The sequence below is a fragment of the Vibrio sp. B7 genome, assembly GCF_963888765.1.
Classification (GTDB): Bacteria; Pseudomonadota; Gammaproteobacteria; order Enterobacterales; family Vibrionaceae; genus Vibrio; species Vibrio anguillarum.
Genome location: NZ_CAWPKR010000001.1, coordinates 115,344 through 171,286, shown reverse-complemented (window position 1 = coordinate 171,286; position 55,943 = coordinate 115,344). Strand labels below are relative to the sequence as shown.

Sequence of the window (55,943 nt, the reverse complement as noted above, 5' to 3'; positions counted from 1 at the left end):
AGGTCGAACCTGCTACTGTCCCAATGTCCGGTAGCTCTATGGTGTCGGCATAGCTCAAGGAAGGGGCGTTTATCGCCACAGTAATACAGAGGCAAAGTAAGGATCGAGCGCGTTTAAACTTCATATTTGTCAGTGATATTCCGTGATCTTCTTGTCTGTATGACATTGAATGTGTGAATTGGTTTCCAACTCAAAATAACGGCCAAAAATTGTAGAGAGAGAAGAGTAAGCCAGCCGGTGTTTGAGTATCGATAAACACTGGCATGCCAGTCAAAACTCGATACAATGGCAGGCCTATATTAAGCATTGAGCAGAAGAATGGAACCAAATATTCTGGATTTACGCCAGCAGCGTTGTCCGATGGCTTTATTACTTGCGAAGCGTCACACTGTTCAATTGGTTTTGGGTGAGGTATTAGACATTTGGCTTAACGACGTCAGCTCAGGACAGGATATAGAAAAATATTTGTCTGCTCATGGCTTTCGTTGCCAGTGGAACACGTCACCCGGCTATTTTTGGCTAAAAGTAATTAAGGAACTCGATTAAATGTTTGAAATGGTAACTCGTTGGTATCAAAGACGCTTTTCTGATCCTCATGCCGTTAGTCTGGTTGCTATTCTGTTTTTTGGTTTTGTAACGATATATTTCTTCGGCCATTTGATTGCGCCGCTGCTTGTGGCCATTGTGCTGGCGTATTTACTTGAGTGGCCAGTAATGCAATTGCGCCGTTTTGGGCTTCCTAGGTCCGTTTCCGTAATTTTGGTGATTTTGCTATTTGTCGGTTTGATGCTGCTGGCTATCTTTGGTTTAGTACCAACCATTTGGAAACAGGTTGGTAATTTAATCAATGACATTCCTAACATGTATGCAGGGTTGCAAAGCTTCATTTTGAGTATTCCTGAACGTTACCCTGAACTCGATAACTTACAGATTGTTGAGTCGGTGATAAGCAATGCGAAGAACCAGGCTTTAGGTATGGGGGAAAGTGTCGTTAAAGGGTCACTTGCTTCTCTTGTGAGTTTGGCCACCTTGGGTGTCTATCTCATTCTAGTGCCGTTGCTGGTCTTCTTTTTATTGAAAGATAAGAATGAAATGCTGCGAATGACCAGTGGGTTATTGCCACGCAACCGTAAACTCGCGGCTAAAGTATGGCAAGAGATGAACCAACAAATCTCAAACTACATCCGTGGAAAAGTGTTAGAAATACTGATTGTTGGTAGTATCAGTTACGTCACTTTCGCCATTCTTGATTTACGTTATTCGGTGTTGCTTGCTGTGGCTGTGGGTCTATCGGTTTTGATCCCTTATATTGGCGCGGCCGCTGTGACGGTGCCAGTTGCCATCGTTGGTCTCTTCCAATGGGGCATGACTCCGCCGTTTTACACATTATTAATTGCTTATGGCATCATCCAAGCTTTGGATGGCAACGTATTGGTTCCCGTTCTATTTTCTGAAGCCGTTAATCTACATCCCGTTGCTATCATTGTCGCGGTGTTAGTCTTTGGTGGGCTATGGGGGTTTTGGGGCGTATTTTTTGCAATTCCTCTTGCCACTCTAGTAAAAGCAGTATGGCATGCTTTGCCCAGCACTGATGAACCTGTTGTTGAGGCTGAATCACCCTAAAATCACTGAATTATAAATAAAAAATAGAGAGTAAACAGAATCTCTAAGGAAGCCTAAACCGTAATCGTTTTAGGCTTTTTTTTGCCAAATAGTAAATATTGATTAGACTGAACTAAGTGGATGTGTAAAAAAGCTATAGATTTTTTGTAACTTGGCGATAACTAACTATAACCACAAAAATGATAATTAATTTGGCATCAATGAGGGATACTTATGAAGTTTAGCCAAAAAATAGTTGCAGCTTCTTCTGCACTTCTGCTTGTTACCGTCTCGCTTATTTCTATTCAGCAACTGAGCATTGTGCGCTCGGAAATAGAATCCCTAGTTACAAAAAGTCTGAATGAAATGGAAGCAGGGGTTAAAAACACCATTGTTTCTGAAATGGAAAGCAAAAAATCCTTAGCTCAGTCAATGACTGAGGTGATTGAGCTTGATCCGCTCAACCGGGATTACGTTAAAAACATTCTTGAAAAACCGAAGTTGAAAAAAAGCTTTTTAGCCATAGGGTTAGGGTATGAATCCGATGGTAAAGTGGTGGAGAATGATGACGGTTGGGAGCCAAGTGCCGATTACGATCCTCGCAAGCGCCCTTGGTTTGTGGATGCTAAAGCATCGAAAAAGCTTATCGTTACAGCGCCGTATGTCGATATTTCTACCAAAAATGTGATCATTTCTATTGGTACGCCTATTTACGATCAAGGTCGATTCTCTGGTGCCATGTTCTACGATATGGAATTGACGGGTTTAGCTGAATTGGTGAACTCTATTAATTTATTCGATGCGGGTTACCTCTTTATTGTTTCAGGTGATGGAGCGACGATTGCCCACCCTGATACCAAAAATAATGGTGAGAAGTTATCGACTTATTTACCACAAGTGACTCTGAAAGAGGGGGACCAACAGATTGAAATTGATGGTACCCGTTATCTCGTCAGCTTCACTCATATTCCAAGTGAGAACTGGTACATCGGTGCGATTGTTGATGAATCCATCGCCTTCAATGCGATTGGCGTATTACGCAATAGCTCTATTATCTATACGTTAATTGGGCTTGTGTTGAGTATGATTGGCTTGACGCTACTGATTAAGGTGTTAATGCGCCCATTGGGTGTGCTCAATGAAGCGATTCAAGATGTCGCCTCAGGGCAGGGGGATTTAACCAAACGCTTGGATACCAATACGGACCAAGAGTTTGCTCAACTCGCATCAGGGTTTAATACCTTTACTGAGACGCTGCAAAAGCAGATCACGCAATCAAAAGCGATTGGTGAAGAGATCATGCGTGGCACAGAGCTCACGGTGCAAGGTGCTCATGAGTCAGCAGAAGCGATGCGCACCCAGTTACAAGAGTTAGAGCAACTAGCCACTGCAATGCACGAAATGGCAGTGACATCGACAGAAGTTGCCAATAATGCGCAAGGTGCAGCAGCAGCGGCGAAAGAAGCCGATGAAGCAACGCAAGATGGTTCCAGTGTGGTCAGTGAAACGACATTGTCGATCGACAATTTATCGGCCCGCATTGACCAAGCGGTGGAAGAGGTGAAAGGCCTAGAGTCCGCGACGGCAAATATTGAAACTATTTTGAAAGTGATTAATGACATTGCTGATCAAACTAACTTGCTTGCCTTAAACGCGGCGATTGAAGCGGCTCGAGCGGGTGAATCTGGCCGTGGCTTTGCCGTTGTTGCTGATGAAGTGCGTACACTAGCTCAGCGCACTCAGCAATCGACCACCGAAATTCGTAGTATGATTGAGCAATTACAAGCAGGAGCGAGTTCGGTTTCTTCGGCTATGAATGAAAGTAAAACGACGGCTGTTGATGCGGTGAATAAAGCGAAAACGGCAAATTCGGCATTGAACCGTATTCGTGATGCGATACAAGTGATTTCGGACATGAATATCCAAATTGCATCTGCGGCAGAAGAGCAAAGCCTTGTGGCTGAAGAGATCAACACCAATACAGTGAAGATTAAAGATTTGTCGACGCAAGTGGCACAATCTGCTGAAGAAGCCAATATCGCAATGCAGGTTCAAACGGAAAACGTTCGTGAGCAAGATGCTCTGCTCAATAAGTTCATTGTGTAATTACACATCAACTTTTTATTAGCCGTGTTACAAAAATGCCAGTATTAAGAACTGGCATTTTTTATTTCGGTCGAGTTTTGATTATTGGGCGTTTAGATAATCAAGTACCACTTCATGGTGATCTTTGGTTTTGAATTTATCAAAAACCTGTTCAATGATACCTTGCTCGTTAATTAAAAAGCTAACCCGGTGTAGGCCATCATAAACTTTGCCCATGAACTTCTTCTCACCCCATACGCCGAACTGCTCAGCAACCACGTGGTCTTCATCGGATAATAAAGTAAAGTTTAAGTGATCACGTTCAATGAACTTTCCTAAACGCTTCACGGGATCGGTGCTGACTCCGAGTACCACTACGTTGTGAGCATCGAGTTCTGCTTTTACATCTCGAAGGCCTTGAGCCTGAACGGTACAACCTGGTGTCATGGCTTTAGGATAAAAGTAGAACAACACCTTTTTCCCTGAGAAATCAGCAAGGGAAACGGTATTTCCATCTTGATCTAAAAGTGAAAAAGCAGGTGCTGGCGTGCCTGCAGTAAGCGTTTTCATTATTCTTCCTTTTTTATTGACTGTTTTTTATAAAGTTGAGCGAACCTTGTACATCCAGTGTCTTGCATAAACTGTCAAATTCTTCTTGTAGTTGCATTAAGTTACACCCTGAATCGACACTGGCGGTAATGGCAATATGAAATTGGTCGTGATCAAGATGTAACTTCGATTTATGAATCGTCTGCGCACTCAGTGAAGCCATACCAATATTACGATTGGCAAAAAATTGAGTGAATTTCTCTGTTAGGCCAATTTTGTCTTCAGACTCAACAAACACTTCAACCGTATAGGCATTATCTTGATAATCATGAGGTGATGTACGTTTCATGATGGTGATGAGATCATGTTGTTGGCCTAATAAAGGTAAGGTTGTCTCTACTCGGGTGATGTGGTTTGTATTGCCAGAGACCAGCATGATGAGCGTGAACTCTTTGCCAAACAAAGCAATTCGGCTATCGATGATATTGCAGCCTGATTGCGTAACTAAACGTACCACTTCATTACAGATACCAGGGCGGTCTGTCCCTACAGCAGTGATCACTAGATGCTGAGTCATAATATCGCTTCACTTTTATCGTTTTGGGCATGTTATCACAGTTAAATTATAGAGGAACGGTGGTGGAATAGCTTTTTAAGAACTCCGTCTTGAAAATAACGTGTTGTTGACATCGACATATTCAGATCCGCTATAAAGTTTGCCCTTAATTGATGTTGTTTGTTAAACCTCTAACATCTGATAAATATTCATCCAAATGGGCTGATTAAGCGAATTTAATCCCTTGTGTTTTTCAATCGCCTTACAGTACCATGCAGAAAGTAACAAATTAGGGAGATGGACATGTTTTCAGGAAGTATCGTAGCGCTCATTACACCGTTTAATCATGATGGTGAGGTTGATTTTGTTAGTTTGAAGAAGCTGGTGGACTTTCACGTGACAGCCGGAACTGACGCCATTGTTGCCGTCGGAACAACGGGTGAATCTGCCACGCTAACCGTTGAAGAGCATGTCAAAGTTGTCGCAAAAACCGTCGAGTTTGCCGAAGGACGTATTCCTGTGATTGCGGGAACGGGTGCGAATGCTACTCATGAAGCGGTAACGTTTAGCCGTTTATTAAATAACACAGGTATTGCTGGCTGTTTAAGTGTGACTCCTTATTACAATAAACCAACCCAAGAAGGTTTATTTCAACACTACAAAGCAATTTCTCAAGAGACTGATATCCCTCAGATTCTCTATAATGTACCAGGCCGTACAGCGGTGGATTTGCGTCCAGAAACCGTCGCTCGCCTTGCTGAAATTAAAACGATTGTCGCTTTGAAAGATGCAACGGGTGATTTGAGCCGAGTGGCTCTTCATCGTGAGCTTTGTGGAAAAGACTTTATTTTATTAAGTGGCGATGACGCGACAGGTTTGGAGTTTGTTAAATTAGGTGGACAAGGTGTTATTTCGGTGACGAATAATATTGCCGCTAAAGATATGGCGCAGATGATGCACTTAGCATTAGAAGGCCGATTCGACGAGGCTGAGCTTATTAATCAACGTTTAATGCCTTTGCATAAAGGTCTGTTTGTTGAGTCGAGCCCGATCCCAGTGAAATGGGCTGCTCACAAAATGGGATTGATTACAAATGGTGATCTACGTCTACCTTTGACTGAACTGTCTGAACCTGTACGTTCAACGGTTGCCCAAGCCATGACCGAAGCTTGTATCTTCTAACATCGATTCAATATTGTGCCGAGGCTTTTTCCTCGGCAGTCTAGGAGTTTGAATGAAATTTACTCATCAGCTAGTTATCAGTTCACTAGCTGTTTTTGTTTTAAGCGCATGTGCTGGTAACGCTTCTCAGCGTCGCCAAGCAAAAGATGATTTTGCTTATTTAGAAACCCCGGCTCTAAAAGAGTGGCAACTTCCTGAAGGAGCCACTCCGCAGTTTTATCTTAACTACCAAATACCAGAAGGTGACTTCCAAGGTGGCATTGGCCGTACTGTGGATATTCGTCCTCCTCAACAAGTATTAGAATTGATCCCTGGCGCGCGTGCCGAGCGCCAAAATGGCGAAGTGACATTATGGATGATCAAGCAAGATGAAGCCGACAAGGTGTGGCAAACTGCGTTAGCCATGCTTAAAGAGCGAAACATTGGTATCGCTGCACAAAGTGAAAACCAGATTGATACTGATTGGGTGACTTGGGTTTCTGAAGATGAAGAAGTTGAGATTGGTAGCCGCTACCAAATCTCACGAGTGATGGCGAATAATCGTTTTGGCTTTAAGATTTCATTGACTGGTTGGCGTGAAGGTGGCAAAGAGATGCCAGTGAGTGCCACCAATAAAGAGCGTTATAATGCGTTCATGACCAATTTGGTCACGGCTCGTTACGATACCGATCTACGTCAAGAAGCAGCACGTAAAGCTCAACAGTTGGTTAAACAGATCCCCATTACGATGGGCAGTGACCGTAGTGGTTTCCCTGTCATTATTGCTCGTACCTCTTACGATGTTCTGTGGCAACGTTTGCCTAATCTTATGCCGCAGTTCGGTTTTACGCTCGAAGAGCGCAATCAATCTCAAGGTACAATAAAAGCGAAATACTCCGCGCCAGATGACGCCTTTTGGCAAGACATTGGCGTGAAACCTATCTCGTTGAAAAGTGGAACTTACACCTTCTTATTAGGTGATCTAGGCAACCGTACCTCGATCAACGTGACCAATTCAGCCGGCAAGCCGGTGGAAGAAGAACTACTGAAAGATATGGTACCTGTACTGTCGGCGATTGCCGAGCGTCAGTAATTGTGATGACGAATCCATGAAAAATAAAGGGACGAAAGTCCCTTTATTTTTGCTCTGAATCTGAGTCTTCGTGCTTATCAAGTTCGTTGAGTTTATCCAGATCACTCTTTTTCCCTTTCAAGCCAAATTTCATGTTAGCCGTGTATTTCAGCGCGGCAATATTACCGATAAACACCGCTAAGATTACAATAGTGATAACCCAAGGGTTGGTAATGAATTCCATATTAGGACTCCGGTTGGCTGATGTTAACAATGTACTGAGTGTAGATCCGATCTAAGTTCTCTTGTACCGTCGACACACCTAGGAGCGGCATGTTTTCAAGCTGTGTCGCCAATATGCTTGGCGTCAACAGGTCAAGGCAGTCTTTAGCCGCTGTTTTGTGGCTAATATGCCAAGGTTCAAACGCAACACCGCCTTTCTTTCCTTGGTAGGGGAAGAAAAAACCAAACTTAGGTAAATGCTCTTTCATCCATTGATAAAAAGGAGCTTGGTGGCCTGAGAGATATTCCCACGGTTCAAGCTTGAGCGTGACACCTGTCGGTAATGCTTTGCGATCAAAAACATCAAAGTCACACCCCCAATGGTGGCGGCTGCTACCGGGCAGCGCTGACCAGCGCAAAATCGTGAATATCTTTTGTTCTTCGCTTAACTGAGCAGGGTTTACCGGTTGACTGTTATTATCCAGTAATTCGGCTTGCCCTGACATTTTCCGATTCCAGATGTTCAACTGGCGTTCAAAATCACGAAACCCACTGGCGATATGGAAATCAAAACCAGCGTCGTCAGCCGCTTGCTTTAGAGCGAGCAAATCTTGGAGCACCCCGGGGTGAACCAAGAAAGATTTCTGCCCAATCAGCACTGATGTTAAATGGGAGTCGGTTTGTCCGGTCAACTGCTCTGGAGTCATGGGTTACACCAATAAATTCTCTAGGGTTTTTTGGTACATATCCGTCAGTTTCTCTAAATCGGCAATCTTAACGCACTCATTAACTTTATGAATTGTCGCGTTAACAGGACCAAGTTCGACCACTTGTGCGCCCATCTGGGCAATAAAGCGTCCATCAGATGTGCCCCCCGTCGTTAATAGCTCTGGGGATTTGTGGTTCACCTCATCGACGGCTTTAACGACGGCAGTCAGTAATGAGCCCGTGTCGGTCAAGAAAGGTTGGCCGCTTAATGTCCAGCGTAATTCATAATCCAATCCATGGGCATCTAAGATAGAATGCACGCGGCGCTTGATCTCTTCACCGGTTAACTCGGTACTGAAACGGAAGTTAAACTGCACGTCAAACTCACCGGGGATGACGTTTGATGCTCCCGTGCCAGCTTGCAAGTTTGGAATTTGGAAGCTGGTCGGTGGGAAATAAGCGTTCCCTTCATCCCATTTTATTGCCGCAAGTTCGGCTAACGCAGGCAAGGCTTGGTGAATCGGGTTATTAGCAAGGTGAGGATAAGCAACGTGTCCTTGAATCCCTTTTATCTGTAGATCGCCTGTAATTGAGCCACGACGGCCATTTTTTATCACATCGCCCACATTTAATGTACTCGATGGCTCACCGACGATACACATATCAATTGGCTCATTACGCGCCATTAACGTATCGACTACGCGAGTGGTGCCATTGATGAATGGCCCTTCTTCATCTGAAGTGATCAAAAAGGCAATCGAACCTTGATGGTTAGGGTGCTGTTCAATAAAGCGCTCGACAGCGACAACCATGCAAGCAAGCGAGCCTTTCATATCTGCCGCCCCGCGCCCATGTAAATAACCATCAATTACAGTCGGTTCAAACGGCGCTGTATGCCACTGCGCTAAAGGACCCGCGGGAACCACATCCGTATGGCCAGCAAAGGCAAAAAGAGGCGATTGAGTGCCGCGGCGAGCCCAAAAATTAGTGGTATCTTCAAAGACCATTGTTTCCACTTCAAACCCTAGCGCTTGTAAGCGTTTAATCATCAGGTCTTGGCAACCTGCATCCTCAGGAGTTACTGATTGGCGACTAATGAGATCTTTTGCGAGCGCCAGTACAGGGCTGTCTGTCATCCTTGAAATCCTTGTATTAAGAGAAAATAGCAGCGTATTGCTGAGCATTAAAACCGAGATGGTAATGGGTATCGACCAATAAAATAGGCCGTTTGATCATAGCAGGTTGCTCAACCAGCAAGGTCACTACATTGTTAGCATCTAACGACTCTTTTTGTGAGGGCGTGAGCTGACGAAAAGTTGTACCGCGTTTATTGAGTACATTTTCCCAACCAAGTGCTTGGCAAAACTGAGCCACGAGCTCGGCATCAATACCTTGTTTACGGTAGTCATGAAATTGGTAATCCACCCCCGCAGCTTCCAACCATTTCCGTGCTTTTTTAATGGTGTCGCAGTTGGGAATGCCATACATAGTGATCGTCATAAAAATCCTTGTTGAGGCGTATTATTTTTTTAATGGTCAAATCCTATCAGGAAGCGCTGTGGCTTACAAAATAGAGATGCTTTTATTTCGTTGTTTAAAAAAAATGTGTTTCAGTTGCTTACGATTGGAAAGTTATTGATCGAACGCAACACTCTAAATGTGAAAACAGAAATAATGAAGCGGCACAGTAATAGGAGGTGTCAATGGAACTGAGTCCTGTTTTTGCAAGGCGACTGTATTTAGCTTTGTTAGTAGAAAGCCTTGAAAGACCAAACGTGCCCAAACTCATCGAAAAAACGGGGTGGCCTCGCCGTACGATTCAGGATGTCCTGAAAGCACTGCCAGGAATAGGGATTGAACTGATGTTTGTTCAAGATGGAAGGCGTCACAATGATGGTTACTATCAACTCTCTGATTGGGGGCCATTTGATAGTCAATGGGTATTAGATCGTCGCTGTGATATTGCGACTAGCCTTGGATTTAGTGCATAAGCCAGCATTTGCTGGCTTTTTTTATGGTGTTTTCATTTTCACATTGGGTAAGCAACGATAAACAGTACCGAAAATCGTGACAGAGGTTTTGAAATAATTGGAGTAGTCGAGCGTTACTGTATCGCCTCCCAGTTGATGAGCGTGAGTTTTTAGCTCGTTTACCGCCCTTCGAATCAATCTGTCATTGGGAATGAGCCAAGAGCTGAACCAGTAACCTTCACTGCCTGTCACATCCCCTAACCAGTCACACTGACCAGCATCAAATCCGGCATCAGTACGAATCTGAATGCGATCTGCATCGTTTGGGAGTGGGCTGTGTGATGAGCTACAGCCTATCATTAGCGCTGCCAGCAATAATATAGACAGTCTTTTCATCAGTTTAACCTTTCAGAACTAGATAAGAGATAAAACCAAGCCAGCTCACGATCAGCAGTGCCCAAGGTAACCATGAGGTCGATACCAAGCTGGATGAAGTTTCAATCTGCGCGGGTTCTTCTTCTCTATTTTGTGCGGTTCTCTTTAGCTGCAATGCTCTTTTTTTTGCTTTATCTGCCTGTCGGCTTTTCTCTTTTTGCTGCTTTTTATACAAGGCTATGCCTTTCTCAATGCCTTGAGCGATCAGCTTGGTTTGTTCTTTCGTTTGCCCTTGCTTTTGAGTGGCTAAGGCGACTTTCATCGCTTGTTGCTGAGTTTGTTCTGAGGGAATAATCGTTTTATTCATAACGTTTACAAGCGGCTATAGACAGGCGCTTACCCTATCACGTATCGTCATCCTTCACTATTGAGATTGATCACTATGCGTGATGTTCAAGTTAGAAACTGGTCAAGAGCAAAAGATCTGGCTAGCTATTTGAAATCGATTCGCTAAAGTAAAAACGTTTTTTTAAAAGAGCGAAGGTATTGATGCGTTATGCGTTAGAGCGATACGACCAACATGGTTTTCTTAAAGCCCCTAAACTTATCTGGCTTGGTTGGTTATTTTTGGCAAAAGCTTGGATTGTTTTCGTGGTGGCAGGAGCAAGCCGAGATAATGGCACGACGATTTTAACCATTGTTTACCCAGACCATTCGATGCTTTATTTGGGGTTGATTATGGGGTTGCCAAGTATCATTCTGATGTGGCTTATCAGCTTACGTGCTCCTGAACGATCGTGGCTAAACCGCATCGTTAGCATGGGAAAACCGCTGACGTTACTTATGGTTATCTTGCAATTTATACAAACGCTTTATCATATCTATTTAGAGCACGGCGTTTTTAATTGGGCCAATGCAAGCACACTGTTGGTGCTGTTATGGTTTGCTCTATATCTACTGAAGAGTAAAAGTGTGCGTGATTGTTTTTCTATCCCGCTCATAGACAAGGCGTGATCCCAATCAAGGTCGCCCCAAAAAACTGAATTACACTGAGCAAAAATAAGTAAGTGAGGATATTTTATGACACAACCTCAAACCGCGATTCTGCCTGAAGCAGGTCCGTTTGCACTGTTTAGCCTTTTAAAAGTAAAGCAAAATCCGGCGCATGTTTTAGCGCAATTAAAAGCATTGCCCGCTTTAGTCAATGAGATAAATCAACATCAACCCGGCGCTGAATTAACCGTGTCGGTCGCATTTACTCGCACCTTTTGGCAGCGTTTAAACCAAAGCATACCACAAGAGCTGATTGATTTTCCTGAGCTTGGTAAAGGCGAAACCATAGCACCAAGTACCGAGGTGGATGTGTTGATTCACTGCCATTCTCATCGTCATGACTTGCTGTTTTATGTGTTGCGTAAATGGATGGAACCCGTGGCTGAGTTGGTTGAAATGGTGGATGAAACCTACTCATTTCGTTACTTAGATGCGCGAGATATGACGGACTTTATCGATGGCACTGAAAACCCTAAAGCCGAAAAACGTCAAGAAGTGGCACTGATTGCTGATGGTGAATTTGCTGGCGGCAGCTATGTGATGTTGCAGCGTTTTGTGCATAACCTTCCAGCTTGGAATCGCTTAAATGTGGCGGCGCAAGAAAAAGTGATTGGGCGCACTAAGCCTGATTCGATTGAGCTTGATGATGTACCTGCAGCGTCTCACGTTGGCCGTGTCGATATCAAAGAAGAGGGGAAAGGGCTAAAAATTGTTCGTCATAGCTTACCTTACGGTACGGTGAGTGGTGAGCACGGTTTACTATTCATTGCTTATTGCCATACGCTGCATAACTTTAAAGTGATGTTGGAAAGTATGTATGGTGTGGCGGATGGTAAAACAGACCAACTGCTGCGCTTTACCAAAGCCGTGACGGGCGCGTACTTTTTTGCCCCTTCAGCTGAGATGCTGCAACATCTTGAACTAAAGTAAGTTTCAATATTGTCCTACTATCGGACCGAGCCTTGTGCTCGGTTTTTCTTTTTTAAGCATTTTATGTAAAGAAAAGCGTCTACTGTCCGATAAAGAGATCATTCATTCTATGGCATGGGTCTGTTATGGCAATTACCGTTAATACCAATGTTTCTGCTTTGATTGCGCAGCGCCACTTAGGCTCAGCAAGCGAAATGTTGAATCAATCTTTGGAGCGTCTTGCTTCCGGGAAGCGTATTAATAGTGCTAAAGATGATGCTGCGGGTTTACAAATTTCGAATCGCCTTGAGTCGCAAATGAGGGGCTTAGATGTCGCTGTACGCAATGCTAATGATGGCATTTCAATCATGCAGACTGCTGAAGGTGCAATGCAAGAGACCACCAGCCTGCTTCAGCGTATGCGAGATCTCTCTTTGCAGTCGGCGAATGGCGCGAACAGTAAAGCGGATAGGCAAGCTTTACAGGAAGAAATGAGCGCCTTGAACGATGAATTAAACCGAATTGCTGAAACCACCTCTTTTGGTGGTCGTAAGTTACTGAACGGTTCGTTTGGTCAATCCTCATTTCAGATAGGGGCGAGCTCTGGCGAAGCAGTGCAAGTTTCGTTAAAAAATATGCGTTCAGACAGTCTGGATATGGGGGGCTTTAGCTATGTTGCGGCAGGCATGGCGGATAGCCAGTGGCGGGTGACACAAGATAATCGGCAGCTCACCATGAGCTATACCGATGCCAAGGGAAAACAGCACAACATTCAAATCCAAGCAAAAGTAGGGGACGATATTGAAGAGTTGGCAACCTACATCAATGGGCAAACCGATAAAGTATCGGCGTCAGTCAACGACAAAGGACAGCTACAGCTGTTCATGGCGGGTAAAGAAACCTCTGGGACTATTGATTTTAAAGGTAGCTTAGCCAATCAGTTGCAAATGAATGTGACGGGATATGAAGCAGTAGACACTCTTGATATTACCGAAGTCGGTGGTGCGCAGCGAGCGGTTGCCATCATTGATACCGCAATGCAGTACGTTGATAGCCATCGCTCTGAGTTAGGCGCGTTGCAAAACCGTTTTAACCACGCTATCAACAATCTCGACAACGTACATGAGAACCTCGCTTCTTCAAACAGTCGAATTAAAGATACGGACTATGCGAAAGAGACCACCCAAATGGTAAAACAGCAAATCCTACAACAAGTCAGTACCTCTATTCTTGCGCAAGCCAAAAAACAGCCAAACCTAGCATTGGCCTTACTTCGCTAGCGATAAAAAGCAACACTTATCGACTTTTATCAACAAATCTTTAGCGAAATTATTACCTTTCTGATGGGTTTTTGACCTCTTGTCCTGTTTTTTACACTAAACACATTTTTTTAAGAAAATCGAAAAAAAATCCTCAAGCTTTGGAAAATACCGCCGTTATAAAAAGTAACTTTGAGAGAACTATTTGGTTTTCCGAGACGTCGGAAACCGGAAACATCGGAAAATCAATTGGAGTAATCACCATGGCAGTTAATGTAAATACCAACGTATCAGCGATGACAGCACAGCGTTACCTAAACGGCGCTAGCAATGCACAACAAACATCAATGGAACGCCTATCTTCTGGCTTTAAAATCAACAGCGCAAAAGATGATGCGGCAGGCCTACAAATCTCTAACCGTTTGAATGTTCAGAGCCGCGGTCTTGACGTAGCAGTGCGTAATGCGAATGACGGTATTTCTATTGCACAAACCGCTGAGGGTGCGATGAATGAAACGACCAACATTTTGCAACGTATGCGTGACTTGTCACTACAATCAGCTAACGGCTCAAACTCAAAGTCAGAGCGTGTGGCAATTCAAGAAGAAGTCACCGCTCTGAATGACGAGTTAAACCGTATCGCAGAAACCACTTCATTTGGTGGTAATAAATTACTCAACGGTACTTTTGCAACCAAATCCTTCCAAATTGGTGCTGATAACGGTGAAGCGGTTATGCTTAGCCTAAATAATATGCGCAGTGATAACACCATGATGGGCGGCACAAGCTACCAAGCGGCGAACGGCAAAGATAAAGATTGGTCAGTTCAAGCTGGCAGCAACGATCTACAAATCACACTGAAGGATACTTCAGGTATAGATCAAACCATCGATATCTCAGCAAAAGAAGGCGATGATATTGAAGAGTTAGCGACTTACATCAATGGTCAAACAGATATGGTGAAAGCCTCTGTTGATCAAGATGGCAAACTGCAAGTCTTTGCTGGTAGCAATAAAGTTGAAGGGCCGGTCTCTTTTGCTGGTGGTCTTGCTGGTGAGCTTGGTATCGGTGCAGGTAAAACGGTTACTGTTGATACTATTGACGTAACCTCTGTTGGCGGTGCGCAAGAATCGGTTGCCATTGTTGATGCTGCACTGCAATTTGTAGATAGCCATCGCGCACAATTAGGTGCATTCCAAAATCGCTTTAGCCATGCAATCAGCAACTTAGATAACATTAACGAAAACGTGAGTGCTTCTAAGAGCCGTATTAAAGATACTGACTTTGCCAAAGAAACAACAGCGCTTACTAAGTCGCAAATTCTTTCTCAAGCATCAAGCTCAGTGCTTGCTCAAGCAAAACAAGCGCCACAAGCGGCACTTAGCTTACTTGGCTAAAAGAGCCCAATAGCTCAAGAGTTACCCTTAATGAAAATCCAGCCTCGGCTGGATTTTTTTACTTAGTGGCAAAGTGGAAAAAGTGTTAGTCGATGCAGCATTATTTTTCTTACTTTTTTGACGCTAATCACATTTATCATGCTCGCTGCATAAATTTTAAAAAAAGGCTTATTTTTTTCTAAAGGATATAAATCTTTCGCCGTTAAAGGATACGAGAGAAATGAGGTGTACCGACGTGAGGTGAGAGACACGGAAGTACATCAACACAATGCCTAAGGAGATCAATATGGCAATTAATGTAAGCACTAACGTGTCTGCAATGACCGCACAGCGTTACTTAAATAACGCCGCCGATGGTACGCAGAAATCGATGGAGCGTCTGTCATCGGGCTATAAAATCAATAGCGCGCGTGATGATGCAGCGGGTCTACAAATCTCAAACCGTTTAACGTCACAAAGCCGTGGCTTAGATATGGCGGTAAGAAACGCAAATGATGGTATTTCCATTGCACAAACCGCAGAGGGTGCAATGAATGAAACCACCAACATCTTGCAACGTATGCGAGATCTTTCTTTACAATCAGCAAACGGTTCTAACTCAAGTTCAGAACGCCAAGCGATCCAAGAGGAAGTCTCAGCACTCAATGATGAATTAAACCGTATTGCTGAAACAACCTCGTTTGGTGGTAATAAACTGCTAAATGGTTCGTTTGGTAATAAATCTTTCCAAATTGGTGCCGATTCTGGTGAAGCTGTGATGCTTTCCATGAGCGACATGCGTTCTGACACAAAAGCGATGGGCGGTAAGAGCTATGTCGCGACAAATGGCAAAGCGCCTGACTGGTCAGTCACCAATGCGACGGATCTGACTCTGAGCTATACTGATAAACAAGGAGAAGCTCGCGAAGTCACCATTAACGCTAAAGCGGGTGATGACTTAGAAGAGGTCGCTACTTACATTAATGGTCAAAATGGTGACATCAAAGCTTCAGTCGGTGATGAAGGTAAACTGCAACTGTTTGCCGCCAATCAAAAAGTCTCAAGCGATGTCACTATTGGTGGTGGACTGGGTACTGAAATTGGTTTTGCTGCAGGTAAAGACGTAACCGTCAAAGACATCAATGTCACAACGGTTGGCGGCTCTCAGGAAGCTGTAGCTTTGATTGATGGTGCACTAAAGGCCGTTGATAGCCAACGTGCCTCGTTAGGTGCATTCCAGAACCGTTTCGGTCATGCCATCAGTAACCTTGATAACATCAACGAGAACGTCAACGCTTCTCGTAGTCGAATTAAGGATACTGATTATGCCCGTGAAACAACCCAAATGACGAAGTCGCAGATTTTGCAGCAAGCGAGTACGTCAGTTTTGGCACAGGCGAAGCAGTCACCATCTGCAGCTCTTAGTCTATTGGGTTAACCGATAGGCGAATGGAGCTTTGTGGGGAAAGCAGTGTTTTCACTGCCAACCTATGAGGTGGAAGGGAGATTGTTATGGAAATACCATCCTACACATCGAACATCCAGCCTTACGGCTCGCAAAGTGGCATTAAATTTGCTTCAGAAAACGATGGCGCGACACGCGCTTCCTCGAAACAAAATGAGGTGAATCGTACTGAACAGTTAAGAAATAGGCAAAACCAAAGCGTTGAAGCGGCAATCGAGCTTGCACAGCAACGAGAGCAGATCAACAAATCGGAAAGAGCCAAGATGGTAGAGCAGATGAATGAATTTATCTCATCTATCAACAAAGACTTAGCGTTTAGAGTCGATGAAGAATCAGGACGGGATGTTGTGACGATTTATGAAGCCAGTACTGGTGACATTATTCGTCAGATCCCGAACGAGGAAATGCTAGAGGTTTTGCGACGCCTTGCCAGACAAAAAGACCACAGTACAGGTTTATTGGTTGCTAAGGTGTAATCGTAGTTTTTGAGGTGATTTAATGAGCTTAGGCCCGATGGGTATGAATACTGGCATGGATATCAATTCCTTGGTCAGCAAAATTGTCAATGCAGAGCGCGTTCCTAAGCAGCAACGTATTGATAATGAGCTTGGCCAAATTGATGCCAGTATCAGTGCCTACGGCCGGCTCAAAGAGTCGCTGGATACGATGAAAAATCTTATGACGAATTTTCGTCAGGAGAAGGCTTTCGCTTTGCGAAAAGTCGATACTACTGATGAAAATGTCGTCTCCGCGACAGCCACCACTGACGCAATAGCAGGTAAATATGCTATCGATGTGTTGCAGCTTGCACAGAGCCATAAAGTTGCCTCGGATGTTTTAGATAAAGAGGCAAAGTTTGGTCCTGGTAAGCTGCAGATTTCACTTGGTGATCAGAAGTTTGATGTTGATGTCCAAGCCAATTCAAAATTGATTGATATCGTTCGCGGTATCAACAGCACTAAAACCAATCCCGGAGTTCGTGCTTCGGTAATCAATGATGTTGAAGGACCACGTTTGATTGTGGCCTCTAATCTATCTGGAAAAGATCATGACATTAAAATTAATGCTCAGTCTGATGCCGGAAATCCGCTCAAAAATCTAGAGTACAAAACGCTGGAAGAGCGCGTTAAAGATTTAGAAAAAGCACGCGCTGCGGCGCAACAAATCATTGCACCACTCACGCCAGCTCAACAAGCTATCGCTGCAAAAGTCGCCGAGAAAATAGGTGCGGCGGCACGCGAAGTTGACCAAAGTATGGCGAGTGGTGTTCAAAAAGTCGCCGGGCAAGTATCTGCCGACGGTAAAGTCGCTAATGCTGCCGGTGAATTAACCGACGCCGCCGTCAAAGCTGCTGCCGCCGCCGGTGTTGCTGCCAATAAATATCTGAAACCGCAAGATCGTATTCCAGGGTGGACTGAAACCGCCTCTGGCACCTTACTCGATTCCTACTATGAACCTGAGCCAGAGCTTGATGCGACCGCGTTAGAAAAAGCGCCAGATGTGCCCGGTTGGACCAATACTGCTTCTGGTACTTTGGTTGACTCCTATGTCACTCCCAAAGAAGCGCAAGCCAAGCTTGAACAGCAATTAGCAGCTGAAAAAGCCGCGGTTGCGGCGGCGGTGCGTAGTGGTGAACTGACGCCAGAGCAAGCCAAGCAGAAAGAGCGTGAAAAGCTTGACCCGCAAGAGCGTGAGTATTTAGATAAAGTGGACAAAGCAGATGCTGAACTTAGAGCGGCACAAGCATCGTTTGACGCCTATCAAGGTATGACTCAAGTACAAGCAGGCCAAGATTCCGTGGTGGTTTTGGACGGTGTGGCGACCCTTTCTAGCAACAACAACGTGATTGAAGATGCGATTGAAGGGGTTGATTTGACCCTTAAAGGGCAAACGGCCAAAGGCAAACCACCGGCTGAAATTGGCATCGAATATGACCGCAAAACCGTGCGCGATGATATTGAACAATTTGTCGCGGCGTATAATCAGTTTTATCAGGTCTCTAAAGAACTTGGAGGCGTAGACCCTCGGACTGGCCAAGCTGGGCCACTGGCGAGTGACAGTATTGTGCGCAGTGCAGACTCTCGCCTACGTAGTGTTTTTTCGACTAGAATTGAGCAGGCTCCAGAAGAGATCAAAAGTCTGATTGAGTTTGGTATTACCACCACACGACAAGGGACACTTGAAATTAACTACGACATGCTAGATCGCCAACTCAATAACAACTTTAATAAGCTAGGTGAGTTCTTTGGTGGAAACCAAGGATTTGCCAAACGGGTTGAAGATGCTATTCAGAGCATGACGGGGGTGACAGGGTCGATTCGCACACGCGAAAAAAGCTTAGTAGAACGCAACTACCGTGTGGCGGACGACCAAGCGGCACTTGATCGCCGCATGGACAGTTTGGAGAAGCGAACGCATTCTAAGTTTTCAGCAATGCAAGACGCGACCAGTAAAATGCAGAACCAATTAGCTGGTATGATGAATGCGTTAGGCGGCTGATATGGAACAGCAACTCGACCTTTTAAGTGATCTAGATCACCAAATAAGAGCAATGCTTGTCATTGATGAAATTAATACTGAAGAAATCAATCATCTTGTCGATAAAAGGGAACGGATATTGCAAAACTTACTGACGCATGCGTCAGAAAATCCACAGTTTGCAATGTCGAGCCAATGGCGAGAGGCTATTGATGAAACTAAACATCTTGTTGAACTGATGCAGTCAAAAACGGTCGAGATCGGTAGAACGCTCCAAAAATACCGACACGGTAATAAATCCGTTCAGCAATACAAAAAGTTTTTATAAGAGGAAGACTATGCGCGGTTCTTTACAGGCATACAAAAAGGTATCAGTGGATAGCCAGCTCAGTGCGGCCTCGCCGCATAAAGTCGTACAAATGTTGATGGCGGGTGCCATTGAACGCCTTATTCAAGCAAAAGCAGCAATGCTACAGGGGAATATTCCAAGTAAGGGTGAACGCCTTGGTAAAGCATTGGATATCATTATTAGCTTACGCAGTTGCTTATCGATGAGTGATGGCGGGGATATTGCAAAAAATTTAGATCAGCTTTATGAATTTATGATCACTCAGATCACCGAAGCGAATCATCAGAATGACCCGCAACCACTGGATGATGTGATCGACATCATTCGAGAAATTAAATCAGCATGGGATCAAATCCCTCCTGAATACCACAATCTAACGGCAAGCGAAGTGGGCATATAAGTTATTTATAAAACTTTAGGCACTTATTTTTTAAAGTTTTAACTGATGTCACACCAGCTCATTGCTTGGTTGCCTTATTTTTTTTATTCCATAGAATAGAAGCCATTACTAGCCTAATGGCTTTTTTTGTTGCTGAATTCCACAAATTGTCTATCGTTTAATCAAGTGATTATAGAAAAACAAAACTGAATAACGATTTTCAGAAGTGCGGCCACAATTTCTCTGATTTAAGGCAAATATTCTCACCTATGCAAGGTTTAGCAAAACTGCTTGTGATAGAAGACGATCCGCAGATCCGTCTCAATCTAAGTAACATTTTAGAATTTGTTGGAGAGCACTGCGAGGCGATCGAGTCATCCCAAATCAAGGATATTGATTGTTCAAGATTGTGGGGGGGCTGCATTATTGGATCGCTAAAAAGTGAGCAGTTAACTGATGAGATAGCTCAGTGGTTGACTAAGGCCAATTATATTCCACTTCTAATGGCAAACAAGCAGCCATATTCATTGGAAGAATTTACTCAATACGTCGGTGAACTTGAGTCACCTCTTAATTACCCTCAACTGAGTGACGCATTACGACATTGCAAAGAATTTTTAGGACGCAAAGGCGTGCAAGTTCCCTCTACATCGCGTAAGAATACCTTATTTCGTAGCCTTGTAGGCCAAAGTCATGGTATCCAAGAAGTTCGCCATTTGATTGAGCAAGTCTCAGGCACAGAAGCTAATGTGTTGATCTTAGGTGAATCTGGAACGGGCAAAGAAGTGGTTGCGCGTAACATCCATTATCATTCTGCACGCCGCAACGGTCCGTTTGTGCCGATTAACTGTGGTGCGATTCCGGCTGATTTACTTGAAAGTGAATTATTTGGTCATGAAAAAGGGGCGTTTACCGGAGCGATAACCGCGCGTAAAGGTCGTTTTGAGCTTGCCGAAGGCGGTACTTTATTTCTCGATGAGATCGGTGATATGCCGATGTCGATGCAGGTAAAGTTGTTGCGTGTGTTACAAGAACGCTGCTTTGAACGTGTGGGCGGTAACACCACCATTAAAGTGAATGTGCGTGTGGTGTCAGCGACTCACCGCAATTTAGAAAACATGATTGATGATGAATCATTTCGTGAAGATCTTTACTATCGACTCAATGTTTTCCCAATTGAAATGCCAGCGCTAAAAGATCGCAAAGACGACATCCCATTGCTGTTACAAGAACTCATGACACGTATGGAAGCGGAAGGTGGACAGCCATTTTGTTTTACCCCGCGAGCAGTCAATTCGTTAATGGAACACAATTGGCCGGGCAATGTTCGTGAGCTAGCGAATTTAGTTGAGCGGATGATCATTCTCTATCCAAATAGTCTCGTCGACGTCAATCATTTACCAACTAAATACCGCTATAGTGATATTCCAGAATTCCAACCAGAGCACAGCTCTTATGGTTCTGTTGAAGACCAAGAACGTGATGTGCTGGCGGGTATTTTCTCTGAAAACTTCAGTTTTGAAGACGTCGAAGAGATGCACGAAAATCTCAACGCACCGCAGTCATTGCCTCCTGAAGGCGTGAATTTGAAAGAGCTATTGGCGGACTTGGAAGTCAATATGATCAACCAAGCCCTTGAAGCTCAAGGCGGAGTGGTAGCGCGTGCCGCTGATATGCTGGGTATGCGCCGTACGACCTTGGTTGAAAAAATGCGTAAATACAATATGCAACGGTGATTCAAAAACAGCATGGGTAAAGTTTAGTCAATATATTGGCAATGGATTAATTCTTTGATTTTAAAGAAAAATAGCCTGGCATGTATTTTGCGTGTTAGGCTATTGTTGTTTTATAGGTAGAATTTCGACATGCAGTCTCCTGACACACCCATTAATCAATCTCACTTGGATTCTGTAGAGGATCAAGTTGAGCGCTATAAACAGGTTCTTGATGTGATGCCTGCTGGCGTCATTTTGCTCGATACTCAAGGCGTAGTCAGAGAAGCTAACCCTGAAGCTCAGCGGTTATTGCAAGTCCCATTGGCGGGTGAAAAATGGTATTCCGTCATTCAAAGTGCTTTTGCGCCGAGAGAAGATGATGGGCATGAAATCTCGCTGCGCAATGGTCGTAAAGTTAGATTAGCCATTTCAGCATCAGCAACAGGCCAATTGATATTAATCACCGATTTAACCGAAACTCGGTTACTTCAATCACGCATCAGTGATTTACAGCGCTTATCCTCACTCGGTCGAATGGTGGCGTCTTTGGCACACCAAGTTCGCACACCGTTATCCAGTGCCATGCTCTATGCCTCAAATTTAGGTGCGCCTAACTTGCCAAACGCTACAAGAGAGCGTTTTCAGTCTAAGCTGATGGATAGGCTTCATGATCTTGAAAAACAAGTCAATGATATGTTGTTGTTTGCCAAAGGTGGTGACAATAAAGTCATTCAGCCGTTTACAGTGACTGACTTGGTCAGCGAATTTGTTCCCATGGTGGAAACGGCATTAAAAAATAGCGCAATTGATTATCATCAGGAAGTGGAACAAGAAGGGACAGTGGTGTTAGGCAATGCAAATGCCATTGCCTCTGCACTGAGTAACTTAGTGATGAACGCAATACAAATTGCGGGTAAGGCGTCGCAAATTGATGTCTTTTTTCGCCCGGTAAATGGTGAGCTGAAAATCTCGGTACAAGACAGTGGCCCGGGAGTCCCTGCTGCGCTGCAAAGTAAAATTATGGAACCGTTTTTTACCACTCGCTCACAAGGAACGGGGTTAGGGTTAGCGGTGGTACAAATGGTCTGCCGCGCCCATGATGGGCGATTGGAATTAATTTCAGAAGAAGGGGAGGGTGCTTGCTTTACTATGTGCATTCCACTCGAGCGTCATGCCCCTTCTTCACCAACAGAGACTGGAGAAGGATGATGGCTCAAAGCAAAGTCTTAATCGTTGAAGATGATGAAGGTCTACGCGAAGCGTTAGTCGATACTTTGGCGCTGGCTGGTTATGAATGGCTGGAAGCTGATTGCGCCGAAGATGCACTGATTAAACTCAAAGCACATCCTGTTGATATTGTTGTCTCTGACGTTCAAATGGCTGGCATGGGTGGCCTTGCACTGCTGCGCAACATCAAACAGCACTGGCCCAATTTACCCGTGTTGCTGATGACGGCGTACGCCAATATTGAAGATGCGGTCTCGGCGATGAAAGAGGGCGCCATTGATTACATGGCAAAACCCTTTGCCCCCGAAGTGCTACTCAACATGGTTAGCCGTTACGCGCCAGTGAAATCGGATGATAATGGTGATGCGGTTGTTGCCGATGAGAAAAGCCTGCGCTTATTGTCACTTGCCGACAAAGTGGCAAAAACCGATGCTAACGTCATGATTTTGGGCCCAAGCGGCTCAGGAAAAGAGGTCATGTCTCGCTACATTCATAACTCATCTCCGCGTAAAGATGGGCCATTTGTGGCGATCAACTGCGCCGCCATTCCAGACAACATGCTCGAAGCCACCTTATTTGGTTATGAAAAAGGGGCATTTACAGGAGCGGTACAAGCTTGTCCGGGCAAATTTGAACAAGCACAAGGTGGGACCATTTTACTCGATGAGATCAGCGAGATGGATCTGAACCTACAAGCAAAACTGCTGCGTGTACTCCAAGAGCGTGAAGTGGAACGCTTGGGGGGGCGTAAAAGCATTAAGCTTGATGTCCGCGTATTGGCGACCAGCAACCGCGACTTAAAGCAGTATGTGCAGGAAGGCAATTTCCGTGATGATTTATATTATCGCCTCAACGTCTTCCCAATCTCATGGCCAGCGCTACGTGACCGCAAAGGGGATATTGAACCGCTTGCTCACCACCTTGTAGAGCGTCACTGCACTAAGCTTGGTTTACCTGTGCCTTGTATCGCGCCGCAAGCCATTAACAAGTTGCTTAGTTATGCTTGGCCGGGCAACGTCCGTGAACTTGATAACGTCGTGCAACGCGCGCTGATCTTGAGCGAACAAGGAGACATTGCAAGTGAACATATCTTGTTGGAAGGGGTTGATTGGCAAGATGCTAGCAGCTTGCAACAAGTCGTAGAGCGCAGCGATATTGCCACACCAGAGATTAAGCCTGTAGCACAAGCCGAAGTGAATAAGCTGTTTAATAACAATGGCGCTGCATTGGGTGATGAGCTGAGAGATCAAGAGTACACCATTATTATGGATACTTTAGTCGAGTGCCAAGGCCGCCGTAAAGAGATGGCTGACAAGCTCGGAATTAGCCCTAGGACACTGCGTTATAAATTAGCGAAAATGCGTGATGCAGGAATTGATATCCCGAATTAACCCCAAAGTGGGTAGTGGCATATAAATTGCTGCATCACAGAAAGAAGCAGCACAGCAGTCAAAGATTTGGCGTTAGAGGTAGCAATGAGACTTGATGGTTTAAACAGCGAAATGCAAACAATGATGTTGGAAGCAACCAATGCTCGTCCTACGGCAACTGGACAAAGTGTGAGTGCTGATTTTGGCGACATGCTTTCCAAAGCCATTAATAACGTGAACAGTTTGCAAAAGACCTCAGGTAATTTACAAACCCGCTTTGATCGGGGAGATGAAAATGTCTCACTATCGGATGTGATGATTGCTCGTAACAAGTCGAGTGTAGCCTTTGAAGCGACGATTCAAGTTCGAAATAAACTTGTTGAAGCCTACAAAGAACTCATGAATATGCCTGTATAAATTAGGTAGATGCCGTGTCAGAAGATAAGCAAACAACCGATCTTACCGTGACCAGTGGTTCTGACCACGCTTTGATGGCGAGTTCAGATCTAGACATGGACACGCAAAACCCAGATCTTGAAGAGAAGAGTTCATCCAAAAGCGATTTTGCGATGGGCGATTTGGACTTGTTGCGCCAAGTGGTGTTAGTCCTCTCTATTTCCATCTGTGTGGCACTGATTGTCATGTTGTTCTTTTGGGTTCGAGAACCTGAAATGCGCCCGCTTGGCGCTTATGAAACCGAAGAACTTATTCCTGTCCTCGATTATCTTGATCAGCAGAAACTAACCTACAAATTAGATGGTAATACTATCTTAGTGCCATCAAGTGAATACAACAGCTTAAAACTCAACCTCGTCCGTGCAGGGTTAAATCAAAACAAGCAAGCGGGCGATGAAATCTTGATGCAAGACATGGGCTTTGGTGTTTCTCAGCGCCTTGAGCAAGAGCGCCTTAAACTTAGCCGTGAGCGTCAACTTGCTAAAGCAATCGAAGAGATGAAGCTTGTCAACAAAGCTCGTGTATTATTGGCGCTGCCAAAGCAAAGCGTATTTGTTCGTCATAACCAAGATGCTTCTGCCTCCGTATTTCTTACCTTGCGAACTGGCGCGAATCTCAAACAAGAAGAGGTCGACTCTATTGTCGATATGGTCGCCAGCGCTGTGCCAGGGATGAAGCCCAATCGAATTACCGTGACTGATCAACATGGTCGGTTGCTCAGCTCAGGCTCTCAAGACCCCGTCTCTTCTGCTCGTCGTAAAGAACAAGAACTTGAACGCAAGCAAGAAGAGGCGCTGCGTGAAAAAATTGATTCGGTATTAATCCCAATTCTAGGTTTTGGTAATTATACCGCCCAAGTGGATATCCAACTGGATTTCAGTGCCATTGAACAAACGCGTAAACGCTTTGACCCGAATACGCCAGCGACACGCAGCGAATATACGCTTGAAGACTATAACAACGGCAATGTGGTGGCTGGCGTTCCAGGTGCATTAAGTAATCAGCCACCTGCGGATGCTTCTATCCCACAAGACGTCGCGCAGATGAAAGATGGCTCGGTACTTGGGCAAGGTTCTGTGCACAAAGAAGCCACGCGCAATTTTGAACTCGATACTACCATTAGCCATGAGCGCAGGCAGTCCGGTGTTGTTAACCGACAAACGGTGGCGGTAGCGATTAAAAACCGTTCTTCAGTGAACCCAGAGACAGGAGAAGTAACCTACACTTCGCTGAGTGAAAGTGAAATTAATGCCGTGCGTCAAGTGCTAATTGGGACGGTTGGGTTTGATGAAAGCAGGGGCGATTTATTGAATGTGCTTAGCATGCAATTTGCTGTGCCTGAAGTTGAAACTATGGCTGATGTGCCTATTTGGGAGCATCCAAACTTCAACGACTGGATTCGTTGGTTCGCCAGTGCGCTAGTGATTGTCGTTGTGATTTTAGTGTTAGTTCGTCCTGCGCTGAAAAAACTGCTCAACCCTGCTGCGGATGATGATGACCCAATGTACGGACCTGATGGTTTACCCATTGGTGCTGATGGTGAAACCAGTTTAATTGGCAGTGGTATTGACGGCGGTGATCTCTTTGAGTTTGGTTCCGGTATTGATTTGCCAAACTTACACAAGGATGAGGATGTACTGAAAGCGGTGCGTGCTCTAGTGGCCAATGAGCCTGAACTTGCGGCTCAAGTAGTGAAGAATTGGATGCAAAATGCCTGATAATAAAAATAAGAGTGGAACAGAAGTGACAGAATCATCGGTTGATATTTCAACAATTTCTGGTGATGAAAAAGCGGCTATTTTGTTGTTGAGCTTAAACGAAGAGGACGCCGCTGGCATCATCCGCCATCTTGAACCTAAGCAGGTACAACGAGTCGGTAGCGCGATGGCGAAGGCGAAAGAGCTTAGCCAAGAGAAAGTGGGCGCGGTGCATCGTGCTTTCCTCGAAGATATTCAGAAATACACCAATATCGGTATGGGCAGCGAAGACTTTATGCGTAACGCGCTTATCGCTGCATTAGGTGCCGATAAAGCCAATAACTTGGTCGATCAAATTTTGCTTGGCACGGGTTCAAAAGGGTTGGATTCATTGAAATGGATGGACCCACGACAAGTGGCGAGCATCATTGTTAATGAACACCCACAAATCCAAACCATTGTTTTATCGTATTTAGAACCGGATCAATCAGCTGAAATTTTGGCGCAGTTTGCTGAACGTGACCGTTTAGACTTATTAATGCGCATTGCCAACCTTGAAGAAGTACAACCTTCGGCATTGGCAGAACTAAATGAAATCATGGAGAAACAATTTGCCGGTCAAGCGGGCGCGCAAGCGGCGAAAATTGGTGGCTTGAAAGCCGCGGCTGATATCATGAACTACCTCGATAACAATATCGAAGGCATCCTCATGGATCAGATGCGTGAGCAAGATGAAGACATGGCAACGCAGATCCAAGATCTGATGTTCGTGTTCGAGAACTTAGTCGAAGTGGACGACCAAGGCATTCAAAAATTGCTGCGTGATGTACCGCAAGATGTACTGCAAAAAGCACTTAAAGGTGCTGATGACGCATTGCGCGAGAAGATCTTCAAAAACATGTCAAAACGTGCAGCTGAGATGATGAAAGATGATCTGGAAGCCATGCCTCCGATTAAAGTATCAGATGTCGAAGCGGCGCAAAAAGAGATTCTGGCGATTGCACGTCGTATGGCCGACAGTGGCGAAATTATGCTGTCTGGCGGCGCAGACGAATTCTTATAATCTAACCCTGACTCAACAATAGGTAGCATTATGTCTGGAGAAAGAAAACGCGGCTTTTTACGTTTAGATGCAGACGCTAATATTGAACAAGCCAAAAAGTGGGGGTTGCCGGACTACGGCGCAGAGATCAATAAAAAAGCCAAAGAAACGGCAATGAACTACGACCCCGGTTGGATGCCAAGTTTTGATGAGCCAGTGGTCGAAGAGCCGCTGCAACTCAGCGAAGAAGAGATTGGCCAGATCAAACAAGGGGCTTATCAAGAAGGTTTGCACCAAGGCCAAGAAGCCGGATTCAAACAAGGCTATGAAAAAGGCAAAGAAGAAGGGCTGATTGCAGGACACCAAGAAGGTGTTGAGCAAGGCAAAACCGAGGGTGTCGCTGAAGGGCAAACCCTCATCCAGCAGCAGGTTGATATTTTCGTTGGTCTTGCCAATCAATTTGCTCAACCGCTAGAGTTGATGAATGCCCAAGTCGAAAAACAGCTGGTCGATATGGTTTTAACCTTGGTCAAAGAAGTCGTTCACGTTGAGGTACAAACTAATCCGCAAGTGATCTTAGATACCATCAAATCGTCGGTTGAATCCCTGCCTGTATCCGGTCATGCCATCACATTAAAACTCCATCCAGAAGATGTTGACGTGATTCATTCTGCTTATGGCGAAAAAGAGCTGGATTTCCGAAACTGGACATTGGTCAAAGAGCCGGCATTAAATCGCGGTGACGTCCAGATTGAAGCAGGTGAATCGAGTGTGAATTATCGAATGGAAGATCGCATTCGTAGCGTGTTGAAAAGTTTTTGTGGCACCAATCGTCACCAACAAGGTGATCAATAGTGTTGTCTCTTGCCGATCGCCTTAGTCAATATAAAACCAAAGGGTTAACCTGCCGCCCAATGGCATCTGGCAAACTGGTCCGTGTGGTTGGTTTAACCCTTGAGGCTACCGGTTGTAAAGCCCCTATTGGTAGCTTATGTAAAGTAGAAACCATGTCCGGAGAAATGGAAGCGGAAGTGGTTGGCTTTTCTGGCGATAACCTCTATCTGATGCCCAGCGAACAGATAACAGGCGTACTGCCCGGAGCTAAAGTTACCCCAATGACAGGGGACGCTGGCCTACCAGTCGGGATGGAGCTGCTTGGACGGGTGATTGATGGTGTCGGTAATCCACTCGATGGGCTGGGGCCTATTTATACCGAAAAGCGCGCATCGTTTAATGCTGACCCCATCAATCCATTAGCTCGCAAACCCATAACAGAACCTCTGGACGTTGGCCTAAAAGCGATCAACGGTTTACTGACGGTGGGTAAAGGGCAGCGGATTGGTTTATTTGCCGGTTCTGGTGTCGGTAAGTCGGTAACGCTTGGCATGATGACTCGTGGCACAACCGCTCAAGTGGTGGTGGTGGGGCTGATTGGTGAACGTGGCCGCGAAGTAAAAGAGTTTATAGAAGAGATTTTAGGCGTTGATGGACGTCAACGTTCAGTTGTAGTAGCCGCGCCTGCGGACTCCTCACCGCTGATGCGTTTAAAAGGCTGTCAAACCGCGTTAGCGATTGCGGAATACTTTCGTGATCAAGGGTTAGATGTATTGCTACTAATGGACTCGTTGACTCGTTTTGCCCAAGCGCAACGTGAAATTGCGTTATCTGTGGGTGAGCCGCCAGCCACAAAAGGTTATCCGCCATCGGTGTTTGCTAAACTGCCCGCCTTGGTTGAACGAGCGGGAAATGGCGGTCCTCACCAAGGATCGATTACCGCTTTCTTTACCGTGCTCACCGAAGGGGATGATCTACAAGACCCGATCGCTGATGCATCGCGAGCCATTCTTGATGGTCACATTGTTTTATCACGTGAAATGGCCGATGCCGGACATTACCCAGCGATTGATGTAGAGAAATCGGTCAGCCGTGTTATGCCACAAATCACCACCGATGAACATCTGTTGATGTCGAAAGCGGTGCGTCAAATACTCTCCATCTGCCGGAAAAATCAAGATCTCGTCTCTATCGGTGCTTACAAGCCGGGGACGGACCCTGCGATTGACAGTGCATTTACGCTAAAACCTAGGCTGGATGAATATTTGCAGCAAGGGATGAAGGATTCGGTTCCTTACGACATGTGCGTCAATATGCTCAAGCACGTTTTGCAAGTGGGGTAATCGATGGATAACGCACTCGAGTTTCTGCTTGATCAAGCCAAAGACAAAGAAGAAAAAGCCGTGATGGCGTTATCTAAATCGCGTGATGAGCTAGAGAGTTATTACAAGCAGTTGGCGCAGATTGAGCAATATCGTCTTGATTATTGTCAGCAGCTTATGGAGCGCGGCATGTCAGGTTTGACGGCGAGCCAATATGGACACTTAAACCGATTTCTTACCCAGTTAGATGAAACCCTTGTCAAACAAAGAGATGCAGAACAACACTTCAAAAATCAGGTAGATAACTGCCAAGAGCATTGGATGGAAGTGAGAAAACAGCGACGCTCTTACGAATGGCTCATTGAAAAAAAACAGATAGAAGCGCAACGTCTGCAAGATAAACGAGAGCAGAAGCAGATGGATGAGTTTTCTACACTGCTCTTTAGTCGGCAACGTTCTAATCAACACAAGTTTTAAGCAACATAAGTTTTAATCAAAATAAGTTTTAAGTCACTGACGCCTCAAGTCGTCAACGTGTCCAATAAGATGGGTGTCATACTTTCTTATCGATATTGAAGGCTTGGCTCATTTCTTGCTTCTGACTAATCACGGAGTTCATTAGGTTAATCCACTGCGCCATCGTCAAAAAATGATGAAACATGACTTACTGGCCAATAATGAATCCGCGTCATCCTCTGTTTTTAGTGCGAGCATCATGGATATGAATGTAAATATTACAACACCATCCGACACCTCTAAAATGGCTAGCGTGAGTAAAGCAGGCTCTGATGCGGTGAGTGAAGGTTCTGAATCTCAAGGTTTTTTTGAAAAACTGACCGCCCTCATTATGGGTCGTAGCACTGAATCTTCGGCAGAAACTGACTTTAAGGCGCTTGATGAGGGAGCTGTGCTCACCGATGACGTGGCAGCCCAAAGTAGCGATGCCTTGTTAGATAAAGAACTTGGTGAGGCATTGAGTGAAGAGGCCGATGTTGATACCGCGCAAACAAAATCACCCCCTTCAGCAGAGGTTGATGACTCCGCTCTTCAGCAGAAAACAGCACAAGTGATGAGCGATGGCGATGAAATCCTTGGCCGTTTAAATAGCGCCAATCAAGCACTTGCTGACCAAAACGGCAAAACCTTGCCACAAAACACTCATCCGGTAGACGTGCAAATCGACGACAACGCAGGTGACTCCTCGGATCAAGTGGAGCAAAAAGCGCCAGCGGCTGCGCAAATATCAGCACAGGATGCATTCGCTAAACCCACTACTGAACCAGTAGCACCGGCGTCAGTGAATGAGCAAGCTCCATTATCTGATCAGCACATCACGGAACAAGATGCAGAGCGTGTGCTGCCTATTCAGCAGGGCAAAGAGCGTTTGATGGCTGCGGAAGGTTCACCTACGGCATCAAGCTTAAACGCAGAGACTGAAGAGAATGGTGAACTCATCCTGCCGGAATCAGTCCGAAAATTCATTCAGCCGCCTCAAGATACAAAGTCAGTGCAAGCAAGCGCTTTGTCGCAAGCGATAGAAGATGAGGCCACTTTACTTGCCACAACTGAAGTTGGCGATGCAGCAGTTAACGCGGTGGCAAAAAGTGACAACACCATGCCCATAGAGCCATCACCTTTGGTTGAAGCGCAAGCACTTGATTCACAATTGACAACAAATTTAGCAGAGGGCAAGTTGCCACTCTCTCCATCTACGAATACACCTCAAACCGATTCGGAAAATGATCAGCAAGGACTGCCCACAGAGGCGTTATTGACTGCCGCTGCCATTCCTTGGGCGAACACAGTTGTTGCCGAAGGGCAAGCATTACCTCTAGACGTGGCACAAAGTGAAACGGTCCTCAAGGGTAAAAATACGCCGGTTTCATTAGCCCATTCTGTTCAGCAAGCCTTAGCTCAGCAACAATCTCAAACCATGCAGGCTGCCGCGGCGGCAGATAAAGCCGCACTAGCATCGTCACCTCTTGTGACAGCAAGCAATGAGTTATCCAATGTACAAATACAACAGTTAGCGAATGCGGCCGCGATACCAGCTGCAACCCATGCAGAATTGCCACTCAACCCCGCGCTATTCAAAGCCGGATTAGGCGCGAAAGCGTTATCGGGTGTGAATGATGCAGGGTCGGCTCAAGAGCAAAAAGAGGGCACATTAGCGCAGCAGCTTTCGAGTGCTTTGGGGCAACATGGTTTGAACGCGACGCAGAGCCGTGCTGACAACTTGCAAGCCGCGCAACAGCCTCCTTTGTTGCTTAACCGAGAAATGGCCAGTGAGCAAATGGCGGAACGGCTGCAAATGATGATGTCGAAAAACCTTAAACATGTCGATATTCGCTTAGATCCACCGGAATTGGGGCGTTTACAAATTCGTATGAATATGAATGGTGATCATACGACGGTTCATTTTACGGTCGCTAACCATCAAGCACGTGATGTGATTGAACAATCTATGCCAAGGCTACGAGAAATGTTGGCACAACAAGGTGTGCAGTTGGGTGAGACCTCTGTCCAACAACAGAGCGCTGGTCAGCAACAAGCGCGCTACACTGCCGACGGGGATGCTCAATCTGGTCAATTGGCGCGCAACGGAAGCTATTTAGACGAAGAAAACCTTGATACAGACGTCAAACTTGATTTGAATGTCGCATCAAAGCGTGATGGAATCAGTTATTACGCTTAAACTAATATTAAAAATAACGACATAGAGAACATTATGGCCGATGAAGAGTTAGGCGCGGAAGCCCCCAAAGGGAAGAAAAAACTGCTGATTATCATTATTGCTGCCGTAGTGTTACTGCTTGGTGGTGGTGCAGCTTTCTTTTTGATGAGCGGAGATGAGGGTGAAGCCACGAGTGAGCAAGCCCCCGCAGCGCAGCAAGCTTTGCCAACGGATCCTGTGGCTTACGTTAATATTGCACAGCCGTTTGTGTTTAACGTCACGGGTGATAAGAAAGATCGTTTGGTGCAAATCAAAGTGCAGTTGATGGTGCGAGGTTCAGAAAATGAAAGCCTTGCACGTTACCATTCACCTTTAGTGGAAAGCTCTTTACTGGCCACTTTTGCGTCTGCCACTGTGGAACAGCTTCGTAGCCCTACCGGGCGAATTGAGCTGAGAGATAAGGCGACCGATGATATTAAAGCGGCACTCACTAAAGCGGTTGGGCAACCTGTGATCGAAAAAGTGTTGTTTACCGATTTTGTAATGCAGTAGGTGAGAAGTGACTGATTTATTAAGCCAAGACGAAATTGATGCCCTGCTTCATGGTGTAGACAGTGTTGATGAGGCGGAAGACGATGACGATGTTGCCGATAAGTCGGCGATTAACTTTGACTTCTCTTCACAAGACCGTATCGTCCGTGGGCGCATGCCTACGCTGGAGCTTATCAACGAACGTTTTGCTCGTCACATGCGTATTAGTTTGTTCAACATGCTGCGTAAAACGGCTGAAGTGTCGATCAACGGCGTACAGATGATGAAGTTTGGTGAATACCAAAATACGCTTTATGTTCCGACTAGTTTGAACATGGTGCGTTTTCGTCCGTTAAAAGGGACAGCGTTGGTCACGATGGAAGCGCGTTTAGTCTTCATTTTGGTGGAAAACTTTTTTGGTGGCGATGGACGTTTCCACGCTCGAATTGAAGGGCGCGAATTTACGCCAACAGAACGACGTGTCATTCAATTACTGTTAAAAATTGTTTTCGGTGACTACAAAGAAGCTTGGTCACCGGTGATGGGCGTTGAGTTTGAATATTTGGATTCAGAAGTGAACCCAAGTATGGCTAACATCGTCAGCCCAACGGAAGTGATCGTAGTGAGCTCGTTTCATATCGAAGTCGATGGCGGCGGCGGCGATTTCCACGTGGTCATGCCTTATTCGATGGTTGAACCCATTCGTGAGTTACTCGATGCGGGTGTCCAGTCGGATAAAATGGAAACCGATGTGCGTTGGAGTTCTGCACTGCGCGAAGAGATCATGGATGTACCCGTCAATTTCCGAGTCAATTTATTAGAACAAGACATTTCATTGCGTGACTTAATGGATCTACAAGTAGGCGATATCATCCCAATTAAAATGCCAAAAAACGCAACGATGTTTGTTGAAGAGCTGCCAACTTACCGAGTGAAAATGGGCCGCTCTGGTGAAAAAATGGCGGTTCAAGTCTCTGAAAAAATTAAACGCCCTGATGTAGTAAAAACGGATCTCGCCTTTTTAGGCAAAGACATCATGTCTGAATTTGAAGATGATGACGAAGAAGATAACGAAGAATAATAGAGTAGGTAACGAAGATGGAACCAAGTGACGACCAAAGATTGGCAGACGAATGGGCAGCCGCATTAGGGGAAGACCCATCCGCGCCTAGTATTGATGTAGATGAAATTCTGGCCGCGCCTCTTGATGAATTGAAAGACACTTCACCACCGATCACCGAAGATGAGCGCCGCAAACTTGATACGATCATGGACATTCCTGTGACCATTTCGATGGAAGTGGGGCGTTCGAAGATCAGCATTCGTAACTTACTGCAATTGAACCAAGGCTCGGTGGTTGAGCTTGATCGCATCGCGGGTGAGTCATTGGATGTGATGGTGAACGGCACCTTGATTGCTCATGGAGAAGTGGTAGTGGTTAACGATAAATTCGGTATTCGTTTAACCGATGTAATCAGCCAGACTGAGCGTATTAAAAAGCTGCGTTAGCATAACGTCAGCTTACGAAAAAGAAGTATTTGGATGAAAAAACTGATCGGTTTATTGCTCTGTTCAAGCCAAGCGATGGCAGCGCCGAATGATCACTTAGATTTAGCGACCACTTTCGGGTCGCTTTTGTTCGTTATTGCGCTAATTCTCTTTTTGGCTTGGGTGTTAAAACGAATGCGAGTGCCCACGTTCGGTAATCAAAAAGGGTTGAGCATTGTACGTCAACTGCCAGTGGGTACTAAAGAGCGTATCGTTATTGTGCAAGCGGGAGAAGAACAATTTCTCGTCGGAGTCACGTCACAATCCGTCCAATTGATCGCAAAATTAGATGCCCCACTCAAACAGGAGGAGGCTGAGGTCAGTCCGTTTGCCGGTCAACTGACTCAGCTGCTAAAGAAAAATGACAAGAAATAGTCGCACGGCCTCATTGGGTTACCTTGCTCATCTATGGCATCTTTCTATGTTGCTGGTTGCATTATTGTTTACCCCGTTTGCGTTTTCAGAGCAAGAGTTAGCCACACCAATTCCTTCCAGCGCCGTAGGCGCAGAAACGGTGACAGTAACGGCGATGAATAAAGACAGTGGCGCCTCTAAAACGATAGCCGCTGGTAGCGTCAGTGGTGGTGGCGGTATTCCAGCATTTACCATGACGACCAATTCAGATGGCAGTCAAGATTACTCGATCAATCTACAAATTTTAGCCTTGATGACCATGTTGGGTTTTTTGCCTGCCATGGTCATTTTGATGACTTCCTTTACACGTATCGTGATTGTGATGTCGATCTTGCGCCAGGCAATGGGCCTGCAACAAACGCCGTCAAACCAAGTAATTATCGGCATCGCTATTTTTCTCACTTTTTTCATTATGTCACCAGTCATCAACGCCATTAATGAGCAAGCTGTGCAGCCATATCTCAATGAGCAGATGACGGCGCGTCAAGCGTTTGATACGGCTCAAGAGCCACTAAAAGCCTTCATGCTGAAACAGACGCGAGTCAAAGATTTAGAAACCTTTGTTGAGATATCGGGCTCTGACGCAACCAATCCTGAAGAGGTCTCGATGGCGGTGCTGATCCCTGCGTTCATCACCTCGGAGCTAAAAACGGCGTTTCAAATCGGCTTTATGCTATTTTTACCCTTTTTAATCATTGATTTAGTGGTGGCGTCTGTTTTGATGGCGATGGGTATGATGATGCTTTCGCCGATGATCGTCTCGCTGCCTTTTAAACTCATGCTGTTTGTACTAGTGGATGGATGGAACTTGATCCTCTCAACGCTAGCCGGCAGTTTTGCTTTATAGCGAGGGCGCGAATGACTCCTGAAGTCTTTGTTGAGCTGTTTCGAGACGCACTGTGGATGGTGCTTATCATGGTGTGCGCCATCATCATCCCGAGTTTGTTGATTGGTTTAGTGGTCGCCATTTTCCAAGCCGCGACCTCAATTAACGAACAGACGTTGAGCTTTTTACCGCGTCTCATTGTGACGTTACTGGCACTGATGTTCTTTGCCCATTGGATGACGCAGATGTTGATGGAGTATTTCTTCTCTATCGTTGAACGGCTACCACAGGTGCTGTACTAGGAGCTTGAATGGAGTACCCAACAAGCCTCGTTTTAGAGTGGATTGCTAGCTATTTTTGGCCCTACACTCGTATTTCCGCCATGCTGATGGTGATGTCAGTCACTGGGGCCCGCTTTGTTCCGACCCGAGTGCGGCTCTACTTAGGTTTGGCTATTACCTTCGCCGTGATGCCCGCGATTCCTGCCGTTTCAGAGACCGTTGAACTACTTTCATTTAAAGGTTTTTTGACCACCTTTGAGCAGATTATTATTGGCGTTGCAATGGGCATGATCACCCAGTTTATAATCCAAACCTTTGTTATGCTTGGCCAAATATTGGGTATGCAAGCCAGCTTAGGTTTTGCTTCAATGGTCGACCCCGTAAACGGGCAGAACACCCCTTTGCTTGGTCAATTGTTTATGTTTTTAGCGACCTTGTTCTTCTTAGCAACCGATGGTCATTTAAAGATGATCCAACTGGTGGTATTCAGTTTCAAAACCTTGCCTATTGGCGATGGGGCATTAACGACCGTGGATTTTCGTGAGCTCGCATTGTGGCTAGGAATTATGTTTAAAGTGGCGCTGAGTATGTCTCTTTCTGGCATCATTGCGCTATTAACCGTCAACTTATCATTTGGTGTGATGACTCGTGCAGCCCCTCAGCTCAACATTTTCTCGTTGGGTTTTGCGTTTGCGCTTTTGGTCGGCTTGTTACTCTGTTGGTATATTTTAGGCGGCCTGTATAGTCACTACGAACTATTCTGGTTAGAAGGCGAGCAACAAATTTGTCGCCTTATCCGTATGAACTGTTAGGAGGCGCGTTTGGCAGAGTCAGACGGTCAAGAACGTACCGAAGACGCCACGCCCAAGCGATTGGACGAGGCGCGAAAAAAAGGTCAAGTCGCTCGTTCAAAAGAGTTAGCGTCCGTTTCTGTACTGGTGGTGGGTGCGATTGCATTGATGTGGTTTGGCGAATCGTTAGCCCGAGCTTTGTACGCTTTGATGGGGCGAATCTTCAACTTAAGCCGAGAAGAAGTGTTTGATCTCGGAAAGTTGTTTGATATTGCGGCTGGTTCTCTTGCGACCCTGATATTGCCACTCTCGCTTATCTTAATTACGTTATTTATTGCTGCATTAATTGGCGCGGCTGGCATTGGTGGAATTAACTTTTCTGTCGAAGCTGCGATGCCAAAGCCCTCCAAAATGAACCCGCTCAGTGGCTTAAAACGTATGTTCGGTTTGCAAAGTTGGGTTGAGTTATTTAAGTCCATTTTAAAAGTACTGCTTGTTTCTGGCGTTGCTTTTTATCTGATCAATGCATCGAAAGAAGATCTATTTCAACTGAGCATGGATGTCTATCCACAAAATATTTTCCATGCGCTCGATATTTTGCTCAACTTTGTGTTGCTGATCAGTTGTTCTTTATTGGTCGTGGTCGCCATCGATATCCCATTCCAAATCTGGCAGCACGCTGACCAATTAAAAATGACCAAGCAAGAAGTAAAAGACGAATACAAAGATACGGAAGGAAAACCTGAGGTTAAAGGCCGAATTCGGATGTTGCAGCGTGAAGCGGCCCAGCGGCGGATGATGGCGGAAGTGCCACAAGCGGATGTAATCATCACCAACCCAGAACACTTCTCAGTTGCGCTGCGCTATAAACAAAATACGGATAAAGCACCGATTGTGGTGGCTAAAGGCGTCGATCACATGGCGATGAAAATTCGTGAAGTAGCACGTGCGCATGATATACACATCATCCCCGCACCGCCTTTGGCTCGAGCGCTTTATCACACAACCGATCTTGAGCAGGAGATCCCCGACGGGCTTTTCGTGGCGGTTGCGCAGGTACTGGCTTATGTCTTTCAGCTTAAGCAGTATCGTAAACGCGGTGGTCAAAGACCCAAACTCGATGAGAATAACATGCCGATTCCACCGGATTTACGGCATTAATCCTCATCGTTATGCTGGGGCAAAAGCGTTAATGCTGAAGTTAGCGTCAGTTTAAATCACTTATCAGGAATAGAAAGCAGCACCAACACCGCGCCATGCCCGCCAAATTCAAGAGGGGCTTGATGAAATGCCATCACATCAGGGTGTTGAGCGAGCCAGAGAGGAACTTTTTGTTTGAGAATGTGTTTACCGATCCCATGTTGGACACAAGCGCAGTGAATATTTTCTTTCACACAATAAGCAACCATCGCCCCAAGTTCTCGTTTCGCTTCTTGCTGTGTCATGCCGTGCATATCCAAAAACACATCCGGCACATAAACGCCACGTCTTAACCGTTTAACTTCATATTTCGACACATCATCACGAGCATAGCGCGTCGGTCCTTCATCGCTGAGTTTTGGTATAAACTCATCGGAAAAATAAAATTCGGTATCGCTGGCTTCCCGCGCAATACGGCGGATTTCTTTTTGTTTGGGGTTTCTGTTTGGCGGCTGGATTATGGTATCCTGTCGCAACTTTTTAACGCCCTTTACTGCATCCCGAAACAAGTCGAAAGCGTCATCGTGTTCGGTCTCTTTTTGGCTCATTGGGTTTGGTCATTTTCTAACAGATCGATATTGGCAGTATTGTAGCGCTTTTCGGAGGCAATTTTGGATAAGATTTTTGTAGAAGAGGCGGTTTCTGAACTTCACACGCTTCAAGATATGATTCGTTGGACGGTCAGCCGTTTTAATGCCGCCAACTTATTTTATGGTCATGGGACCGATAATGCGTGGGATGAAGCCGTTCAGCTAATCCTACCGACACTCTATCTTCCGATTGATGTTCCTCCGCATGTACTGAATTCTCGTTTAACAGGCAGTGAACGTCTGCGTATTGTTGAACGTGTGATTAAGCGTATTAATGAACGTACTCCTATCGCTTATTTAACCAATAAAGCCTGGTTCTGTGGCCTTGAGTTTTATGTGGATGAGCGAGTACTGGTGCCACGTTCACCGATTGGCGAATTGATTGAAGCGCAGTTCCAACCTTGGTTGATCGACGAGCCTGTACGCATTATGGATTTGTGTACTGGCAGCGGTTGCATAGCCATTGCGTGCGCCCACGCGTTCCCTGATGCTGAAGTGGATGCGATTGATATCTCAACCGACGCACTGCAAGTGGCAGAGCAAAATATTCAAGATCACGGTATGGAGCAACAAGTTTTCCCGATCCGTTCCGATCTATTCCGTGATTTGCCAAAAGAGAAATATGACCTAATCGTGTCGAATCCACCGTATGTGGATCAAGAAGATATGAATAGTTTGCCCAAAGAGTTCAAACACGAACCAGAACTCGGCTTAGCCGCCGGTACCGATGGTTTGAAATTGGTGCGTCGTATTTTGGCCAATGCGGCGGGGTACCTCACTGATAACGGTATTTTGATTTGTGAAGTGGGCAATTCGATGGTGCATATGATGAACCAATACGACCACATTCCGTTTACTTGGCTTGAGTTTGAAAATGGCGGGCATGGCGTATTCATGCTGACTCGCCAGCAGTTGGTTGATTGCGCTAGCGACTTTGCGCTTTATATTGACTAATGCCGTACGCACAATAAAAACGCCAGCCACAGTGCTGGCGTTTTTTTATCCATTATAAAAATACACATTGCTTTATTTTGGGGCTTTACATCATTTCGTAATAAAGCCACTATGAATCCACGAACAATAGAATGAAGCGGTGATAGGGAGCATGTCGCTCTGTGTCATCAATATTGAGGAAGTAATGGCAGGAAACAGTATCGGACAACATTTTCGAGTGATGACATTCGGAGAAAGTCACGGTATCGCACTAGGATGTATCGTCGACGGATGCCCTCCGGGCTTAGAAATTACAGAAGCTGACTTACAGATAGACCTAGATCGTCGCCGTCCTGGCACATCTCGCTATACAACGCAGCGCCGTGAAGCGGATGAAGTCAAAATTCTTTCTGGTGTATTTGAGGGGAAAACCACAGGTACATCGATTGGTCTATTAATTGAAAATACCGACCAACGTTCAACCGATTATTCAGACATTAAAGACAAGTTTCGCCCCGGTCATGCCGATTATACCTACCATCAAAAATATGGCATTCGCGACTATCGTGGTGGTGGCCGTTCATCAGCACGTGAGACAGCGATGCGAGTGGCAGCGGGAGCCATTGCGAAGAAATATCTCAAACAAGAATTTGGGGTTGAAATTCGCGCTTACTTGTCACAAATAGGTGATGTTTGTATCGATAAAGTGGATTGGAATGAAATTGAGAATAACGCCTTTTTCTGTCCAGATGCAGACAAAGTGGCGGCATTCGACCAACTGATCCGTGATTTGAAAAAAGAAGGTGATTCGATCGGTGCAAAGATTCAAGTTGTCGCGACCAACCTGCCTGTTGGTTTAGGTGAGCCGGTATTTGATCGTCTAGATGCGGATATTGCGCATGCTTTGATGAGCATTAATGCGGTGAAAGGGGTAGAGATTGGTGACGGTTTTGATGTCGTGCAGCAAAAAGGCAGCCAGCATCGAGATCCTCTAACACCGAACGGCTTTCGCTCAAATCATGCTGGCGGTATTTTAGGCGGTATTTCGACTGGACAAGATATTGTTGCCAGTATTGCACTTAAACCCACGTCAAGTATTACAGTACCTGGCGATACCATTACTCGCACGGGTGAACCCACACAACTTATCACGAAAGGTCGCCATGATCCTTGCGTCGGTATTCGCGCCGTGCCCATTGCCGAAGCAATGCTGGCGATTGTGTTGATGGACCACTTACTTCGTCATCGCGGGCAGAATTTTGCGGTTCAAACAGAAACGCCTAAAATCTAATCCAGCATAACCGAATTAAAATGAAAAGCGTCCTTCTTGTTAGGGCGCTTTTGTTTTAAGCAATTTTCTGTTTGGCCAATTTCCGCGGCTGAATGAATTTTTTATCGAAACAAGTCAGCTAATCTAACCAAATATCTAACATTGGATTGTGGCTAATGAATCTGATTTTCAGCATCAAGCTGGAAAGAAGGCAAACGCCATTTAAAACGCACTGCCGCCATACGCAATAAATAACCCACAATAAGCGTTACTATCGTGCTGGTGACATCATTGATGCCGAATGCGAGTAAGGTTAAATAAAGCCCTGAAGCGACTAATGAAACCGAAGCGTAGAGTTCTTCATGCAGTACCAGTGGCGTTTGTCTGCAGATTAAATCGCGTAATAACCCACCAAACACCCCAGTGACCAATGCAGAAACCATACAAATGCCGGGATGCAAACCCATGCCCATTGCGACTTTTGTGCCTATGATACTGAACACAATTAGCCCCAATGCATCTAAACGAATGAACAACCCTTTGAGTTTGATTACCCATTTAGCTAAGCCTGTGGTGAGAACGCCTGCGATACAGGTAATGGCTAAAAACTCCGGATTCTTCACCCAACCTAGCGGATAATGGCCGAGTAAAATATCCCTCACCGTACCGCCTCCAATCGCAGTGGCACTCGCTACTAACATCACACCGAACCAATCCATTTTTCGACGGCCTGCACTCAATGCGCCAGTCATCGCTTCGGCAGTAATACCAATAATATATAAAACACTGAGCAACATAATGCGGTACTCCGACAGCACTTCCTTAGGTATATAAGAACCGAGAAAGCGGTTGAACTTAAAAATGGAGGCGCAAGTGTAGTAGTAAAGTCAGGCGATGGCGAATGAGATTTTATGCCAAGAAACCGTTTGACCGATTAATAAAACTAATGAAATGGGGCGATTGAATGGCTTTACCTGACTACAGAAAAATAAGAGAATGCGTTGAGAAATTTTTGCCTGCATGACTGAGTGATGACACATCAATACCAAGACTTGATCTCCCTGTTCAATGACACTTTTTTTGAGCCATTCAATACGCGTTTAGAGCTCGGTGGTGATGAGCCGATTTACTTGCCTGCTGATGCGCAAATTAATCATCACCGCATCATTTTCGCACGGGGATTCTTTGCCTCGGCACTGCACGAAATCGCGCATTGGTGCGTCGCCGGGCCTGAACGGCGATTGATGGAAGATTTTGGCTATTGGTATCAACCAGACGGGCGAACCGCGCAAGTCCAAGCCGAATTTGAAAAAGTAGAGGTGCGCCCTCAAGCGTATGAGTGGATTTTATCGGTCAGTGCTGGCTTTCCTTTTACTGTGAGTTGTGACAACCTACACGGCGATTTTGAACCAGACCGCATCACCTTTATGACTCAGGTACATCGTGAGGTAGTCGCTATCTTACAGGTTGGGCTTCCACCCCGAGTGAAGATGCTGTCAGATGCATTACGTGCTTTTTATGGTACGACAGAATTAAGGCTAGAGCACTTTATCATCAGGTAACTAGCTAAATAATAAGAGAAAATGAGAGTTGTATGATTATTGGATTTGAAGAAAAACTGCTGGAAATGATTGATGCACGTATTGCGACGGCATCGGACGATGAATTGTTTGCGGGTGGTTATTTGCGAGGTCATATTTCTTTGTCTGCAGCCGCGTGTGAAGATGAAGGAATTGACGATCTATCTCTGTTTAAAGCACGAATTGAGCAGAGCCTAGAGCACGCGCGCACAGAGCTTACGCCTGCAGACCGCGTGATTGTGTTCGATTTATGGACCGAGCTTCACAACCAAGCTTAAGATGAGCACACTTAACTCATTCGAATTCTTTGAATGAGTCCGTAAAATTTTTATGGTTGTTGTTAATTTGTGCGATCGCTATGCTTAAGCCATATTCGAACACACAAGGGCAACACCATGAAAGTCATCGCATTTGGAGCATCAAACAGCTCAACTTCAATCAATAAAGCATTGGCCACTTACACCGCTCACCTCATCGAAGGTGCAGACGTGGTGGTGCTTGATATTAACAACTATACCGTTCCTATGTTTAGCGAAGATCTTGAAAAAGAGCTTGGTCAAGCCGAAGGCGCTCAAGCTTTTCTGCGTGATCTTGCTCAAGCGGATGCGTTTGTTATCTCTTTTGCTGAGCATAATGGTCACTACCCAGCGGCGTACAAAAATTTATTTGACTGGGCAACACGCATTGACCGTGAACTATTCAAAGGTAAACCTGCTGTTTACCTAGCCAGCTCTCCTGGTCCTGGTGGCGCGCAATCGGTTTTGGCGGCGGCAAATAATTCTGCTCCTTATTTTGGTGGTAATGTAAAAGCGTCTGTCTCGGTACCGAGTTTTTATGACAATTTTGACTTGGCTACGGGTCAAGTGGCTAACCCAGAAGTGGCGGCACAATTGAAAGACGCGGTTGCGAAGCTCGTATAGCTTTCGTGTCTCGTTTTAAGTTCGTCTCACGTTAAGTTTCACGGCTTTTCGCGTGAAAAAGTGAGCATTAAAAAAGCCTTGCTGGATAAGTAAGGCTTTTTTCTATGACGGGTTTTATCGAGGAGTACGTTCGGTGATGGCTTTGCCTTTTTTGAGTTTTCTCACCCACATTCGACTTGGATGAAGCGTTTCGAGAACATCAACAGCAAGCGGAAGTGGATCGCCACTCATTTGTGAAGCCAGCAACTCAGCCATTAATGGCGCAGAACTTAGCCCTCGCGATCCTAGCCCGAGCATGCAGTACAAATGAGGATAGTGAGCCACAGATGGAGTCTGTTGCGGATCTTGGGGCGTTAACGGCTGGTAGTCGAGCTTGATCTGTTCAAAGTTGCCCACATTCCCGACAAACGGCAAATGATCGCGGCTGACACAGCGAACGCCTTGGCGAGATTGATTGCTAGATGTATCGACTTGCTGTGTCCAGTTTTGGTCGTTAATACAACGGGTTAAGCGTTGTCCATTCTCTTGCTGCGCCGCCGCATCGAATGCTTGGTTGATTTGACTTCGGTCATAGCTTGCGCCAATGCAGTGCTGTTGAGTGTTGGGGTTGTGCGGTGTCATATAGCCGTCGTAACACAACACGCTGCTCAGCTTTTGCAATGTTTCTGAGGTTGGAATATGGCTTATTTGTCCTTTCACTTTGCCAAGTGGCAACGCTTGTGTTTGCTCGAAATGGTCAAATTGATGACCGTTTGCAATGACCACACACTGATGGTGCTTTTCGCTACCATTAACACTTAATGTCCACCGTCGCTGTATTTCATCCCAGCGCAAAGACTCCACCTTGTGATTGAAATAGGCGTTGAATCGCTCACTTTGGCTTAATTGGTCAAACAGGCCTTGTGTCAGTTGAGCAGGGCAAAGCCATCCTCCGAGTGGGTAATGTAAGCTGACCATGTCAGTCGGTAAGCCGACGTTTTGTAACGTTGCTTGTTGATCGCAGTAGTGCATTAGCTGAGGGTTAAATTGCCCTTCAAGCATCGCCATCTGTTTTTGGGTCGATTTTTCATCCCACATCAATTGGGTCACACCACACCAATCATGATCAAAAGGGACGGTTTGCGCCATTTGCTCAACAAATTGCCGAGCAAACAGAAAAGCGGGCGCAAAAACACGCGATACACCACTGTGGTCTTTATTCAGCAGTGGGTAAACCGCACCTTGTCGGTTACCTGAAGCACCTTGAGCGGCCTGAGGATCGGCGCAATACAGGCTGACATTGATACCGCGGCGATTGAGCATTTTAGCTAATGTGGCACTAGCAATGCCGCCGCCGATGATCGCCACGTCGGTAACATTTGTCGTCGGCGCAATCGCAAACCAAGGTTTTATATTGCTGTACGGCGTTTTGTGTTCCAGTTGACCAGCAATCATCTCTCTTTTGGTGCCAAAGCCTTTCACTTTTTTCATCGAAAAGCCTGCTTCTATCAATCCGCGTCGTACAAAACCTGCGGCGGTAAAAGTGGCGCACGTGGCTTTGTGTTTCGCCAGTTTGGCCATATTCTCAAACAGCGTTTGATTCCACATTTCAGGGTTTTTACTGGGAGCAAAACCATCCAAAAACCATGCGTCTACCACGCCTTGCTCGGTTGTGGGAACTTGCGGCATACACTCTTTGATATCACCGAACCAAAGATCAAGGGTAATGGCGCCATCATCAAGAACAATGCGATGACATTCTGGTACTGCAATCGGGTAGTGTTGTTGAAGCTTTTTCGCATAAGTCGCTAATTCAGGCCACGCTTGGTGCGCTGTTATCAAGTCGTGTTTATTGAGCGGATATTTTTCAAAACTGATAAAATGCAGCGCTTGCAATGGCGCATTTGGGTTTTGTTGCCTAAACGCATCAAATTCTTGCCATACAGCGAGAAAATTTAACCCAGTGCCAAACCCCGTTTCGGCAATGACGAATCGTTTTTGGTCATATTGGTGCCATCTTTGTGGTATATGATTTTGGGAAAGAAACACGTAACGCGTCTCTTCTAGGCCGTTAACGTTGGAAAAGTAAACGTCATCGAATTGGTCGGAAACGGGTGTGCCCGCTTCATTCCAACCCAGTGTTGCGTTGGTTATGCTGGTCATAATGGTGTAATTCTGTGAAATCGGGCGATATATAGCTCGAGATTGTACGAATTTCTGGGAAAGCTGACCACTTTTGTTATTCTTCTTAGTTATTATCTAAGCGAATTTTGAATTATAGGAATGTCACATGAAACGAGTCGTAATCACCGGTATGGGTATTGTTTCAAGTATCGGTAACAACGTCGAAGAAGTTTTAGCGTCTCTAAAAGCAGGCAAATCAGGTATTACCGCTTCTGAGCAGTTCAAAGAGAACGGTTTACGCTCTCAAGTGTGGGGTAGCCTGAAAATGAACCCTGCTGACCATATTGATCGCAAACAGATGCGTTTTATGGGTGATGCGGCCGCGTTTGCATACCTATCAATGGAACAAGCGATTGCCGATTCAGGTTTAGCACCAGAGCAGGTCTCTAATGACCGCACTGGTATTGTGGCTGGTTCTGGCGGTGCGTCGTCGTATAACCAAGTTATTGCTGTCGACACATTGCGCACAAAAGGCGTGAAGCGCGTTGGTCCTTACATGGTTCCACGTACTATGTCTTCGACTGTTTCAGCCTGTCTTGCTACGCCATTTAAAATCCGTGGCGTCAACTACACCATGAGCTCCGCTTGTGCGACGTCGGCTCACTGTATTGGTCACGCAATGGAACTTATCCAATTGGGTAAGCAAGATGTTGTGTTTGCAGGTGGTGGTGAAGAGCTCGATTGGTCTTTAACTATGATGTTTGATGCAATGGGTGCGCTGTCAACTAAGTACAACGAAACACCAGAAAAAGCGTCACGTACTTACGATGCTGACCGCGATGGTTTCGTGATTTCAGGCGGCGGCGGCATGGTTGTGGTTGAAGAGCTTGAGCATGCACTGGCTCGCGGCGCAAAAATTTACGGTGAAATCGTCGGTTACGGTGCGACATCAGATGGCTACGACATGGTGGCTCCATCAGGTGAAGGCGCTGTGCGTTGCATGAAGATGGCAATGCAAGCGGTAGATAGTGTGGATTATGTCAATACACATGGTACTTCCACACCTGTCGGTGATGTAAAAGAGTTGGGTGCCATTCAAGAAGTGTTCGCTGGCAACAGCCCAGCTATCTCGGCAACAAAAGCAATGACTGGCCACGCATTGGGTGCGGCAGGTGTGCATGAAGCCATCTACTCTACCTTGATGCTTCACCACGGCTTTATCGCGCCAAGCATCAACATTGACAATTTAGATCCAGCGGCTGATGGCCTTGATATTGTGACCGAAATGCGCGAGCAAGAGCTAACTACTGTGATGTCTAACAGCTTTGGTTTTGGCGGTACGAACGCGACGCTAGTGATCAAAAAGTATCAAGGCTAATGTGCCTACACACCTCTAATAAAAAGGTTTCCAGAGCGGGTCAGCTTAGCTGATCGAACAGACGCAGACTCTGTCCCATGGAGAGCGGGACGGGATCCTTTTGTTCTGGGTTTTTGCCCGGTTTCCGTGAGGAGCCGGGCATTTTTATGGAAAGCGGGATTTCTTCTCGACAGTCTGTGCGCTTTTCTGCACAATTCCTTCAATTTCGAAAATTGTGAACTCCGCTATGAAAATCCTTATTGATGAAAACATGCCTTATGCTGAATCGTTATTTAGCCAGCTTGGTGAGGTGGTGTTGAAACCCGGTAGAAGCTTAACGGCTGATGATCTTATCGACGTTGACGCCTTGATGATTCGTTCTGTTACGAAAGTAAATCAAGCACTATTAGCGAAAGCCAATAAATTAAAGTTTGTTGGTACGGCGACGGCAGGTATGGACCACGTTGATCAAGCGCTTTTGGCTGAAAGAGGCATCTTTTTTACTGCCGCACCGGGGTGTAATAAGGTGGGAGTGGCTGAGTATGTTTTCAGTGTATTGATGGTGTTAGCACAGCAGCATGGTTTTTCTGCCTTAGAGAAAACCGTTGGCATTATTGGTGCTGGTCAAGTCGGCAGCTATTTAGCCGAGTGTTTAGCGGGGATTGGCATCAATGTACTGCTCAACGATCCCCCAAAACAAGCACAAGGTGATTGCCGCGAGTTTACTCATTTTGATGTTTTACTTGATAAAGCGGATGTCATTACGCTGCATACACCCATTACTAAAAGTGGTGAATGGCCAACCCATCACTTGATTGATGGAGTTCGACTTGCCCAGTTGCGCAGTGATCAGATCTTGATCAATGCGGCTCGTGGCCCTGTGGTGGATAACCAAGCGCTGAAACAACGCCTACAGAAAAATGATGGTTTTATTGCCGCTTTAGACGTGTTTGAATTTGAACCTGAAGTGGATATGGAACTGCTGCCTTTGCTCGCCTTTGCGACGCCGCATGTGGCTGGCTATGGGTTAGAAGGTAAAGCCCGAGGCACGACCATGATTTTCAATAGTTTTTGTGAGTATCTTGGCGATGACCATTGCGCGAATGCCAGTAGTTTATTACCCGAGGCTCCCATTGCCAAAGTGTATTTATCACGCGGTTGGGATGAGGAAACATTACACAGTTTAACCCAATTGATTTATGACGTACGCAAAGATGACGCCTTGTTTCGCCGTGAAATTGGCAAACCAGGTGCTTTTGATCAAATGCGTAAACTTTATTGGGATAGAAGAGAATATAGCGCGATGACTGTCGTCGGTAGTGAGTCGTGTGATCTCATTCCCTTAGCTAAATTAGGTTTTAAAACAGAGGTAACAAATGAGCCAAGAATTTAATATCGCTATTTTAGGAGCAACCGGCGCGGTTGGTGAAACCATGCTTGAAGTGCTCAAAGATCGCAAATTCCCCGTTGGTGAACTTTACCTACTTGCCAGTGAGCGTAGTGAAGGTAAATTCTACCGCTTCAATGGTAAAACCATACAAGTACAAAATGTTGAAGATTTCGATTGGTCACAAGTTCAGATTGCACTGTTTTCCGCTGGTGATGAATTGTCTGCAAAATGGGCACCTATTGCCACAGAAGAAGGTGTGGTAGTCATCGATAACACCTCACATTTCCGCTATGAGTACGATATCCCACTTGTTGTGCCTGAAGTGAACCCTGAAGCGATTGCGGATTTCCGTAACCGCAATATTATTGCCAACCCAAACTGCTCAACCATCCAAATGTTGGTGGCATTAAAGCCGATTCACGATGCTGTGGGTATCGAGCGAATTAACGTATCAACTTATCAGTCCGTTTCAGGAGCCGGGAAGTCAGGCATTGATGAGTTGGCGGGACAAACCGCAAGGCTATTAAACGGTGTTTCGGCCGATCCTGATGTTTTTAGCCAGCAAATTGCGTTTAACTGCATCCCACAAATCGACCAGTTTATGGATAATGGCTACACCAAGGAAGAGATGAAAATGGTGTGGGAAACGCAAAAAATATTCAATGACTCAACCATTATGGTCAACCCAACTTGTGTACGCGTGCCAGTTTTTTACGGCCATGCTGAGTCACTGCATATTGAAACACGCTTACCGATTGATGCTGAGCAAGTTATTGAGTTATTAGAGAAAACTGAAGGTATTGAAGTATTCAGCGGGAATGATTTCCCCACGCAAGTTCGCGATGCGGGAGGGAAGGATACGGTTCTTGTAGGGCGTATTCGCAACGATATCAGTCACCACAGTGGCATTAACATGTGGGTAGTGGCAGATAACGTGAGAAAAGGCGCTGCAACAAATGCGGTACAAATTGCGGAAGTGTTGATTCGAGATTATTTCTAATTAATACCTAGTAAAAAGGAGTGGCTTACCACTCCTTTCTCTCTACACAAAAAAGCCGAGTGATTGATTCACCCGGCTTTTTTATTATCGTCCAGCTCAAGGCTGAGAATGATGGCTATCTTTTTGACTTGTGCGCGTTAGGGTTCTGCTTGCAACTGCCGTCGGCACATTTACCATATAGATAAAGGCTGTGATTGGTGAGCTGTACATTATATTGCTCAGCAATCTCTCTTTGGCGTTGTTCGATCACCTCATCTGAAAACTCAATCACTTCACCACAATCTAAGCACACTAAGTGGTCGTGGTGGTGTTGTGTTGAAAGTTCAAAAACGGATTTTCCACCTTCAAAATGGTGACGAGTGACAATACCCGCATCATCAAATTGGTTTAATACTCGATAAACAGTCGCAAGACCGATTTCTTCACCAAGATCAATCAATTTCTTATACAGTTCTTCAGCGCTGATATGTTGGCATTCAGGCTGCTGTAGCACTTCTAAAATTTTTAGCCTAGGAAGGGTAACTTTGAGGCCTGCATCCTTGAGCGCTTGGTTATTATCTGACATACACTTTCCTGTTGATGATCTGCAGCAGTTAACAGAATTCATAATTGCGATCATTATAGGGGAGTCACTGCTAACAATAAACCACGAAGTTCAAAGGGTTACTTTATATTTGTCACAAAGCCGCGCAATATCACTGATATAACAGCTCTTACCAGTTACAATTGCGTAACATTTATTAGTGATTGAGTCGATAGGTTTAAAAGGTGAGCACGGAATGAATCACTCTTTAGCAAGATTTTATAAGCCAAATATTGTTAAGTGGGCGTTAAATAGCTGGCCCCCTTTTTGGGGCGCTGGTATCCACATTGATGAAATTAGTAGCGACTTCCGTCAGGTGAAAATGCGCCTAAAGCTGCGGTGGTGGAACAAAAATGCTAATCGCACTCAGTATGGTGGCAGCATTTTCTCTCTCACGGACCCTGTTTACTCTTTGATGTTAATGGGGATTTTGGGTGAGCAATATTATGTATGGGACAAAGAGGCCAGCATCAACTTTATCAAACCGGGCCATTCTGATTTGTATGCGGAGTTTCTGATAACGCAAGACCAACTGGATTCAATCTTAGTGAGCACGGCCAATGGGGATAAATGCTTTCCGGAATTTGTTATCCATGTTAAGGATGCCAAAGGTGAAGTGATCTCTGAAGTGCAACGTAAATTGTACGTGCGCAAAAAACCTAAATACAGAGAAGAGAGTGATGCAGACAAAATGGTTACTTTTTGTGACCGCTAAGGCTGTTCATTCTGCATTTGGCACAGCTCAATCCAAGCTTCGGCGGTGCGAGAAACGTACCGTTCCGCGTGCCATATTAATCCTAAGTGCCAATCAATACTGGGTGTCATCGGTTTGACTAAGACGCCTTCTCCTTGAATTCGTCGACAAAGTGGTTCGGGTAGAAAGGCAACACCTACGCCACTTTTGACCAACGCGACTAAAAAATCCCACTGGCTACTGCGCGCTGCAACTTGTGGTGTAAATCCGTGTTGTAGGCAGAATGAGTGGATGTAGTCACTCAGCGTAAAATCATGGGTATAGAGGTAAAATGGCTCATTTTGTAGTTGCTCCCAACCGATGGCTTCTTGCTGCTTCCAAGGAGATGAATCGGGGAGTACGGCGCAAATGGGGTAACTGTCTAAGGAGAGTGACCGCAGATTATCAATCGGATGAGGCGAAAGCATGGTGACGGCTACGTCAATTTCGCCATTGAGGATAGCTTGCTCTATTTTACGTCCGCCATACTCAACGATGGTGAGCTCTACATGAGGGTAGGTTTGACGGTATTGGCGGATCAGACCTGCGTAAAGGTGTCCAACCATTGGTGGAATTCCGAGATGCAGTTGTCCCCGCTTTACCTGATTGAGATCGACCAGCTCGGCTTCTAACTGAGACATCTGCGCTAAGATCTCTAGCGCTCTTTGATAGACAACCTCTCCTGCATCGGTAAGCCAGAAACGTCGACCTTCACGATGTAATAGTGGCTGTTCAATTTCCTGCTCTAGACTACGGATCATCTTACTGATGGTGGGCTGGGTGACGAACAGTTGCTCGGATGCGCGGGTAAAGCTTTGTTGATTGACCAATTCAACAAAATAGCGCAGTGCTTTAATATCCATAATATCTCCTTTTTATCATTCCATTTTGGCATGAAAATGATAATAAAAAGTCATTTTACGATGGTTTCATAGCTTAATATAATGTGACTAATTTCACAAAACGGCATTAGTCTCATCATGCAAAGAATAAGAAACAGCCAAAGGGTAAAAAACAATCTGCAAACAGTGGTACAAGTTGTTGTGCTATCAATGATTTGGTTTTTGGCGGATTTTCTAGTCAGCACTTTTCATATTCCTTTACCAGCAAATTTAACTGGCATGCTATTGCTATTAACTTTAGTGATTATGCGAGTTATAAAAGTTGATTGGTTGCGTAAGGGAGCAACTTGGTTATTGGCGGAAATGCTGTTGTTCTTTGTACCAGCGGTCATTGCGGTCGTTAACTATCAAGAGTTAATGCAACAGCAAGGGTTACGAATTATGGCGGTACTTGTCATCAGTACCATCATGGTCATTGCTATTACTGCTTGGATCGTTGATAAAATGTATCGTTTAGAGCTGATATTAGCGCGTAGAAAAAGCAACCGGGCAATACGCCTAACCAAAGTGGAGCGTTCATCATGAGCTCACTACTTACCTCAACGCTGCTTGGTATATTTTGCTTGCTGTTAACCTTGGCTTTTTACTATGGCAGCAAGTGCCTTTATCAACGTAAACGTTCTATTTTCTTAATGCCGCTGCTATTGGCCCCTATATTGTTAGTGGCTGTTGTGATGATCTTTCACATCCCTTACCAGACCTATATGGCAGAATCTCATTGGTTATTGTGGCTACTTGGTCCGGCGACAGTGGCTTTTGCTATTCCGGTCTATGACAACCGATTGTTGATCAAGCGCCACTGGCTCTCTCTATCCGTGGGAGTGATCGTATCGGTTGTGGTGGCTGTGGGGAGCACGGTTTTGTTGGCTCGTTGGTTTGAATTACCCGATATGCTTCAGCGCAGTTTAGCGATGCGCTCGATTACCACGCCTTTTGCTGTTGAGGCGACGAAGTCAATTGGTGGGCAAAGTGATCTGACTGCTCTGTTTGTGGTACTTACTGGGGTGATAGGCATGGCGGTAGGTGAAGTGGTGTTAGCGTTATTATCCATTCGCTCTGGGCTTGGTAAAGGAGCCAGTCTTGGCGCTTCCGCGCACGGTGCAGGAACGGCAAAAGCGTATCAAATTGGCAATGCTGAAGGGGTAGTGTCGAGTGTAGTGATGATGATTGCGGGCATGGTCACTGTGTTGCTTGCTCCATTTATCGGTCATCTACTTTGGTAAAGCAAAGTGCTTGAACATGGACCAATAAAAAATCCCCTCGCAAGGGGATTTTTTATGTTTAAGAGATTAGCCTTCAAGTTCAGCTAAACACATCTCTTCATAAATCTGCTTAACCCATGTGCTGACGCGCTGTTCAGTCAGCTCTGGTTGACGATCTTCATCGATGCATAAACCAATAAAGTGGCTATTGTCACCTGCAACCAAGGCTTTAGAGGCTTCGAATTCATAACCTTCAGTTGGCCAGTGGCCAATAATCGTTGCACCTTTGCTTTCGATAATGTCACGCACTGTACCCATCGCGTCACAGAAGTATTCAGCGTAGTCTTCTTGATCGCCGCAACCGAAAATAGCAACTAATTTCGTCGAGAAGTCGATCGCTTCTAATTCTGGGAAAAAATCATCCCAATCACATTGTGCTTCGCCGTAGTACCAAGTAGGGATACCCAGTAACAATAAGTCAAAATTATCAATGTCTTCTTTGCTGCTTTTCGCAATATCTTGAACGTGAACGAGCTGCTTACCCAGTTGCTTTTGAATCATTTTCGCAACGGCTTCAGTATTACCGGTATCGCTACCAAAGAAGAGGCCTACACTTGCCATAGAATCATTACCTTTAATTTGTCATTTTCTGGCGGATGAGCGTGTTCTTTACCCCAGTCCGGTACCTTCCCAACTGAGTTGGATAAGTCCTTTAAGGATAAAGCCAGCACAACCTAAAAACAGAACTAGCCATACAATACGGCGCCCAAATGGCGGTACATTACCTTGCTTAAGGACATCTTTTATTGCCATACCGATAAGGAAAAATATAGACGCAAAAAGAAGATCGAGTCCAATCGACTCAAGCATGTTCATGTAGTCGTACAGCATGGGTATCCTTTATGCCAATTTGCTTGAGCGCACTATAACACTGTTATTCGTCAAAGTTAATGCGCGCATTGGTACCTATTTCACACTTGTTGTTTCACAGTAAAGCGGCTAGCTGCCAATGAACTTCCTGATCGCTCGTAAAACTTCAACGGGCTTTTCTGCGTGTAGCCAGTGCCCTGTGTTGGCGATGACGTGCGCTTTCGCTTGGCTAAACTGCTGCTGGATCATTTCTTGGTGTTCCGGTAGTAGATAGTCAGAGTTGCTGCCTTTAACCAATAAGGTTGGAACAGAGCTACAAGGGATTGGTTCCCAGCCTAAAATATTCCAGTAATTTTTTTCAATGGCGGGAACATTAAAACGCCAGCTCATTACACCATCTTCTCGTTTAAATAACGATTTACTGAGAAATTGTCGTACGCCTTCTAGCTCAATATGTTGCGCTAAAATGGCCATGACCTCTGCTCGCGAGGTAGGCTGCTGCGCAATAACCGCGTTGAGCCCCGCCAGTACGTTGTCATGTTTCCGATGCTGATAGCTGATGGGTGCCATATCTAAAACCACCAGTTTGGCGACTTTGGATGAGGCGATGTCAGCCAGCTTCATGGCAACTTTACCACCCATTGAATGGCCAATCAGCGTGACTGAATCACAAGCTAACTCTTCGAGTAAACTAGCAACATCGAATGCCATGCTCGCGTAATCATGTTCCTCACTGTGAAATGATTGACCGTGATTGCGCAAGTCAATACTCAATACTTGGTGATCGGCTTTTAGGTCTCTTGCAAGTAAACCTAGGTTGTCTAAATTGCCGAATAAACCATGGATCAAAACAACGGTGTGACCTTCACCTTCGAGTTTGTAATTAAGAAGTGCTGACATTTTATCTTATTAGTGATTGGTTTAACGTAGAGTATCAGTGAAGATCTCGCTATAATCCCTCAGAGTTTAAACATTGAGATTGTGAAAAGCGAATGAAAACAATTGAGGTTGATGAGGATCTATACCGTTATATTGCCAGCCAAACCCAACATATTGGAGAAAGCGCGTCGGATATTTTACGCCGTTTGCTCAATGTTGACGGTAAAGTGTCTGCAGCAGCGGTCGTGCAAGTAAGTACCGAGCCCAAGGGCATTGTTGTGAGTAAAGATGCCGTACAAGAGATACAGATTGATAGCGTAAAAGAGATGCGTTCTTTGCTCATTTCTGATGAATTTTCGGCTTTGAAAAAAGCAATTGATCGTTTTATGTTGGTGCTTTCAACCTTATACCGTATCGATCCAGTAAGTTTTGCTGAAGCGACCTTAGTGAAAGGACGTAAGCGTATGTATTTTGCTGACAACGAGCAAACCTTGCTTGCTAGTGGGCAGACAACTAAGCCAAGAGCGATTCCAAACACACCATTTTGGGTCATTACCAATAACAATACTAGCCGCAAACAACAGATGATCGAGCAGCTGATGGTATTGATGAATTTCCCGAGTGACATTATTGAGAAAGTGACGCACTCAATCTGATTTGTGCCCATTCATAGATAAAAATCTGATTCAAGCCTCATACTGCGGACCACTAAGTCCGTATCATGAGGCTTTTTATTTCGTTGTTATTTTAAGAAAGGATGTCAAAAATGGCTATGCACCCACGCGCCGGACAAAAAGCACGGCAGGAAGACTTACATAATATCCCTGCGCTCGTTGCAAACTACTTTTTACTTCAACCTGATGCGGCTAACCCAGACCATAAAGTGCAATTTGGTACTTCGGGGCATCGTGGTTGCGCGGATAAATCGACATTTAACGAAAACCACATTCTTGCTATTGCTCAAGCGGTAGCAGAAGTGCGCGCTCAGCAAGGAACCACTGGGCCGATTTTTGTCGGAAAAGACACGCACGCACTCTCTGAGCCTGCTTTTTCTAGTGTACTTGAAGTACTGATCGCTAATGAAATTGAAGTGATCGTTCAACAGGATAATGGCTATACGCCAACGCCGGGTATTTCACACGCAATCTTGACTCATAACTTGAAGCACGCGCAAAAAGCTGATGGCATTGTGATCACGCCTTCTCATAATCCACCACAAGATGGCGGTATTAAATACAATCCTACCCATGGCGGCCCTGCTGAAGGGGAAATCACCCAAGCGATTGAAAACCGTGCCAATGAGATCATTGCAGAAGGCATGCAAGGCGTGAAGCGTCTGCCTATTATGTCGGCAAAGCAATCGCCGCTGTTTAAACAAGTTGATCTTGTGAAACCTTATATTGATGACTTAGTGAATGTGATTGATATGGAGGCCATCCAAAAAGCCAATCTAAAACTGGGTGTTGATCCGCTCGGTGGCAGTGGTATTGATTATTGGCGTCAAATTGGCAAAGCGTATCAGCTTGATTTAACACTGGTGAGCGAAGCGGTGGATCCGACATTCCAATTTATGTCACTCGATAAAGATGGTGTAGTGCGTATGGACTGTTCTTCTCCTTATGCAATGGCGGGGTTATTAGCGTTAAAAGATCAGTATGATCTCGCGTTTGGTAATGACCCTGACTACGACCGCCACGGCATTGTCACTCCGAAAGGTTTGATGAACCCAAACCATTTCTTAGCCGTATGCATCGATTATCTGTATCGTCACCGCAAGCAATGGCGTAAAGAAGTAGCTGTTGGTAAAACGTTAGTATCAAGTGCATTGATTGACCGTGTGGTCGCCGATCTTGGCCGTGAGCTGTGTGAAGTACCTGTCGGCTTTAAGTGGTTTGTTGATGGCTTATACAGTGGTCACTTCGGTTTTGGTGGTGAAGAGAGCGCAGGTGCGTCATTCCTGCGTAAAGACGGAACGCCTTGGTCAACGGATAAAGACGGTATTATCCTTTGCTTACTGGCGGCGGAAATCACCGCTGTCACAGGTAAAAATCCGCAGCAATATTATGAAGATCTGGCCGCGAAACATGGAGAGTCTAAATATAGTCGTATTCAAGCTGTCGCAAATGGCCCACAAA

63 protein-coding genes (2 of these 63 cut by a window edge) are annotated in these 55,943 nt (G+C 45.4%); 46 read left to right on the top strand and 17 right to left on the bottom strand.

Annotated elements, in window-relative coordinates:
* Window positions 1-124 carry the start of a beta-barrel assembly-enhancing protease gene (locus AACV32_RS00840; RefSeq protein ID WP_170895572.1) on the bottom strand. It extends 1,334 nt beyond the left edge of the window, so 124 of the gene's 1,458 nt are visible here — the first part of the coding sequence; the start codon lies at window positions 122-124; its stop codon lies beyond the left edge, outside the window.
* A gap of 194 nt (window positions 125-318) precedes the next feature.
* Between AACV32_RS00840 and AACV32_RS00835 the strand changes: the two genes are divergently transcribed.
* From AACV32_RS00835 to AACV32_RS00825, 3 genes are all read left to right on the top strand, one after another.
* Window positions 319-546, top strand: a complete 228-nt coding sequence (locus AACV32_RS00835; protein ID WP_017042766.1) for a sulfurtransferase TusA family protein — start codon at window positions 319-321, stop codon at window positions 544-546.
* Window positions 547-1,623 carry an AI-2E family transporter gene (locus AACV32_RS00830; RefSeq protein WP_017042765.1) on the top strand — a complete coding sequence of 359 codons (1,077 nt, stop codon included), beginning with the start codon at window positions 547-549 and terminating at the stop codon, window positions 1,621-1,623.
* Window positions 1,624-1,836: 213 nt separating this feature from the next.
* Window positions 1,837-3,708 (top strand): methyl-accepting chemotaxis protein, encoded by a 1,872-nt coding sequence (locus tag AACV32_RS00825; RefSeq protein WP_170895571.1) that lies wholly within the window; start codon window positions 1,837-1,839, stop codon window positions 3,706-3,708.
* Between the two features lie 81 nt (window positions 3,709-3,789).
* Here the strand turns inward: AACV32_RS00825 and bcp are convergent, their stop codons facing one another.
* The gene (bcp, locus tag AACV32_RS00820; protein WP_017050949.1) at window positions 3,790-4,257 is read right to left on the bottom strand and encodes a thioredoxin-dependent thiol peroxidase; all 468 of its coding nucleotides are present in this window, start codon (window positions 4,255-4,257) and stop codon (window positions 3,790-3,792) included.
* 13 nt (window positions 4,258-4,270) lie between these two features.
* Window positions 4,271-4,813: a glycine cleavage system protein R gene (locus AACV32_RS00815; protein ID WP_013856284.1), complete on the bottom strand. Its 543-nt coding sequence runs from the start codon at window positions 4,811-4,813 to the stop codon at window positions 4,271-4,273.
* A 282-nt stretch (window positions 4,814-5,095) separates the two neighbouring features.
* Here AACV32_RS00815 and dapA point away from each other — a divergent pair, with 282 nt between their 5' ends.
* Together dapA and bamC are read left to right on the top strand one after the other, a co-directional pair.
* Window positions 5,096-5,974, top strand: a complete 879-nt coding sequence (dapA, locus tag AACV32_RS00810) for a 4-hydroxy-tetrahydrodipicolinate synthase (RefSeq protein WP_026028067.1) — start codon at window positions 5,096-5,098, stop codon at window positions 5,972-5,974.
* 52 nt (window positions 5,975-6,026) lie between these two features.
* Window positions 6,027-7,046, top strand: a complete 1,020-nt coding sequence (gene bamC, locus AACV32_RS00805; RefSeq protein ID WP_088729052.1) for an outer membrane protein assembly factor BamC — start codon at window positions 6,027-6,029, stop codon at window positions 7,044-7,046.
* A gap of 43 nt (window positions 7,047-7,089) precedes the next feature.
* Here the strand turns inward: bamC and AACV32_RS00800 are convergent, their stop codons facing one another.
* Genes AACV32_RS00800 through AACV32_RS00785 form a run of 4 tightly spaced genes read right to left on the bottom strand, consistent with a single transcriptional unit; the run spans window position 7,090 to window position 9,455 of the window.
* Window positions 7,090-7,299 (bottom strand): DUF2897 family protein, encoded by a 210-nt coding sequence (locus tag AACV32_RS00800; protein WP_013856288.1) that lies wholly within the window; start codon window positions 7,297-7,299, stop codon window positions 7,090-7,092.
* Window positions 7,271-7,954 (bottom strand): M15 family metallopeptidase, encoded by a 684-nt coding sequence (locus tag AACV32_RS00795; protein ID WP_170895570.1) that lies wholly within the window; start codon window positions 7,952-7,954, stop codon window positions 7,271-7,273. Before AACV32_RS00795 ends, AACV32_RS00800 begins: the two co-directional genes overlap by 29 nt.
* A 3-nt stretch (window positions 7,955-7,957) precedes the next feature.
* Entirely contained in the window at window positions 7,958-9,091 is a 1,134-nt protein-coding gene (dapE, locus tag AACV32_RS00790; protein ID WP_170895569.1) for a succinyl-diaminopimelate desuccinylase, read from the bottom strand.
* Between the two features lie 16 nt (window positions 9,092-9,107).
* A complete protein-coding gene (locus tag AACV32_RS00785) occupies window positions 9,108-9,455 on the bottom strand; it encodes an ArsC family reductase (protein ID WP_094125471.1) in 348 nt (115 codons plus the stop codon).
* A 203-nt stretch (window positions 9,456-9,658) separates the two neighbouring features.
* Here AACV32_RS00785 and AACV32_RS00780 point away from each other — a divergent pair, with 203 nt between their 5' ends.
* Window positions 9,659-9,946 (top strand): winged helix-turn-helix domain-containing protein, encoded by a 288-nt coding sequence (locus tag AACV32_RS00780; RefSeq protein ID WP_010318729.1) that lies wholly within the window; start codon window positions 9,659-9,661, stop codon window positions 9,944-9,946.
* Window positions 9,947-9,967: 21 nt separating this feature from the next.
* Here AACV32_RS00780 and AACV32_RS00775 read toward each other — a convergent pair whose 3' ends face one another.
* Together AACV32_RS00775 and AACV32_RS00770 are read right to left on the bottom strand one after the other, a co-directional pair.
* Window positions 9,968-10,321 carry a DUF4156 domain-containing protein gene (locus AACV32_RS00775; protein WP_094131609.1) on the bottom strand — a complete coding sequence of 118 codons (354 nt, stop codon included), beginning with the start codon at window positions 10,319-10,321 and terminating at the stop codon, window positions 9,968-9,970.
* A gap of 4 nt (window positions 10,322-10,325) precedes the next feature.
* Complete coding sequence (locus AACV32_RS00770; RefSeq protein ID WP_017048864.1) at window positions 10,326-10,667, bottom strand: DUF2956 domain-containing protein; 342 nt, start codon at window positions 10,665-10,667, stop codon at window positions 10,326-10,328.
* A 179-nt stretch (window positions 10,668-10,846) separates the two neighbouring features.
* On the opposite strand from AACV32_RS00770, the gene AACV32_RS00765 reads away from it, so the two are divergent.
* The 27 genes from AACV32_RS00765 (at window position 10,847) to flhB (ending at window position 37,457) form a co-directional block, all read left to right on the top strand.
* On the top strand, window positions 10,847-11,314 hold the full coding sequence (locus tag AACV32_RS00765; protein WP_170895568.1) for a DUF2919 domain-containing protein: 468 nt from the start codon (window positions 10,847-10,849) through the stop codon (window positions 11,312-11,314).
* Between the two features lie 66 nt (window positions 11,315-11,380).
* Window positions 11,381-12,283, top strand: a complete 903-nt coding sequence (locus AACV32_RS00760; RefSeq protein ID WP_094147537.1) for a Dyp-type peroxidase — start codon at window positions 11,381-11,383, stop codon at window positions 12,281-12,283.
* Window positions 12,284-12,408: 125 nt separating this feature from the next.
* Window positions 12,409-13,542: a flagellin gene (locus AACV32_RS00755; RefSeq protein WP_017048867.1), complete on the top strand. Its 1,134-nt coding sequence runs from the start codon at window positions 12,409-12,411 to the stop codon at window positions 13,540-13,542.
* 242 nt (window positions 13,543-13,784) lie between these two features.
* A complete protein-coding gene (locus AACV32_RS00750; protein ID WP_017048868.1) occupies window positions 13,785-14,918 on the top strand; it encodes a flagellin in 1,134 nt (377 codons plus the stop codon).
* Between the two features lie 286 nt (window positions 14,919-15,204).
* A complete protein-coding gene (locus AACV32_RS00745) occupies window positions 15,205-16,335 on the top strand; it encodes a flagellin (RefSeq protein ID WP_026028066.1) in 1,131 nt (376 codons plus the stop codon).
* A gap of 74 nt (window positions 16,336-16,409) precedes the next feature.
* Entirely contained in the window at window positions 16,410-16,838 is a 429-nt protein-coding gene (gene flaG / locus AACV32_RS00740; RefSeq protein ID WP_013856302.1) for a flagellar protein FlaG, read from the top strand.
* A gap of 22 nt (window positions 16,839-16,860) precedes the next feature.
* Window positions 16,861-18,861, top strand: a complete 2,001-nt coding sequence (gene fliD / locus AACV32_RS00735) for a flagellar filament capping protein FliD (RefSeq protein WP_170895567.1) — start codon at window positions 16,861-16,863, stop codon at window positions 18,859-18,861.
* 1 nt (window position 18,862) lies between these two features.
* On the top strand, window positions 18,863-19,168 hold the full coding sequence (locus tag AACV32_RS00730) for a flagellar protein FliT (protein WP_013856304.1): 306 nt from the start codon (window positions 18,863-18,865) through the stop codon (window positions 19,166-19,168).
* Window positions 19,169-19,178: 10 nt separating this feature from the next.
* Window positions 19,179-19,589, top strand: a complete 411-nt coding sequence (gene fliS, locus AACV32_RS00725; RefSeq protein WP_010318718.1) for a flagellar export chaperone FliS — start codon at window positions 19,179-19,181, stop codon at window positions 19,587-19,589.
* A 248-nt stretch (window positions 19,590-19,837) separates the two neighbouring features.
* Window positions 19,838-21,304 carry a sigma-54 dependent transcriptional regulator gene (locus AACV32_RS00720; protein WP_017045739.1) on the top strand — a complete coding sequence of 489 codons (1,467 nt, stop codon included), beginning with the start codon at window positions 19,838-19,840 and terminating at the stop codon, window positions 21,302-21,304.
* A gap of 129 nt (window positions 21,305-21,433) precedes the next feature.
* On the top strand, window positions 21,434-22,492 hold the full coding sequence (locus AACV32_RS00715) for a sensor histidine kinase (RefSeq protein WP_013856306.1): 1,059 nt from the start codon (window positions 21,434-21,436) through the stop codon (window positions 22,490-22,492).
* Entirely contained in the window at window positions 22,492-23,901 is a 1,410-nt protein-coding gene (locus tag AACV32_RS00710; protein ID WP_129532834.1) for a sigma-54-dependent transcriptional regulator, read from the top strand. The genes AACV32_RS00715 and AACV32_RS00710 overlap by 1 nt, the downstream gene beginning before the upstream one ends.
* Window positions 23,902-23,985: 84 nt before the next feature.
* Window positions 23,986-24,297: a flagellar hook-basal body complex protein FliE gene (gene fliE / locus AACV32_RS00705; protein ID WP_010318714.1), complete on the top strand. Its 312-nt coding sequence runs from the start codon at window positions 23,986-23,988 to the stop codon at window positions 24,295-24,297.
* Window positions 24,298-24,311: 14 nt separating this feature from the next.
* Entirely contained in the window at window positions 24,312-26,054 is a 1,743-nt protein-coding gene (fliF, locus tag AACV32_RS00700) for a flagellar basal-body MS-ring/collar protein FliF (RefSeq protein ID WP_170895566.1), read from the top strand.
* A complete protein-coding gene (gene fliG, locus AACV32_RS00695; protein ID WP_013856310.1) occupies window positions 26,047-27,096 on the top strand; it encodes a flagellar motor switch protein FliG in 1,050 nt (349 codons plus the stop codon). Before fliF ends, fliG begins: the two co-directional genes overlap by 8 nt.
* 30 nt (window positions 27,097-27,126) lie before the next feature.
* Window positions 27,127-27,930 (top strand): flagellar assembly protein FliH, encoded by an 804-nt coding sequence (gene fliH / locus AACV32_RS00690; protein WP_017048870.1) that lies wholly within the window; start codon window positions 27,127-27,129, stop codon window positions 27,928-27,930.
* Complete coding sequence (fliI, locus tag AACV32_RS00685) at window positions 27,930-29,252, top strand: flagellar protein export ATPase FliI (RefSeq protein WP_170895565.1); 1,323 nt, start codon at window positions 27,930-27,932, stop codon at window positions 29,250-29,252. Before fliH ends, fliI begins: the two co-directional genes overlap by 1 nt.
* Window positions 29,253-29,255: 3 nt before the next feature.
* Window positions 29,256-29,708 (top strand): flagellar export protein FliJ, encoded by a 453-nt coding sequence (fliJ, locus tag AACV32_RS00680; protein ID WP_013856313.1) that lies wholly within the window; start codon window positions 29,256-29,258, stop codon window positions 29,706-29,708.
* A 172-nt stretch (window positions 29,709-29,880) separates the two neighbouring features.
* On the top strand, window positions 29,881-31,926 hold the full coding sequence (locus AACV32_RS00675; protein WP_170895564.1) for a flagellar hook-length control protein FliK: 2,046 nt from the start codon (window positions 29,881-29,883) through the stop codon (window positions 31,924-31,926).
* Window positions 31,927-31,959: 33 nt separating this feature from the next.
* Window positions 31,960-32,457 (top strand): flagellar basal body-associated protein FliL, encoded by a 498-nt coding sequence (fliL, locus tag AACV32_RS00670; RefSeq protein WP_013856316.1) that lies wholly within the window; start codon window positions 31,960-31,962, stop codon window positions 32,455-32,457.
* 7 nt (window positions 32,458-32,464) lie between these two features.
* Window positions 32,465-33,517 carry a flagellar motor switch protein FliM gene (fliM, locus tag AACV32_RS00665; protein WP_088729043.1) on the top strand — a complete coding sequence of 351 codons (1,053 nt, stop codon included), beginning with the start codon at window positions 32,465-32,467 and terminating at the stop codon, window positions 33,515-33,517.
* 17 nt (window positions 33,518-33,534) lie between these two features.
* Complete coding sequence (gene fliN, locus AACV32_RS00660; protein ID WP_010318705.1) at window positions 33,535-33,945, top strand: flagellar motor switch protein FliN; 411 nt, start codon at window positions 33,535-33,537, stop codon at window positions 33,943-33,945.
* 33 nt (window positions 33,946-33,978) lie between these two features.
* Window positions 33,979-34,359 (top strand): flagellar biosynthetic protein FliO, encoded by a 381-nt coding sequence (gene fliO, locus AACV32_RS00655; RefSeq protein WP_013856319.1) that lies wholly within the window; start codon window positions 33,979-33,981, stop codon window positions 34,357-34,359.
* A complete protein-coding gene (fliP, locus tag AACV32_RS00650; protein WP_038170156.1) occupies window positions 34,346-35,245 on the top strand; it encodes a flagellar type III secretion system pore protein FliP in 900 nt (299 codons plus the stop codon). The genes fliO and fliP overlap by 14 nt, the downstream gene beginning before the upstream one ends.
* 11 nt (window positions 35,246-35,256) lie before the next feature.
* Window positions 35,257-35,526 (top strand): flagellar biosynthesis protein FliQ, encoded by a 270-nt coding sequence (gene fliQ / locus AACV32_RS00645; RefSeq protein ID WP_013856321.1) that lies wholly within the window; start codon window positions 35,257-35,259, stop codon window positions 35,524-35,526.
* Between the two features lie 8 nt (window positions 35,527-35,534).
* Window positions 35,535-36,317: a flagellar biosynthetic protein FliR gene (fliR, locus tag AACV32_RS00640; RefSeq protein ID WP_013856322.1), complete on the top strand. Its 783-nt coding sequence runs from the start codon at window positions 35,535-35,537 to the stop codon at window positions 36,315-36,317.
* Between the two features lie 9 nt (window positions 36,318-36,326).
* Window positions 36,327-37,457 (top strand): flagellar biosynthesis protein FlhB, encoded by a 1,131-nt coding sequence (flhB, locus tag AACV32_RS00635; protein WP_013856323.1) that lies wholly within the window; start codon window positions 36,327-36,329, stop codon window positions 37,455-37,457.
* Window positions 37,458-37,513: 56 nt separating this feature from the next.
* Here the strand turns inward: flhB and smrB are convergent, their stop codons facing one another.
* Window positions 37,514-38,044, bottom strand: a complete 531-nt coding sequence (gene smrB, locus AACV32_RS00630; protein ID WP_013856324.1) for an endonuclease SmrB — start codon at window positions 38,042-38,044, stop codon at window positions 37,514-37,516.
* A 63-nt stretch (window positions 38,045-38,107) separates the two neighbouring features.
* On the opposite strand from smrB, the gene prmB reads away from it, so the two are divergent.
* Both prmB and aroC read left to right on the top strand, forming a co-directional pair.
* A complete protein-coding gene (gene prmB / locus AACV32_RS00625; protein ID WP_013856325.1) occupies window positions 38,108-39,040 on the top strand; it encodes a 50S ribosomal protein L3 N(5)-glutamine methyltransferase in 933 nt (310 codons plus the stop codon).
* Window positions 39,041-39,224: 184 nt separating this feature from the next.
* A complete protein-coding gene (gene aroC / locus AACV32_RS00620; RefSeq protein WP_170895563.1) occupies window positions 39,225-40,310 on the top strand; it encodes a chorismate synthase in 1,086 nt (361 codons plus the stop codon).
* Window positions 40,311-40,462: 152 nt separating this feature from the next.
* Here aroC and AACV32_RS00615 read toward each other — a convergent pair whose 3' ends face one another.
* A complete protein-coding gene (locus AACV32_RS00615) occupies window positions 40,463-41,086 on the bottom strand; it encodes a trimeric intracellular cation channel family protein (protein WP_026027295.1) in 624 nt (207 codons plus the stop codon).
* Between the two features lie 234 nt (window positions 41,087-41,320).
* On the opposite strand from AACV32_RS00615, the gene AACV32_RS00610 reads away from it, so the two are divergent.
* From AACV32_RS00610 to AACV32_RS00600, 3 genes are all read left to right on the top strand, one after another.
* Window positions 41,321-41,851 carry an elongation factor P hydroxylase gene (locus AACV32_RS00610; RefSeq protein WP_013856328.1) on the top strand — a complete coding sequence of 177 codons (531 nt, stop codon included), beginning with the start codon at window positions 41,321-41,323 and terminating at the stop codon, window positions 41,849-41,851.
* Between the two features lie 32 nt (window positions 41,852-41,883).
* A complete protein-coding gene (locus AACV32_RS00605; protein WP_170895562.1) occupies window positions 41,884-42,147 on the top strand; it encodes a YfcL family protein in 264 nt (87 codons plus the stop codon).
* A gap of 117 nt (window positions 42,148-42,264) precedes the next feature.
* Window positions 42,265-42,789, top strand: a complete 525-nt coding sequence (locus AACV32_RS00600; protein ID WP_094165165.1) for an NADPH-dependent FMN reductase — start codon at window positions 42,265-42,267, stop codon at window positions 42,787-42,789.
* Between the two features lie 114 nt (window positions 42,790-42,903).
* Here the strand turns inward: AACV32_RS00600 and mnmC are convergent, their stop codons facing one another.
* Complete coding sequence (gene mnmC, locus AACV32_RS00595) at window positions 42,904-44,931, bottom strand: bifunctional tRNA (5-methylaminomethyl-2-thiouridine)(34)-methyltransferase MnmD/FAD-dependent 5-carboxymethylaminomethyl-2-thiouridine(34) oxidoreductase MnmC (RefSeq protein WP_170895561.1); 2,028 nt, start codon at window positions 44,929-44,931, stop codon at window positions 42,904-42,906.
* A 127-nt stretch (window positions 44,932-45,058) separates the two neighbouring features.
* Between mnmC and fabB the strand changes: the two genes are divergently transcribed.
* The 3 genes from fabB (at window position 45,059) to AACV32_RS00580 (ending at window position 48,639) form a co-directional block, all read left to right on the top strand.
* A complete protein-coding gene (fabB, locus tag AACV32_RS00590; RefSeq protein WP_013856332.1) occupies window positions 45,059-46,270 on the top strand; it encodes a beta-ketoacyl-ACP synthase I in 1,212 nt (403 codons plus the stop codon).
* A gap of 226 nt (window positions 46,271-46,496) precedes the next feature.
* Entirely contained in the window at window positions 46,497-47,642 is a 1,146-nt protein-coding gene (locus AACV32_RS00585) for a 4-phosphoerythronate dehydrogenase (protein ID WP_170895560.1), read from the top strand.
* Window positions 47,626-48,639 (top strand): aspartate-semialdehyde dehydrogenase, encoded by a 1,014-nt coding sequence (locus AACV32_RS00580; RefSeq protein WP_170895559.1) that lies wholly within the window; start codon window positions 47,626-47,628, stop codon window positions 48,637-48,639. Before AACV32_RS00585 ends, AACV32_RS00580 begins: the two co-directional genes overlap by 17 nt.
* 115 nt (window positions 48,640-48,754) lie before the next feature.
* Here AACV32_RS00580 and fcrX read toward each other — a convergent pair whose 3' ends face one another.
* Window positions 48,755-49,204: a ferric iron uptake transcriptional regulator FcrX gene (gene fcrX, locus AACV32_RS00575; RefSeq protein ID WP_010318689.1), complete on the bottom strand. Its 450-nt coding sequence runs from the start codon at window positions 49,202-49,204 to the stop codon at window positions 48,755-48,757.
* A gap of 214 nt (window positions 49,205-49,418) precedes the next feature.
* Here fcrX and AACV32_RS00570 point away from each other — a divergent pair, with 214 nt between their 5' ends.
* Window positions 49,419-49,937 (top strand): DUF4442 domain-containing protein, encoded by a 519-nt coding sequence (locus AACV32_RS00570; protein WP_170895558.1) that lies wholly within the window; start codon window positions 49,419-49,421, stop codon window positions 49,935-49,937.
* Here the strand turns inward: AACV32_RS00570 and AACV32_RS00565 are convergent.
* On the bottom strand, window positions 49,934-50,818 hold the full coding sequence (locus AACV32_RS00565; RefSeq protein ID WP_026028359.1) for a LysR family transcriptional regulator: 885 nt from the start codon (window positions 50,816-50,818) through the stop codon (window positions 49,934-49,936). The genes AACV32_RS00570 and AACV32_RS00565 overlap by 4 nt on opposite strands.
* A gap of 117 nt (window positions 50,819-50,935) precedes the next feature.
* Between AACV32_RS00565 and AACV32_RS00560 the strand changes: the two genes are divergently transcribed.
* Together AACV32_RS00560 and AACV32_RS00555 are read left to right on the top strand one after the other, a co-directional pair.
* The gene (locus tag AACV32_RS00560; protein ID WP_170895557.1) at window positions 50,936-51,382 is read left to right on the top strand and encodes a CidA/LrgA family protein; all 447 of its coding nucleotides are present in this window, start codon (window positions 50,936-50,938) and stop codon (window positions 51,380-51,382) included.
* On the top strand, window positions 51,379-52,080 hold the full coding sequence (locus AACV32_RS00555) for an LrgB family protein (protein WP_170895556.1): 702 nt from the start codon (window positions 51,379-51,381) through the stop codon (window positions 52,078-52,080). The genes AACV32_RS00560 and AACV32_RS00555 overlap by 4 nt, the downstream gene beginning before the upstream one ends.
* A 66-nt stretch (window positions 52,081-52,146) precedes the next feature.
* Here AACV32_RS00555 and fldA read toward each other — a convergent pair whose 3' ends face one another.
* The 3 genes from fldA to AACV32_RS00540 all read right to left on the bottom strand — a co-directional run bounded on the left by fldA (window position 52,147) and on the right by AACV32_RS00540 (window position 53,829).
* A complete protein-coding gene (gene fldA, locus AACV32_RS00550) occupies window positions 52,147-52,680 on the bottom strand; it encodes a flavodoxin FldA (protein WP_013856340.1) in 534 nt (177 codons plus the stop codon).
* A gap of 48 nt (window positions 52,681-52,728) precedes the next feature.
* Window positions 52,729-52,950, bottom strand: a complete 222-nt coding sequence (locus AACV32_RS00545) for a DUF2788 domain-containing protein (RefSeq protein WP_010318683.1) — start codon at window positions 52,948-52,950, stop codon at window positions 52,729-52,731.
* A 108-nt stretch (window positions 52,951-53,058) separates the two neighbouring features.
* Window positions 53,059-53,829 (bottom strand): alpha/beta fold hydrolase, encoded by a 771-nt coding sequence (locus AACV32_RS00540; protein WP_170895555.1) that lies wholly within the window; start codon window positions 53,827-53,829, stop codon window positions 53,059-53,061.
* 92 nt (window positions 53,830-53,921) lie between these two features.
* Here AACV32_RS00540 and seqA point away from each other — a divergent pair, with 92 nt between their 5' ends.
* Window positions 53,922-54,464, top strand: coding sequence for a replication initiation negative regulator SeqA (gene seqA, locus AACV32_RS00535; protein ID WP_170895554.1), 543 nt, complete (start codon window positions 53,922-53,924; stop codon window positions 54,462-54,464).
* A gap of 110 nt (window positions 54,465-54,574) precedes the next feature.
* A protein-coding gene (pgm, locus tag AACV32_RS00530) for a phosphoglucomutase (alpha-D-glucose-1,6-bisphosphate-dependent) (protein ID WP_026028060.1) crosses the window boundary here: on the top strand, window positions 54,575-55,943 show its 5' portion. The gene runs 278 nt beyond the window's last position; 1,369 of the gene's 1,647 nt are visible here — the first part of the coding sequence; its start codon is at window positions 54,575-54,577; its stop codon lies off the right edge, out of view.

Excerpts from the sequence above, each read along its gene's own strand:
- AACV32_RS00755 (WP_017048867.1), top strand. The coding sequence starts at position 12,409 with ATGGCAATTACCGTTAATACCAATGTTTCTGCTTTGATTGCGCAGCGC.
- fliN (WP_010318705.1), top strand. The coding sequence starts at position 33,535 with ATGGAACCAAGTGACGACCAAAGATTGGCAGACGAATGGGCAGCCGCA.
- fliE (WP_010318714.1), top strand. The coding sequence starts at position 23,986 with ATGAGACTTGATGGTTTAAACAGCGAAATGCAAACAATGATGTTGGAA.
- AACV32_RS00565 (WP_026028359.1), bottom strand. The coding sequence starts at position 50,818 with ATGGATATTAAAGCACTGCGCTATTTTGTTGAATTGGTCAATCAACAA.
- fabB (WP_013856332.1), top strand. The coding sequence starts at position 45,059 with ATGAAACGAGTCGTAATCACCGGTATGGGTATTGTTTCAAGTATCGGT.
- bcp (WP_017050949.1), bottom strand. The coding sequence starts at position 4,257 with ATGAAAACGCTTACTGCAGGCACGCCAGCACCTGCTTTTTCACTTTTA.
- fliS (WP_010318718.1), top strand. The coding sequence starts at position 19,179 with ATGCGCGGTTCTTTACAGGCATACAAAAAGGTATCAGTGGATAGCCAG.
- AACV32_RS00555 (WP_170895556.1), top strand. The coding sequence starts at position 51,379 with ATGAGCTCACTACTTACCTCAACGCTGCTTGGTATATTTTGCTTGCTG.
- mnmC (WP_170895561.1), bottom strand. The coding sequence starts at position 44,931 with ATGACCAGCATAACCAACGCAACACTGGGTTGGAATGAAGCGGGCACA.
- AACV32_RS00785 (WP_094125471.1), bottom strand. The coding sequence starts at position 9,455 with ATGACGATCACTATGTATGGCATTCCCAACTGCGACACCATTAAAAAA.
- smrB (WP_013856324.1), bottom strand. The coding sequence starts at position 38,044 with ATGAGCCAAAAAGAGACCGAACACGATGACGCTTTCGACTTGTTTCGG.
- fliO (WP_013856319.1), top strand. The coding sequence starts at position 33,979 with ATGAAAAAACTGATCGGTTTATTGCTCTGTTCAAGCCAAGCGATGGCA.
- flaG (WP_013856302.1), top strand. The coding sequence starts at position 16,410 with ATGGAAATACCATCCTACACATCGAACATCCAGCCTTACGGCTCGCAA.
- dapE (WP_170895569.1), bottom strand. The coding sequence starts at position 9,091 with ATGACAGACAGCCCTGTACTGGCGCTCGCAAAAGATCTCATTAGTCGC.
- AACV32_RS00585 (WP_170895560.1), top strand. The coding sequence starts at position 46,497 with ATGAAAATCCTTATTGATGAAAACATGCCTTATGCTGAATCGTTATTT.
- AACV32_RS00710 (WP_129532834.1), top strand. The coding sequence starts at position 22,492 with ATGGCTCAAAGCAAAGTCTTAATCGTTGAAGATGATGAAGGTCTACGC.
- AACV32_RS00560 (WP_170895557.1), top strand. The coding sequence starts at position 50,936 with ATGCAAAGAATAAGAAACAGCCAAAGGGTAAAAAACAATCTGCAAACA.
- AACV32_RS00605 (WP_170895562.1), top strand. The coding sequence starts at position 41,884 with ATGATTATTGGATTTGAAGAAAAACTGCTGGAAATGATTGATGCACGT.
- AACV32_RS00830 (WP_017042765.1), top strand. The coding sequence starts at position 547 with ATGTTTGAAATGGTAACTCGTTGGTATCAAAGACGCTTTTCTGATCCT.
- fliR (WP_013856322.1), top strand. The coding sequence starts at position 35,535 with ATGGAGTACCCAACAAGCCTCGTTTTAGAGTGGATTGCTAGCTATTTT.
- AACV32_RS00615 (WP_026027295.1), bottom strand. The coding sequence starts at position 41,086 with ATGTTGCTCAGTGTTTTATATATTATTGGTATTACTGCCGAAGCGATG.
- AACV32_RS00745 (WP_026028066.1), top strand. The coding sequence starts at position 15,205 with ATGGCAATTAATGTAAGCACTAACGTGTCTGCAATGACCGCACAGCGT.
- aroC (WP_170895563.1), top strand. The coding sequence starts at position 39,225 with ATGGCAGGAAACAGTATCGGACAACATTTTCGAGTGATGACATTCGGA.
- fcrX (WP_010318689.1), bottom strand. The coding sequence starts at position 49,204 with ATGTCAGATAATAACCAAGCGCTCAAGGATGCAGGCCTCAAAGTTACC.
- AACV32_RS00580 (WP_170895559.1), top strand. The coding sequence starts at position 47,626 with ATGAGCCAAGAATTTAATATCGCTATTTTAGGAGCAACCGGCGCGGTT.
- seqA (WP_170895554.1), top strand. The coding sequence starts at position 53,922 with ATGAAAACAATTGAGGTTGATGAGGATCTATACCGTTATATTGCCAGC.
- AACV32_RS00750 (WP_017048868.1), top strand. The coding sequence starts at position 13,785 with ATGGCAGTTAATGTAAATACCAACGTATCAGCGATGACAGCACAGCGT.
- AACV32_RS00540 (WP_170895555.1), bottom strand. The coding sequence starts at position 53,829 with ATGTCAGCACTTCTTAATTACAAACTCGAAGGTGAAGGTCACACCGTT.
- AACV32_RS00825 (WP_170895571.1), top strand. The coding sequence starts at position 1,837 with ATGAAGTTTAGCCAAAAAATAGTTGCAGCTTCTTCTGCACTTCTGCTT.
- fliP (WP_038170156.1), top strand. The coding sequence starts at position 34,346 with ATGACAAGAAATAGTCGCACGGCCTCATTGGGTTACCTTGCTCATCTA.
- AACV32_RS00795 (WP_170895570.1), bottom strand. The coding sequence starts at position 7,954 with ATGACTCCAGAGCAGTTGACCGGACAAACCGACTCCCATTTAACATCA.
- AACV32_RS00720 (WP_017045739.1), top strand. The coding sequence starts at position 19,838 with ATGCAAGGTTTAGCAAAACTGCTTGTGATAGAAGACGATCCGCAGATC.
- fliJ (WP_013856313.1), top strand. The coding sequence starts at position 29,256 with ATGGATAACGCACTCGAGTTTCTGCTTGATCAAGCCAAAGACAAAGAA.
- fliQ (WP_013856321.1), top strand. The coding sequence starts at position 35,257 with ATGACTCCTGAAGTCTTTGTTGAGCTGTTTCGAGACGCACTGTGGATG.
- fliG (WP_013856310.1), top strand. The coding sequence starts at position 26,047 with ATGCCTGATAATAAAAATAAGAGTGGAACAGAAGTGACAGAATCATCG.
- AACV32_RS00600 (WP_094165165.1), top strand. The coding sequence starts at position 42,265 with ATGAAAGTCATCGCATTTGGAGCATCAAACAGCTCAACTTCAATCAAT.
- AACV32_RS00780 (WP_010318729.1), top strand. The coding sequence starts at position 9,659 with ATGGAACTGAGTCCTGTTTTTGCAAGGCGACTGTATTTAGCTTTGTTA.
- fliL (WP_013856316.1), top strand. The coding sequence starts at position 31,960 with ATGGCCGATGAAGAGTTAGGCGCGGAAGCCCCCAAAGGGAAGAAAAAA.
- fliH (WP_017048870.1), top strand. The coding sequence starts at position 27,127 with ATGTCTGGAGAAAGAAAACGCGGCTTTTTACGTTTAGATGCAGACGCT.
- fliD (WP_170895567.1), top strand. The coding sequence starts at position 16,861 with ATGAGCTTAGGCCCGATGGGTATGAATACTGGCATGGATATCAATTCC.
- AACV32_RS00730 (WP_013856304.1), top strand. The coding sequence starts at position 18,863 with ATGGAACAGCAACTCGACCTTTTAAGTGATCTAGATCACCAAATAAGA.
- AACV32_RS00675 (WP_170895564.1), top strand. The coding sequence starts at position 29,881 with ATGATGAAACATGACTTACTGGCCAATAATGAATCCGCGTCATCCTCT.
- fldA (WP_013856340.1), bottom strand. The coding sequence starts at position 52,680 with ATGGCAAGTGTAGGCCTCTTCTTTGGTAGCGATACCGGTAATACTGAA.
- AACV32_RS00570 (WP_170895558.1), top strand. The coding sequence starts at position 49,419 with ATGAATCACTCTTTAGCAAGATTTTATAAGCCAAATATTGTTAAGTGG.
- AACV32_RS00715 (WP_013856306.1), top strand. The coding sequence starts at position 21,434 with ATGCAGTCTCCTGACACACCCATTAATCAATCTCACTTGGATTCTGTA.
- AACV32_RS00770 (WP_017048864.1), bottom strand. The coding sequence starts at position 10,667 with ATGAATAAAACGATTATTCCCTCAGAACAAACTCAGCAACAAGCGATG.
- bamC (WP_088729052.1), top strand. The coding sequence starts at position 6,027 with ATGAAATTTACTCATCAGCTAGTTATCAGTTCACTAGCTGTTTTTGTT.
- AACV32_RS00545 (WP_010318683.1), bottom strand. The coding sequence starts at position 52,950 with ATGCTGTACGACTACATGAACATGCTTGAGTCGATTGGACTCGATCTT.
- AACV32_RS00610 (WP_013856328.1), top strand. The coding sequence starts at position 41,321 with ATGACACATCAATACCAAGACTTGATCTCCCTGTTCAATGACACTTTT.
- AACV32_RS00835 (WP_017042766.1), top strand. The coding sequence starts at position 319 with ATGGAACCAAATATTCTGGATTTACGCCAGCAGCGTTGTCCGATGGCT.
- dapA (WP_026028067.1), top strand. The coding sequence starts at position 5,096 with ATGTTTTCAGGAAGTATCGTAGCGCTCATTACACCGTTTAATCATGAT.
- AACV32_RS00760 (WP_094147537.1), top strand. The coding sequence starts at position 11,381 with ATGACACAACCTCAAACCGCGATTCTGCCTGAAGCAGGTCCGTTTGCA.
- AACV32_RS00815 (WP_013856284.1), bottom strand. The coding sequence starts at position 4,813 with ATGACTCAGCATCTAGTGATCACTGCTGTAGGGACAGACCGCCCTGGT.
- AACV32_RS00775 (WP_094131609.1), bottom strand. The coding sequence starts at position 10,321 with ATGAAAAGACTGTCTATATTATTGCTGGCAGCGCTAATGATAGGCTGT.